61 protein-coding genes and 1 pseudogene (1 of these 62 cut by a window edge) are annotated in these 54886 nt (G+C 69.3%); 48 read left to right on the top strand and 14 right to left on the bottom strand.

Annotated features, from left to right (window positions below):
- The 8 genes from CCN29_RS03390 to CCN29_RS03355 form a co-directional block, all read right to left on the bottom strand.
- Positions 1-116 carry the 5' portion of a 5-carboxymethyl-2-hydroxymuconate Delta-isomerase gene (locus tag CCN29_RS03390; protein WP_006130109.1) on the bottom strand. Its footprint begins 244 nt before the window's first position, so the window shows 116 of its 360 coding nt (coding positions 1-116); the start codon lies at positions 114-116; its stop codon lies off the left edge, out of view.
- A gap of 55 nt (positions 117-171) precedes the next feature.
- Positions 172-5583 carry a pullulanase-type alpha-1,6-glucosidase gene (gene pulA, locus CCN29_RS03385; RefSeq protein WP_086679979.1) on the bottom strand — a complete coding sequence of 1804 codons (5412 nt, stop codon included), beginning with the start codon at positions 5581-5583 and terminating at the stop codon, positions 172-174.
- A 269-nt stretch (positions 5584-5852) separates the two neighbouring features.
- Positions 5853-6515 carry a hypothetical protein gene (locus tag CCN29_RS03380; RefSeq protein ID WP_006130107.1) on the bottom strand — a complete coding sequence of 221 codons (663 nt, stop codon included), beginning with the start codon at positions 6513-6515 and terminating at the stop codon, positions 5853-5855.
- A 148-nt stretch (positions 6516-6663) separates the two neighbouring features.
- Positions 6664-8037, bottom strand: a complete 1374-nt coding sequence (locus CCN29_RS03375) for an alpha-amylase (protein ID WP_006130106.1) — start codon at positions 8035-8037, stop codon at positions 6664-6666.
- A gap of 169 nt (positions 8038-8206) precedes the next feature.
- Positions 8207-9952, bottom strand: a complete 1746-nt coding sequence (locus tag CCN29_RS03370) for a glycoside hydrolase family 13 protein (RefSeq protein WP_086679977.1) — start codon at positions 9950-9952, stop codon at positions 8207-8209.
- A gap of 185 nt (positions 9953-10137) precedes the next feature.
- Positions 10138-11052 (bottom strand): sugar ABC transporter permease, encoded by a 915-nt coding sequence (locus CCN29_RS03365; protein WP_006130104.1) that lies wholly within the window; start codon positions 11050-11052, stop codon positions 10138-10140.
- A 13-nt stretch (positions 11053-11065) separates the two neighbouring features.
- Positions 11066-12070, bottom strand: coding sequence for a carbohydrate ABC transporter permease (locus CCN29_RS03360; protein WP_006130103.1), 1005 nt, complete (start codon positions 12068-12070; stop codon positions 11066-11068).
- A gap of 97 nt (positions 12071-12167) precedes the next feature.
- A complete protein-coding gene (locus tag CCN29_RS03355; protein WP_006130102.1) occupies positions 12168-13439 on the bottom strand; it encodes an extracellular solute-binding protein in 1272 nt (423 codons plus the stop codon).
- A 419-nt stretch (positions 13440-13858) separates the two neighbouring features.
- Between CCN29_RS03355 and CCN29_RS03350 the strand changes: the two genes are divergently transcribed.
- Together CCN29_RS03350 and CCN29_RS03345 are read left to right on the top strand one after the other, a co-directional pair.
- On the top strand, positions 13859-14893 hold the full coding sequence (locus tag CCN29_RS03350; protein WP_031019702.1) for a LacI family DNA-binding transcriptional regulator: 1035 nt from the start codon (positions 13859-13861) through the stop codon (positions 14891-14893).
- Positions 14894-15051: 158 nt separating this feature from the next.
- Positions 15052-15942, top strand: coding sequence for a phosphatase PAP2 family protein (locus CCN29_RS03345; RefSeq protein ID WP_086679975.1), 891 nt, complete (start codon positions 15052-15054; stop codon positions 15940-15942).
- A gap of 54 nt (positions 15943-15996) precedes the next feature.
- On the opposite strand, the gene CCN29_RS03340 is transcribed toward CCN29_RS03345, so the two are convergent.
- Positions 15997-19005 carry a bifunctional [glutamine synthetase] adenylyltransferase/[glutamine synthetase]-adenylyl-L-tyrosine phosphorylase gene (locus tag CCN29_RS03340; RefSeq protein WP_086679973.1) on the bottom strand — a complete coding sequence of 1003 codons (3009 nt, stop codon included), beginning with the start codon at positions 19003-19005 and terminating at the stop codon, positions 15997-15999.
- 165 nt (positions 19006-19170) lie between these two features.
- On the opposite strand from CCN29_RS03340, the gene CCN29_RS03335 reads away from it, so the two are divergent.
- Positions 19171-19698: a pyridoxamine 5'-phosphate oxidase family protein gene (locus tag CCN29_RS03335; protein ID WP_006130098.1), complete on the top strand. Its 528-nt coding sequence runs from the start codon at positions 19171-19173 to the stop codon at positions 19696-19698.
- 32 nt (positions 19699-19730) lie between these two features.
- Positions 19731-20171 (top strand): VOC family protein, encoded by a 441-nt coding sequence (locus tag CCN29_RS03330; protein ID WP_006130097.1) that lies wholly within the window; start codon positions 19731-19733, stop codon positions 20169-20171.
- 18 nt (positions 20172-20189) lie between these two features.
- Here the strand turns inward: CCN29_RS03330 and CCN29_RS03325 are convergent, their stop codons facing one another.
- The gene (locus CCN29_RS03325; protein WP_086679971.1) at positions 20190-20570 is read right to left on the bottom strand and encodes a PIN domain-containing protein; all 381 of its coding nucleotides are present in this window, start codon (positions 20568-20570) and stop codon (positions 20190-20192) included.
- Between the two features lie 69 nt (positions 20571-20639).
- A complete protein-coding gene (locus CCN29_RS03320) occupies positions 20640-21203 on the bottom strand; it encodes a Uma2 family endonuclease (protein ID WP_031019712.1) in 564 nt (187 codons plus the stop codon).
- A gap of 711 nt (positions 21204-21914) precedes the next feature.
- Here CCN29_RS03320 and CCN29_RS03315 point away from each other — a divergent pair.
- Positions 21915-22037 (top strand): annotated as a pseudogene (locus CCN29_RS03315) (tyrosine-type recombinase/integrase); the annotation flags it as partial.
- A gap of 118 nt (positions 22038-22155) precedes the next feature.
- On the opposite strand, the gene CCN29_RS03310 reads toward CCN29_RS03315, so the two are convergent.
- Positions 22156-22590 (bottom strand): hypothetical protein, encoded by a 435-nt coding sequence (locus CCN29_RS03310; RefSeq protein ID WP_031061783.1) that lies wholly within the window; start codon positions 22588-22590, stop codon positions 22156-22158.
- Between the two features lie 293 nt (positions 22591-22883).
- On the opposite strand from CCN29_RS03310, the gene CCN29_RS03305 reads away from it, so the two are divergent.
- The 3 genes from CCN29_RS03305 (at position 22884) to gdhA (ending at position 25584) form a co-directional block, all read left to right on the top strand.
- On the top strand, positions 22884-23765 hold the full coding sequence (locus CCN29_RS03305) for a helix-turn-helix domain-containing protein (RefSeq protein ID WP_086679969.1): 882 nt from the start codon (positions 22884-22886) through the stop codon (positions 23763-23765).
- Entirely contained in the window at positions 23762-23974 is a 213-nt protein-coding gene (locus CCN29_RS03300; RefSeq protein ID WP_031023945.1) for a DUF397 domain-containing protein, read from the top strand. Before CCN29_RS03305 ends, CCN29_RS03300 begins: the two co-directional genes overlap by 4 nt.
- 251 nt (positions 23975-24225) lie before the next feature.
- A complete protein-coding gene (gdhA, locus tag CCN29_RS03295; RefSeq protein WP_189404447.1) occupies positions 24226-25584 on the top strand; it encodes an NADP-specific glutamate dehydrogenase in 1359 nt (452 codons plus the stop codon).
- Between the two features lie 33 nt (positions 25585-25617).
- Here gdhA and CCN29_RS03290 read toward each other — a convergent pair whose 3' ends face one another.
- Positions 25618-26376: a YqjF family protein gene (locus CCN29_RS03290; RefSeq protein WP_031023948.1), complete on the bottom strand. Its 759-nt coding sequence runs from the start codon at positions 26374-26376 to the stop codon at positions 25618-25620.
- Positions 26377-26553: 177 nt separating this feature from the next.
- Here CCN29_RS03290 and CCN29_RS03285 point away from each other — a divergent pair, with 177 nt between their 5' ends.
- The 39 genes from CCN29_RS03285 (at position 26554) to truA (ending at position 52751) form a co-directional block, all read left to right on the top strand.
- Positions 26554-27201: a hypothetical protein gene (locus CCN29_RS03285; RefSeq protein WP_006130787.1), complete on the top strand. Its 648-nt coding sequence runs from the start codon at positions 26554-26556 to the stop codon at positions 27199-27201.
- Between the two features lie 387 nt (positions 27202-27588).
- The gene (locus CCN29_RS35540) at positions 27589-27765 is read left to right on the top strand and encodes a hypothetical protein (RefSeq protein WP_442538224.1); all 177 of its coding nucleotides are present in this window, start codon (positions 27589-27591) and stop codon (positions 27763-27765) included.
- 3 nt (positions 27766-27768) lie between these two features.
- Positions 27769-28542, top strand: coding sequence for a helix-turn-helix domain-containing protein (locus CCN29_RS03275; RefSeq protein ID WP_442538223.1), 774 nt, complete (start codon positions 27769-27771; stop codon positions 28540-28542).
- Positions 28539-28739 carry a DUF397 domain-containing protein gene (locus CCN29_RS03270; RefSeq protein WP_086679965.1) on the top strand — a complete coding sequence of 67 codons (201 nt, stop codon included), beginning with the start codon at positions 28539-28541 and terminating at the stop codon, positions 28737-28739. Before CCN29_RS03275 ends, CCN29_RS03270 begins: the two co-directional genes overlap by 4 nt.
- Positions 28740-28932: 193 nt before the next feature.
- Positions 28933-33435 (top strand): RHS repeat-associated core domain-containing protein, encoded by a 4503-nt coding sequence (locus tag CCN29_RS03265; RefSeq protein WP_086679963.1) that lies wholly within the window; start codon positions 28933-28935, stop codon positions 33433-33435.
- Between the two features lie 200 nt (positions 33436-33635).
- On the top strand, positions 33636-33986 hold the full coding sequence (locus CCN29_RS03260; protein ID WP_143661268.1) for a hypothetical protein: 351 nt from the start codon (positions 33636-33638) through the stop codon (positions 33984-33986).
- Between the two features lie 120 nt (positions 33987-34106).
- Positions 34107-34505, top strand: coding sequence for a contact-dependent growth inhibition system immunity protein (locus CCN29_RS03255; RefSeq protein WP_051792293.1), 399 nt, complete (start codon positions 34107-34109; stop codon positions 34503-34505).
- A 70-nt stretch (positions 34506-34575) separates the two neighbouring features.
- Positions 34576-34899: a hypothetical protein gene (locus CCN29_RS03250; RefSeq protein ID WP_086679961.1), complete on the top strand. Its 324-nt coding sequence runs from the start codon at positions 34576-34578 to the stop codon at positions 34897-34899.
- 428 nt (positions 34900-35327) lie between these two features.
- Positions 35328-35636 (top strand): 30S ribosomal protein S10, encoded by a 309-nt coding sequence (gene rpsJ / locus CCN29_RS03245; protein ID WP_003948644.1) that lies wholly within the window; start codon positions 35328-35330, stop codon positions 35634-35636.
- A gap of 18 nt (positions 35637-35654) precedes the next feature.
- On the top strand, positions 35655-36299 hold the full coding sequence (rplC, locus tag CCN29_RS03240; RefSeq protein WP_006130781.1) for a 50S ribosomal protein L3: 645 nt from the start codon (positions 35655-35657) through the stop codon (positions 36297-36299).
- 8 nt (positions 36300-36307) lie between these two features.
- Positions 36308-36967: a 50S ribosomal protein L4 gene (gene rplD, locus CCN29_RS03235; RefSeq protein ID WP_006130780.1), complete on the top strand. Its 660-nt coding sequence runs from the start codon at positions 36308-36310 to the stop codon at positions 36965-36967.
- A complete protein-coding gene (gene rplW / locus CCN29_RS03230) occupies positions 36967-37386 on the top strand; it encodes a 50S ribosomal protein L23 (protein WP_006130779.1) in 420 nt (139 codons plus the stop codon). The genes rplD and rplW overlap by 1 nt, the downstream gene beginning before the upstream one ends.
- 50 nt (positions 37387-37436) lie before the next feature.
- On the top strand, positions 37437-38273 hold the full coding sequence (gene rplB / locus CCN29_RS03225) for a 50S ribosomal protein L2 (RefSeq protein WP_006130778.1): 837 nt from the start codon (positions 37437-37439) through the stop codon (positions 38271-38273).
- 12 nt (positions 38274-38285) lie between these two features.
- Positions 38286-38567, top strand: a complete 282-nt coding sequence (rpsS, locus tag CCN29_RS03220; RefSeq protein ID WP_006130777.1) for a 30S ribosomal protein S19 — start codon at positions 38286-38288, stop codon at positions 38565-38567.
- A 43-nt stretch (positions 38568-38610) separates the two neighbouring features.
- Positions 38611-38958: a 50S ribosomal protein L22 gene (rplV, locus tag CCN29_RS03215; RefSeq protein WP_006130776.1), complete on the top strand. Its 348-nt coding sequence runs from the start codon at positions 38611-38613 to the stop codon at positions 38956-38958.
- Positions 38958-39785, top strand: coding sequence for a 30S ribosomal protein S3 (rpsC, locus tag CCN29_RS03210; protein ID WP_004927271.1), 828 nt, complete (start codon positions 38958-38960; stop codon positions 39783-39785). The genes rplV and rpsC overlap by 1 nt, the downstream gene beginning before the upstream one ends.
- 5 nt (positions 39786-39790) lie before the next feature.
- Entirely contained in the window at positions 39791-40210 is a 420-nt protein-coding gene (gene rplP, locus CCN29_RS03205; RefSeq protein WP_004984526.1) for a 50S ribosomal protein L16, read from the top strand.
- Positions 40210-40434, top strand: coding sequence for a 50S ribosomal protein L29 (rpmC, locus tag CCN29_RS03200; RefSeq protein WP_003974259.1), 225 nt, complete (start codon positions 40210-40212; stop codon positions 40432-40434). Before rplP ends, rpmC begins: the two co-directional genes overlap by 1 nt.
- On the top strand, positions 40434-40721 hold the full coding sequence (rpsQ, locus tag CCN29_RS03195; RefSeq protein WP_006130775.1) for a 30S ribosomal protein S17: 288 nt from the start codon (positions 40434-40436) through the stop codon (positions 40719-40721). Before rpmC ends, rpsQ begins: the two co-directional genes overlap by 1 nt.
- 95 nt (positions 40722-40816) lie before the next feature.
- Positions 40817-41185 carry a 50S ribosomal protein L14 gene (rplN, locus tag CCN29_RS03190; RefSeq protein ID WP_003998823.1) on the top strand — a complete coding sequence of 123 codons (369 nt, stop codon included), beginning with the start codon at positions 40817-40819 and terminating at the stop codon, positions 41183-41185.
- Between the two features lie 2 nt (positions 41186-41187).
- Positions 41188-41511 (top strand): 50S ribosomal protein L24, encoded by a 324-nt coding sequence (rplX, locus tag CCN29_RS03185; RefSeq protein WP_006130774.1) that lies wholly within the window; start codon positions 41188-41190, stop codon positions 41509-41511.
- The gene (rplE, locus tag CCN29_RS03180; RefSeq protein WP_006130773.1) at positions 41511-42068 is read left to right on the top strand and encodes a 50S ribosomal protein L5; all 558 of its coding nucleotides are present in this window, start codon (positions 41511-41513) and stop codon (positions 42066-42068) included. Before rplX ends, rplE begins: the two co-directional genes overlap by 1 nt.
- Positions 42069-42073: 5 nt before the next feature.
- Positions 42074-42259, top strand: coding sequence for a type Z 30S ribosomal protein S14 (locus CCN29_RS03175; protein ID WP_003948630.1), 186 nt, complete (start codon positions 42074-42076; stop codon positions 42257-42259).
- Between the two features lie 240 nt (positions 42260-42499).
- On the top strand, positions 42500-42898 hold the full coding sequence (gene rpsH / locus CCN29_RS03165) for a 30S ribosomal protein S8 (protein WP_006130772.1): 399 nt from the start codon (positions 42500-42502) through the stop codon (positions 42896-42898).
- A 24-nt stretch (positions 42899-42922) separates the two neighbouring features.
- Entirely contained in the window at positions 42923-43462 is a 540-nt protein-coding gene (rplF, locus tag CCN29_RS03160) for a 50S ribosomal protein L6 (RefSeq protein ID WP_004984519.1), read from the top strand.
- A gap of 3 nt (positions 43463-43465) precedes the next feature.
- Positions 43466-43849: a 50S ribosomal protein L18 gene (gene rplR / locus CCN29_RS03155; RefSeq protein WP_004984518.1), complete on the top strand. Its 384-nt coding sequence runs from the start codon at positions 43466-43468 to the stop codon at positions 43847-43849.
- 35 nt (positions 43850-43884) lie between these two features.
- Positions 43885-44490, top strand: coding sequence for a 30S ribosomal protein S5 (gene rpsE / locus CCN29_RS03150; protein ID WP_004984517.1), 606 nt, complete (start codon positions 43885-43887; stop codon positions 44488-44490).
- A 2-nt stretch (positions 44491-44492) separates the two neighbouring features.
- On the top strand, positions 44493-44675 hold the full coding sequence (gene rpmD, locus CCN29_RS03145) for a 50S ribosomal protein L30 (RefSeq protein ID WP_004984515.1): 183 nt from the start codon (positions 44493-44495) through the stop codon (positions 44673-44675).
- Between the two features lie 2 nt (positions 44676-44677).
- On the top strand, positions 44678-45133 hold the full coding sequence (rplO, locus tag CCN29_RS03140; protein WP_006130771.1) for a 50S ribosomal protein L15: 456 nt from the start codon (positions 44678-44680) through the stop codon (positions 45131-45133).
- Between the two features lie 243 nt (positions 45134-45376).
- Entirely contained in the window at positions 45377-46690 is a 1314-nt protein-coding gene (secY, locus tag CCN29_RS03135; RefSeq protein WP_006130770.1) for a preprotein translocase subunit SecY, read from the top strand.
- Complete coding sequence (locus CCN29_RS03130) at positions 46690-47343, top strand: adenylate kinase (protein ID WP_006130769.1); 654 nt, start codon at positions 46690-46692, stop codon at positions 47341-47343. The genes secY and CCN29_RS03130 overlap by 1 nt, the downstream gene beginning before the upstream one ends.
- A 157-nt stretch (positions 47344-47500) precedes the next feature.
- Positions 47501-48337 carry a type I methionyl aminopeptidase gene (gene map, locus CCN29_RS03125; RefSeq protein ID WP_086679959.1) on the top strand — a complete coding sequence of 279 codons (837 nt, stop codon included), beginning with the start codon at positions 47501-47503 and terminating at the stop codon, positions 48335-48337.
- 149 nt (positions 48338-48486) lie between these two features.
- The gene (gene infA, locus CCN29_RS03120; protein ID WP_004927214.1) at positions 48487-48708 is read left to right on the top strand and encodes a translation initiation factor IF-1; all 222 of its coding nucleotides are present in this window, start codon (positions 48487-48489) and stop codon (positions 48706-48708) included.
- A 59-nt stretch (positions 48709-48767) separates the two neighbouring features.
- Positions 48768-48881 carry a 50S ribosomal protein L36 gene (rpmJ, locus tag CCN29_RS03115; RefSeq protein ID WP_003974245.1) on the top strand — a complete coding sequence of 38 codons (114 nt, stop codon included), beginning with the start codon at positions 48768-48770 and terminating at the stop codon, positions 48879-48881.
- A gap of 192 nt (positions 48882-49073) precedes the next feature.
- Complete coding sequence (rpsM, locus tag CCN29_RS03110) at positions 49074-49454, top strand: 30S ribosomal protein S13 (RefSeq protein WP_006130767.1); 381 nt, start codon at positions 49074-49076, stop codon at positions 49452-49454.
- Between the two features lie 66 nt (positions 49455-49520).
- Positions 49521-49925, top strand: coding sequence for a 30S ribosomal protein S11 (rpsK, locus tag CCN29_RS03105; RefSeq protein ID WP_003956432.1), 405 nt, complete (start codon positions 49521-49523; stop codon positions 49923-49925).
- A 154-nt stretch (positions 49926-50079) separates the two neighbouring features.
- A complete protein-coding gene (locus CCN29_RS03100; protein ID WP_003966937.1) occupies positions 50080-51102 on the top strand; it encodes a DNA-directed RNA polymerase subunit alpha in 1023 nt (340 codons plus the stop codon).
- Positions 51103-51269: 167 nt separating this feature from the next.
- A complete protein-coding gene (gene rplQ, locus CCN29_RS03095) occupies positions 51270-51764 on the top strand; it encodes a 50S ribosomal protein L17 (RefSeq protein WP_006130766.1) in 495 nt (164 codons plus the stop codon).
- Between the two features lie 147 nt (positions 51765-51911).
- On the top strand, positions 51912-52751 hold the full coding sequence (truA, locus tag CCN29_RS03090; protein ID WP_086679957.1) for a tRNA pseudouridine(38-40) synthase TruA: 840 nt from the start codon (positions 51912-51914) through the stop codon (positions 52749-52751).
- A 19-nt stretch (positions 52752-52770) separates the two neighbouring features.
- Here the strand turns inward: truA and CCN29_RS03085 are convergent, their stop codons facing one another.
- Positions 52771-53655 carry a hypothetical protein gene (locus CCN29_RS03085; RefSeq protein WP_006130764.1) on the bottom strand — a complete coding sequence of 295 codons (885 nt, stop codon included), beginning with the start codon at positions 53653-53655 and terminating at the stop codon, positions 52771-52773.
- 74 nt (positions 53656-53729) lie between these two features.
- On the opposite strand from CCN29_RS03085, the gene CCN29_RS03080 reads away from it, so the two are divergent.
- The coding region (locus tag CCN29_RS03080) for a glycosyltransferase 87 family protein (RefSeq protein WP_107481665.1) at positions 53730-54886 on the top strand (1157 nt) is incomplete at its 3' end.

Raw genomic sequence — 54886 nt, 5'->3', positions numbered from 1 at the left:
GCGGGCGGCTTGGCCGCCGCGATCTCCACCACGGCGGTGTGCAGGTCCCGCGCGAAGGCGGGCCGGTCGAAGCCGTCCGCGAGCCGCTCGGAGTAGTCGACGGTGATCTGCGGCATGAGCCCTCCTGTTCCAGGTCAGGAGGGCTCACACTAGCCGCAGCTCCTCAGGCGGTCAGCCGGCGGTGGTGAACACCGCCACCGTGCGGGCCGGCACGTGGAACGTGCCGGTCGCCTTCGTGTACGACGACGTCTTCACGACCGCGTCCCCGCCCGCCGCCTGCACGGGGTGCAGACGGTGGGCCTGCCCGGCGAGCGCGGCGACGCGCTGTTCCTGCCGCTCGGGCGTGGCGTTGAAGACGACCACCAGGTCACCGAGGGTCATGGTGATCACGCCGGGCGTCTCGTCCTTCCCGGACAGCGGGAAGGAGAGCCGGTCCTGCACCTGGTCCGCGGTGTCGAGGGAGAACACCTTCTCCGTGGTACGGATCCGCAGCAGGTCCCGGTACGCGGCCGAGGCGCCCTCGATCTGCGGGCAGCCCACCCTGACGGAGCCGAGCAGCGGCCTGGCGTACGGCCACTTGTCCTGGTTGTCGGCGGCCGGCGGCAGGCCGCGGCCCATGCCGTTGCCGTCCGCGCAGTTCCAGTGGATCGCGTTGAACCAGTCGCCGCTGTCGTAGGAGTTGCGGTCGAGGGACTTGGAGCGCAGCAGGTCGGTGCCCGCCTGGGAGAGCGCCGGCCCCTGGGAGAGGGCGGCGGTCGCCATGGCGAGAATCTGCATGCGCGCCCGGTCCGCGGCCGGGGTGTCCTTCGGCAGCTTGAAGGCGAGCGCGTCGAACAGCGACTCGTTGTCGTGCGCGTCCGCGTAGGCGAGGGCGTCGCCGGGGGCGGCCGCGTAGCCGGCGGGGGCGCCGTTGTAGTCGACCTGGGAGCCCTTGACCTCCGTGCCGGTGGTGTCGGTGAAGGTGTAGTCGGCGAGGTTGCCGCTCAGGCCCACCTTGATCAGGTCCTGGTAGTGCAGCAGCCGGGCCTTCTGCTCGGCCGGGGTGCCGTTCACCGCCGAGGAGTTGGGGTCGGTGTAGAGGCCGGAGGCGAAGCCCTGCACGCCGGGGTCCTCGTCGAAGGGTCCGCCGCCGCGCACGGCGTCACGGGCCCGGTCGGAGAAGGTGGCGATGCCGGTGCCGGCCATGTTCTTCTGCGTGGCCTGGACGAAGCGGGCGTCGTCGGCGATCTCGCCGAAGTTCCAGCCCTCGCCGTACAGGATGATCTTCTTGCCGTCGACGCCGTCCTTGGCGGGGGTCAGCTCGTCGAGGGCCTTCCTGACCGCGAGGATGTTGGCCTTCGGGTGGTGGCCCATGAGGTCGAAGCGGAAGCCGTCGACCTTGTACTCCTTGGCCCAGGTGACGACCGAGTCGACGACCAGCTTGCCCATCATGGCGTTCTCGGTGGCCGTGTTGGCGCAGCAGGTGCTGGTGGCGACCGAGCCGTCGGCCAGGAGCCGCTGGTAGTAGCCGGGCACGATCCGGTCCAGGACGGAGGTCTTCGCCTGGCCGCTCGCGGCGGTGTGGTTGTAGACCACGTCCATCACGACCCGCAGGCCGTCCTCGTTGAGCGCCTTGACCATCTTCCGGAACTCGACCGTGCGGGCGGTGCCGTCCGGGTCGGTGGCGTAGGAGCCCTCGGGGACCGTGTAGTGGTACGGGTCGTAGCCCCAGTTGAAGGCGTCCTTGGCGGCGGCCTTCGCCACGCACTCCTGCTGCTTGTCGGAGTCGGCCGGGTAGGAGGCGAGGTCGCAGTCGACGGTCGCCTGGTCGGACTTCCTCTCCGGGATGGTGGCGATGTCGAAGGCGGGCAGCAGGTGCACGTACGAGGTGCCGGCCTCGGCCAGCTCGCGCAGGTGCCGGCTGCCGTCGCTGTCCTTGTCGGTGAACGCGAGATACGTGCCGGGGTGGTCGGCGGTGCGGTCCGCGACGGAGAAGTCGCGGATGTGCAGCTCCTGGATCTGCGCGTCCTTCAGCGGCACGGCCTTCGGCTTGGCGTAGCCGTCCCAGCCGCGCGGCCGGAGGGACCGGTCGGCCAGGTCGACGACGAGGCTGCGCTCGGAGTCGGTGGTCAGGGCGGTCGCGTACGGGTCGGTGACCTTGTTGGTGACGAGCTCGCGGGTGCTGGGCGCCCACACGGCCACCGCGTACCGGTACTCCTCGCCCTTCCAGGAGGCGGGGCCGGTGACGGACCAGACACCGGTGGCGTCGTCGCGGCGCATCCGGACGGTGCGGTCGCCGATCTCCAGGGAGACGTCCCGCGCGGTCGGCGCCCACACGGAGAGGGTGGGACGGCCGTGGCGGAACACCGGGCCGAGCTTCGCCTTCGTGGCGCCGGCCGCGTACAGGTCGTCCAGGACGCCCGCGATCTGCACGCCGGTCGCCGCGAGCACCGCTCCGTTGGCGGCGCGCTGGGTGGCGACGACCTGGCCGCGCAGGGCCTCGCGCACCCGGTCGCGGTCACGCGGGTCGACGGTCCAGGCCGTGCCGCTCGCCAGGTGCGGGAACGTCGCCTTCTGCGCGTCGGTGAGGGCCGACTTCGTCAGGCGGATCCAGCGGGCGTCGCCGGGGTTCAGCTTCCCGTCCGTCACCGTGACCGAGCCGGTGCGGGAGGCGAGGAGCTGGGTGGAGGCGGCCGCGGCGGAGCCGTCCCAGACGAGGGTGGAGCGGTCGATCCAGACCGCCTTGGAGGTGGTCAGGTCGAGGGCGGCCGAGGACCCGGCGGGCTGCGGCAGCAGGTAGGTCTCCTGGCCGCTCACCAGCCACACCTCGTGGCCGTTCGCCCTGAGGTCCAGCGACTGGTCGGTCGGGAGGTCCTTCTCGTCCCCCTTGTGGAGGATGTAGCTGAGGCTGGTGGCACCCTCGGCGAGCGGCACCTCGAAGACAGCGCCATAGGAGTCAGTCTTCACCGGTTCCAGCGGCTTCGCCCAGTCGGTGGGGTTCGCGGCGCCGGTCCAGGTGTGCAGGCCCCAGCCGTCGTACCGTCCGTCGGCGCGGTGGTAGTGCAGGACGGCCTTGGTGGTGTCCTGCGCCGGGTACTCGGGCCGCTCGGTGGTGACGGTCTCGTCGCCCTGCTTGATCCACACCTCGCCGGTGCGGGTGACGTCGATGGTGCGGTCGGTGGCGACGTCCTTGGTGCCGTCCTTGTCGACCACGACGAAGCCGATGTCGGAGGCGCCCGGCTTCAGCTTGACCCAGGCGAAGGCGCCGTAGGCGTCGCGGCCGGTGAAGGCGTGGCCCGCGGGCCACTCGGTGGCCTCGCCGTCCGCGAGGTCGCCCCAGGCGTACAGGCTCCAGTCCTGGTAGTCGCCGTCGGGGCGCTGGTAGTGGACGATGGCGTACTCGCGGGAGGCGGCGGTGGGCTCCTCCTCGGCGGGCGGGGCGCCGGTCGTGGAGGCGGCCAGGGCGCTCGCGGTGCGGCCGGCCGAGTCGATCACGACGGCCTTGTAGCGCAGGGCGGTGCCGGCGGGGACGTCCGCGCCGACGGTGTGGGTGACCTTGTAGGGGGCGTGGTCGGCGGAGCCGAGCGTCTGCCACCTGCCGTTGCCGGTCTGTGCGGCGAAGACGACCCGGTTCAGCTGTCCGCCGTCGACGTCGGCGGTGACCTCGACGGTGCCGGTGGCGCCCGCCTCGGGGGCCTTCAGGGTGAGGGTGGGCTTCGCGTCGGGCTCGCCGAGCGGGGTGGCGGCCCTCAGGACGATCGCGGAGCGGGCCGGGACGGAGACGGTGATCTTCCTGTCGGCGTCGCTGCGGACGGTCGCGCCGGTGCCGTGGATGCCCCGGAACGTGGTGTCGGCGGAGCCGGTCGCGAAGGTGGCCGTCCGCGTCTCGCCCGCGTTGTTGAAGGCGACGACGTACTCGGTGGGGTTCTTGCCGGGGGCGGTGCGCGAGAAGGCGTAGACGCCTGGGCCGTCGTCGGCGTACCGCTCCTGCTGGACGCCGTCGGCCAGCGCGGGGTGCGCCGCGCGGAGCTTGGCGAGGGCGCCGATCTGCCGGTAGAGCGGGGAGCGGGTGTCGTAGGCGTCCTCGGCGTGGGTGCGGTCGGTGCCGATGAGGTCGTCGTCGAGGTAGTCGGCGGTGCGGGACGCGAAGAGGGTCTGGCGGGCGTCCTTGTCGCCGCCCGCGCCGGTGAAGCCCTGTTCGTCGCCGTAGTACACGACCGGGTTGCCGCGGCTGAGGAACATCAGCTCGTTGGCGAGCATGTCCCGCTGCAGCAGCTCCGCGTCGGACGCCTTCGGGTTGTCCTGCATCAGGAACGTGCCCATGCGGCCCATGTCGTGGTTGCCGAGGAAGGTGACCTGCTCGTAGGCGTTGGCCCTGCCGGACGTGTACTTGTAGTCGTCGCCGAAGACGGAGGCGAGCTTCTTGGCGCTGCCGTCCTGGGAGGCGTACGCGCGGGCCGCGTCCTGGAAGGGGAAGTCGAGGGTGGCGTCGAGCCGGCCCTGGGTGACGTAGGGGGCGGTGACGTTCGTGTCGGCGGAGTACACCTCGCCGAACATGAAGAAGTCGTCGCGGCCCTTCTTCGCCGCGTAGGCGTCCAGCGCGGTGGCCCACTGGGTCCAGAACTCCATGTTGACGTGCTTCACGGTGTCGATCCGGAAGCCGTCGATGCCGAAGTCCCGCACCCACCGCTGGTAGATCTTCTCCATGCCGTCGACGACCTCGGGACGCTCGGTCCACAGGTCGTCGAGCCCGGAGAAGTCACCGTACTCGGCGGACTCGCCGGCGAAGGTGGAGTCACCGCGGTTGTGGTACATCGCCGGGTCGTTGAGCCAGGACGGCACTTTGAGCCGCTTCTTCGCCGCGGGCACGACCGGCGTGCGCGGGAAGGAACCGACGTCCACGCGCGGGAACGTGCGGCTGCCGTCGGCGTGGTCGGCGTCGTCGAAGGGCACGCCGTCCTTGGTCAGGTACGGGAAGGCGCTCTTGGAGAGGTAGTCGTAGGACTTCTCCTCGTAGTCGATGACGTCGGCGGTGTGGTTCGTGATGACGTCGAAGAAGACCTTCATGCCCTTGGCGTGGGCCTTGTCGATGAGGGTCTCGAGGTCCTGGTTGGTGCCGAAGTGCGGGTCGACCTGGGTGAAGTCGGTGATCCAGTAGCCGTGGTAGCCGGCGGAGGCGTTCTCCCCGGTCCCCTGCACGGGCTGGTTCTTGAAGATCGGCGCCAGCCAGATGGCGGTGGTGCCGAGCCCCTTGATGTAGTCGAGCTTCCGGGTGAGCCCCTTGAGGTCGCCGCCCTGGTAGAAGCCCTTGTCGGTGGGGTCGTAGCCGTGGGTGAGGCGCGAACCGGTCAGTCCGCCGCGGTCGTTTTTCGTGTCCCCGTTGGCGAAGCGGTCCGGCAGGACGAAGTAGAACTGCTCCCGCGTCAGGTCGTGGCGCGCCGGGGAGGCGGCGAGCTTCGCGTCCGAGGGGGGCGCGGGCGGGGTGGCGGCTCGGGCGGCGACCGGCTGCACGAGCGCCGCGGCGAGCGCGGCCACCGTGACGGCGGCGACGCGGCGGCCCCGCGCGGTGCGGCGCCCCGGGGGCGCGGGCCATCTGGGTATCAAGGCGTGAACTCCTTGCGCTTACGGCTCATTGGGTCCGACCCCACGCCCCGGCGGGGACAGTTTCGGCCACATCACCGGAGCGTCGGCGTGACCGTACCGTCGTTGAAAGCCTTACAGCAATAGTTGTGAAAGTGTCGGCAAGAACTTCCAGCGGGAGCTTTCCGGCAGGGGCGGACGAGTCCGGCGGGCAAGGAGGGGAAGAGCGGCGCGCCGCCGGTCTCCTGTCGGGGAGACCGGCGGCGCGGGGTGCACGCGGGGCGGACCGCTCGTCAGGCGGCCGCGGTGGCGCAGATGTAGTCGTACGGACGGCCGATCGCGATCGTCAGCTTCAGCGGGTCCGTGGTGCCCGAGGGGCACTCGGCCTCCGTCTTGGTGAGGTCCAGGACCTTGTAGTCGGCGGACCCGGCCTGGGTGCAGGCAATCTCCTGGGCGTTCGCGTCGATGCAGTCGCCCTTCACCAGCTGGCCGCCGCCGGCGCCCGCGTCGCCGGGGTGGTCGCCGGACAGGTTGCGTCCGCAGACGGTGCTGTTCGGGATGCCGCTGTCGGAGGAGCCGAAGGTGAGGGACACCTGGATGATGATGTCGGTGCCGGCGGGGCACTGGATGGAGTCCGGCAGGATGGCCGCGTCCATGATCTTGAGCGCCTTGAAGGTGGCGCCGGAGTCGTCGCAGTCGAGCGCCTGATAGCTGTCGCCCGAGCCCTCCGGGTCCGGGCCGCCGCAGTCGCCGACCTTCCACTCGCCGGACTTCTCGTCCGGCGCCGTGGAGGACGACGAGGACGACGGCAGCGGCAAGGAGGCGGACGAGGAGTCGTCGTCCCTGGAGACGTTGTAGCCGACGATCGCGCCGATCAGGATCAGCGGGACCAGCAGCGCCTTCAGGCGCGCCGTACCGCGCCTGGGCGGGCGTCCGGTGGTGTGGTTGTAAGCCATGTGAACGGCTCCCCCTGCGGCGCGGAAGACGGACGCGTGGAAGTGGATCGCGCCGCGCCTCCTCACCCGGTGGGGGACGGTGTGGCCCCCGTGATCACGCTAGCGTCCGGCGGCCACGGAACCGGCCGCCGGACGTCACAGTTGTGCTTCAGCAGCCGCTCTTGCCCGCGTACACGGCGAGGGCGGTGTTGCTGCCGAGGGTCGCGGTGAGCCGGCCCGAACCGTCCACCGTCACCTGCTTGTTGCTCTGCACGTCGCAGTACGTGCCCGCCGGGAGGGAGGTCTGGTAGGTGCGGGTGAGGGAGCCGGACTCGTGGTTGATCGCCACGAAGCCCTTGTTCCCGCGCCCGAAGGCGATGGCGTCGCCGCCGTTGTCCCACCAGTTGGTGACCGCCTGGCCCCGGGTGGCGTTGCGGAAGCCGACCATCGACTTGATCTCGGGCCAGTTGTGCTGGCACTTCCAGCCGCTCTGCCAGCAGGCGTCGACCCGGCCGCCGTTCGGCGGTCCGGCGTCGTGGTCGGTGAACTCGTAGCCGGAGTTGATGTCGGGGGCGCCGTAGGGCCAGGCCAGCATGAAGACGTTGGCCAGGGTGTAGGTGGCGTTGTCCTTGTAGCTGAGCGTGGAGCCGTTGCGCTCGGTGTCGTGGTTGTCGACGAACACACCGGCGGAGCCGCTGTTCAGGTAGCCCCAGCCCTCGCCGTAGTTCTTCAGGTAGGCGAGGTTCTCGTTGGTGAAGACCCGCTTGAGGTCGTAGGCGTAGCGGAACTCCTGGACGTCGCCGGTGCCCGTGTACTCGGTGGGCTGCACGGCCTCGCCGGCGCCGTGGATGACCTCCTGCTTCCAGTAGGCGGAGGGGTTGGTCAGCCGGGACTTGATGTTCGCGAGGTCGGCGGCGGGGATGTGCTTGGCCGCGTCGATGCGGAAGCCGTCGACGCCGAGGGAGAGCAGGTCGTTCATGTACCCGGCGATGGCCCCGCGGACGTAGTCCTCGCCGGTGTCGAGGTCGGCGAGGCCGACCAGCTCGCAGTTCTGCACGTTCCAGCGGTCGCCGTAGTTGGTGATCTGCGAGGTGCAGTTGTCGAAGTCGTACGAGGAGTACAGGCCCGGGTAGTTGTACTTGCTGTACGACGAGCCGCCGGTGCCCGTGCCGCTGCCGGCGGACATGTGGTTGATCACGGTGTCGGCGACGACCTTCACGCCGGCCGCGTGACACGTGTCCACCATGCTCTTGAAGGCGGCGCGGTCGCCCAGCCGTCCGGCGATCCGGTAGCTCACCGGCTGGTACGACGTCCACCACTGCGAGCCCTGTATGTGCTCGGCGGGCGGGGAGACCTGCACGTAGCCGTAGCCGGCGGGGCCGAGGGTGGTGGTGCACTCGCGGGCGACCGAGGCGAAGTTCCACTCGAAGAGGACGGCCGTGACGTCCTTGGAGCCGGGCGGGGAGGCCTCGGCGACTGTCGGGGTCATGACAGCCGAGGCGGCCGCGAGGGCGGCGATCCCGGCGAGGGTTCTGCGTGCCATATGGGGATCCTTCTTCATCGAAGGGTGTGGGGAGTACCGGCGAAGTGGTTGAAGCTTCTTGCAGAAAGCTTCAGCAACCTTGCGGCAACGCAGATGTTAGAGGCCCGCCACCCGAAAGGGCAGCGGGCCGTACCAACTTGAAGGAAAAAAGTTGCGAGGCGTACGACCGTCAGGCCGTCGTCCACCACACGGTCGTGTCGGCCGCGACCACGGCCTCGCCGCCCGTCTCCTCCACCTCGCCGCTGGTGATCAGCACCCTCCCGTACGCGGGCACGGTCACGGGCGCTCCCGTGGTGTTCGCGACGCACACGAAGTCCCCGCGCCGGAACGCCAGCACGCCCTCGGGCGCCGTCAGCCACTCCACCGCGTCGCCCGCCCCCAGATCCGCCTGCTCACGGCGCAACGCGAGCGCCGAGCGGTACATCTCCAGGGTGGAGCCGGGCACGCCGGTCTGCGCCTCGACGCTCAGCTCGCCCCAGCCCTCGGGCTGCGGCAGCCAGCTGCCGCCGTCGCCGAAGCCGTGGCTGGAGCCCTCCCGGGTCCACGGGATCGGCACCCGGCAGCCGTCACGGAAGCCGTCCTGGCCCGCGCCGCGGAAGTACGCCGGGTCCTGGCGCACCTCGTCCGGCAGGTCCACGACGTCCGGCAGGCCCAGCTCCTCGCCCTGGTAGACGTAGGCCGAGCCGGGCAGCGCCAGCATCAGCAGGGTCGCCGCACGGGCCCGGCGCAGCCCCAGCTCACGGTCGCCGGCCTTACGGATCTGGGTGCCGAGGCCCGCCGGGTTGGCGAACCGGGTGGCGTGCCGGGTGACGTCGTGGTTGGACAGCACCCAGGTGGCGGGGGCGCCCACCGGGCGCATCGAGTCCAGGGTGCGGTCGACGACCGCGCGCAGCTCGGCCGCGTCCCAGTGCGTCGCCAGGTACTGGAAGTTGAACGCCTGGTGCAGCTCGTCGGGGCGGACGTAGTTGGCGGTGCGCTCGACGGTCGGCGTCCACGCCTCGGCGACGAAAATGCGCCCACCCGTCTCCCGCCCCCGCCCTTCTGCGGAAGGCCCTTCGGGCCCCATTGCATCGGAGTACTCGTCGAGGATGAGCCGCCACTGCCGGTAGATGTCGTGCACGCCGTCCTGGTCGAAGAACGGGGTGACATCGTTGCCCAGCAGCCGCATCTCGTCGTGCGACCCCAGGTCCGGCAGGCCCTCGGCCTTCACCATGCCGTGGGCCACGTCGATCCGGAACCCGTCCACGCCCATGTCCAGCCAGAACCGCAGGATGGAGCGGAACTCGTCGCCGACCGCCGGGTGCTCCCAGTTGAAGTCGGGCTGCTCGGGCGCGAAGAGGTGCAGGTACCACTCGCCGGGGGTGCCGTCGGGCTCGGTGACCCGGGTCCAGGCGGGGCCGCCGAAGATCGACTCCCAGTCGTTGGGCGGGAGTTCGCCGTTCTCGCCCTTGCCGGGACGGAAGTGGTAGCGCTCGCGCAGCGGCGAGCCGGGGCCCTCCGCGAGGGCGCGCTTGAACCACTCGTGCTGGTCGGAGGAGTGGTTGGGCACCAGGTCGACGATGATCCGCAGGCCCAGCGCGTGCGCGTCGCGGATCAGCGCGTCCGCGTCGAGCAGCGTGCCGAACATCGGATCGACGGCGCGGTAGTCGGCGACGTCGTAACCGGCGTCGGCCTGCGGGGAGGCGTAGAAGGGGCTCAGCCACACGGCGTCCACGCCGAGGTCACGCAGGTACGGCAGACGGGAGCGGATGCCCTCCAGGTCGCCCATGCCGTCACCGTTGCTGTCGGCGAAGCTGCGCGGGTACACCTGGTAGATCACCGCGTCCCGCCACCAGTCACGGCGCCGCGCGACGGTGGCGACGGCCGAGTCGGTCGTGGGGGTCGGGGCCGGGGCGGCGGACTGCTGCTGACTCATGACGTCCTTGGTACGGGGTTCGGGCAGGGAAGCTAAGTGGAGGCGGCCGCGATGACAGCGGGGTCGGATGGCCAACGCGGCCGCCTCGGACCCAGGGGAAGGGCAACGCCCTTCAGGGGCGCGGGGAACTGCGCGACCAGCCACGGTGAAGCCGCAGCCGGCCGACGGCAGAAGTCCCCCGGGACTTACCCCTTGGTGCCACCGGCCGTAAGACCGGCAACGAGGTTCTTCTGCACGAGATAGAAGAACGCGGACACGGGTATCGCGATCAAAACGGCGGTCGCAGCCATCAAATTCCGCTGAGCATCATGCTCACTCACGAAACTCTGCAGCCCCACGGCCAACGTGTACTTCGTGTCGTCCAGCATGAACGTCGTGGCGAACGCCACCTCCCCGAACGCGGTGATGAAGCTGTAGAACGCCGCGACCGCGAGCCCCGGCTTGGCGAGCGGCAGGATCAGCCGCGCGAACGTGCCGAACGGGGTCAGTCCGTCGACGCGTCCCGCCTCGTCGATCTCGAAGGGGATGGTGTCGAAGTAGCCCTTCATCAGCCAGGCGCAGTACGGCACCGCCGTGGAGCAGTACACGAGGATCAGGCCGAGGTAGCTGTCGATGAGCTGGAGGTCCGACAGGATCTGGTACATCGGGACCATCAGCACGGCCACCGGGAACATCTGGGTGACCAGCAGCACCCACATGAACTTCTTGTAGCCGGGGAAGCGCATGCGGGAGACCGCGTAGCCGGTGGTGGCCGCCACCAGGACGCCGATGACCGTGGTGCCGAGGGACACGATCAGCGAGCTCTTGAGCCAGTCGAAGAAGTTCGTGTTCTGCAGCACGAACGAGTAGTTGTCCAGTGTCATTTTGCCCCAGATCCCGCCGGGACGCAGATAGTCGTCCTTGTCGGGGCCGAGGGACAGGAAGACCAGCCAGGCGACCGGGAACAGCGCGATCAGGCTGGCCACGATCAGGATGCCGTGGGAGGCGAGGCGGCCCAGGGGGCTGACCTCACCGCGCCGGAGGCCCTTGCGGGGCGCGGCGCTCCGCTCGCCGTCGGGGCGGCCGGCCTCGGCGGCGGTGGGGAGGGTCGAGGTGCTCATGGGGGCTCCCGCCTCAGATCGCGAGCTGCTGGTCGTTGCGGTTCAGCCAGCGGCGGTAGAAGGACGTGAAGACGATCAGGATGGCCAGCAGCAGCATGCCGTAGGCCGCGGACTCGGCGAACTCGCGCGGCTGCTGTCCGAAGCCGAGCTGGTAGGCCCAGGTCACGAGGATCTGCGCGTCCGGAGCGGTGTTGCCGAACAGCAGGAAGATGATCGCGAACTGGTTGAACGTCCAGATGATGCCGAGCAGCACCACGGTGGAGCTGACCGAGCGCAGGCCGGGCAGGGTGACGTGACGGAACCGCTGCCAGGCGCTCGCGCCGTCCATCTCGGCGGCCTCGTAGAGGGTGCTGTCGATGGACTGGAGTCCGCCGAGCAGGGAGACCATCATGAACGGCACGCCGCACCAGGTGTTGACCATGATCGCGGCGAACCGCTGCCAGAAGGAGTCCTCCAGCCATGCCGGGGTGGGCAGGCCGAGGAAGTCGAGGCCGGAGTTGATGATGCCGGCGTCGGCGAGCATGAAGCGCCAGCCGAAGACGGTGACGAAGGTCGGCACGGCCCACGGCAGGATGAGGACCAGCCGGTAGAAGGTGCGGCCGCGCAGCTTCTGGTTGAGCAGCAGCGCGAGGCCGAGGCCGATGCCGTAGTGCAGGGCGACGCAGGCGGCCGTCCACACGATCGTCCAGATGAAGTGCGACCAGAACCGGTCGTAGGCGGTCTCGCCCCACAGGATGTCGGCGTAGTTGTCGATGCCGATGAACTTGTAGGTGGCCTCGATCTCGTTGACGCCGATGGTGCGTGCCGAGTTGAGGCTGTCCGCGTCGGTGAGCGTGAGGTAGAAGCCGTAGACCAGGGGGTACAGCACGATGACGCCGAGCACCAGGGCCACCGGCGCGATCATGGCGTAGGCGTACCAGTGCTTCTGGTAGGAGTGCTTCAGGCGCTGGCCCGGCCCGGGGCGGGGCGCGCGGTCACCGCGGCGCTTGCCGGTCGCGCGGTCGATGGCGACTGTCATGGTTCGGCACCTTCTGGAGGATCAACGAGTACGGCACACAGGCCGGCGGCCGCCGGACCCTCCCCTCCTGGAATCGGGTCCGGCGGCCACGCGGGCATTACTTGGAGAAGTCCGGCACCAGCTTGGTGAACGCGGCCTCCGCGTCGCTCAGGCCCTTGTCCAGGGACTCCTTGCCGCTGGCGATCTGCGGCAGCTCGTCGTCCATCGGGCCCCACAGGGAGCTGTACTCGGGCAGCGCCGGGCGCGGCTGGGCGGCCGAGAGGACCGTCTGGTAGCCGGCGATGCCCGGGTCGGCCTTGACCTCGGCGGTGTAGGCGTCGTCGCGCGTGGGCAGCGTGGAGTTCTTCAGCGCGATGGTCTCCTGCGCCTTGGCCGAGGTCATGAACTTCACGAACTTCAGCGCGGCCTCCTGCTTCTCCTTGCTGGAGCCGGCGTAGACGGAGAGGTTGTGGCCGCCGGTGGGGGCGCCCGCCTTGCCGGTGGAGCCGGCCGGGACGGTGGCGATGCCGAGGTTGTTCTTGTCCTTGAAGGCGGAGCCCTTGTAGAAGTTGGTGATCTCCCACGGGCCCTGGACGATCGAGGCGACCTTGCCGTTGACGAAGGCGTCCTGGATGTGGGCGTAGGCGTCGGCGGTCACGTCGGCCTTGTGCAGGCCCTTGCCGTCGAAGAGGCTCAGCCAGGTGCCGTACGCCTTCTTGGCCTCGGCGGACTTGATCGTGATCTTCTTGGCCTCGGCGTCGACCATGTCGGTGCCCTCGCCGTAGAGGAACGGCTGGGCGTAGTAGCCGGCCGTGGAGCCCCAGAAGCCGTCGACGCCGGTCTTCGCCTTGATCGTGGCGGCGGCGGTCTTCAGGTCGTCCCAGGTCTTGGGGGCCTCGACGCCGGCCTTCGCGAAGAGCTGCTTGTTGTAGACGAACGCGAGGGTGTCCGTGGTGAACGGGACGCCGTAGGTCTTGCCCTCGTACTTGGCCTGCTCGATCAGGTTGGGCTTGAACTTGTCCTGCTCGGCGAGCGCCTCGGTGCCGTCCAGGGGCAGGAAGAAGCCCTTCTTGGCGAACGCGGGCGTCCAGCCGACCTCGGAGCGCAGCACGTCGGGGGCGCCCTTGGAACCGGCGGCGGTGTCGAACTTGTTCTGCGCCTGGTCGAACGGGACGTTGACGAAGTTGACCTTGATGTCCTTGTTGGCCGCCTCGAACTCCTTGACCAGGGCTTGGTAGGTCGGCGCCTCGTTGGTCGCGTTGGAGGTGTCCCACCAGGTGATGGTGACCGGGCCGCCGGCCTTGTCGCCGCTGTCGCTGTCGCCGCCGCAGGCCGTCGCCGCGAGGGCGAGGGACGCCACCAGCGCGGTGGCCGCTATGCCACGCCGCATGAGGTTCTCCTTGAGGGTTAAGCCCGTGAGGCGGGAACGGCCCCGTCTGCCGTCCCGCGAGGTGCCGACTGCGCCGTTGCGGCGGCCGGGCGACGTGAACGTAACAGCGCCGGAACGTTTCCGAAAGACCTTGCAGAAAAGTTTTGCAAGGGCTGCCGACAGTTATGCCGCCGTGACCCGATCTCCACCGTCGCGCGACCCGGGTTTCCGCCCGTACGCCGGGGGTTCGGACAGTTGTGCAAGACTCTGCAAGCACTTGCCATCCGTTGCCGCCGGGGGAATCATCCGTTGCGGAGCGGACGCCGACCACGACGTGAGGGATCGCGATGAGCCAGCAGCCCACCACGGGCCGTCCCACGGCGCGCACCAGGCGTCCGTTCGGTGTGCAAGGCGACAACCGGCAGATACAGTCCGGTCCTGTGACCACACGGCTTGCTGATATCGCTGCTCAGGCGGGGGTGAGCGAGGCGACCGTCAGCCGGGTCCTGAACGGGAAGCCGGGCGTCGCCGCCACCACCCGCCAGTCCGTGCTCGCCGCCCTGGACGTGCTGGGCTACGAGCGCCCGGTCCGGCTGAGGCAGCGCAGCGAGGGCCTCGTCGGGCTCATCACGCCCGAGCTGGAGAACCCGATCTTCCCGGCGCTGGCCCAGGTGATCGGACAGGCGCTGACCCGGCAGGGCTACACCCCGGTGCTCGCCACCCAGACCCCGGGCGGCTCCACCGAGGACGAGCTGACCGAGATGCTCGTGGACCGCGGCGTCGCCGGCATCATCTACGTCTCCGGGCTGCACGCCGACACCACCGCCGACATGCAGCGCTACGAGCGGCTGCGGGCGCAGGGCGTGCCGTTCGTGCTCGTGGACGGTTTCTCGCCGAAGGTGCAGGCGCCGTTCATCTCCCCCGACGACCGGGCCGCGATGGCGCTGGCCGTCACCCACCTCGCGTCCCTCGGGCACACCCGGATCGGGCTGGCGCTCGGGCCGAAGCGGTTCGTGCCGGTGCAGCGCAAGGTGGAGGGCTTCGTACGGGCCGTGCAGGAGCAGTTGGGGCTGAGCGCGGAGACGGTCGAGACGGAGCTGATCCAGCACTCCCTGTACACGCTGGAGGGCGGCCAGGCCGCGGCCGGCGCGCTGATGGACCGGGACTGCACGGCGGTGGTGTGCGCGAGCGACATGATGGCGCTGGGCGCGATCCGGTCGGCCCGGCAGCGGGGCCTGGAGGTGCCGCGCGACATCTCGGTGGTCGGCTTCGACGACTCGCCGCTGATCGCCTTCACCGACCCGCCGCTGACCACGGTGCGCAAGCCGGTCCCGGCGATGGGGCAGGCGGCGGTGCGCACGCTGCTGGAGGAGATCGGCGGAACGCCCGCGCCGCACAGCGAGTTCGTGTTCATGCCCGAGCTGGTGGTGCGCGGTTCGACGGCGTCGGCGCCCGGGGAACGCAAGCGTCCCTGAGTCCCGTCCCCGGAACTCGTCCTCGAGGCGGAGAGCGGGGGCGCGTGCGCCCTGCGCGAGGAGGAGGCCGAAGGCCTGTTCCCGGGGCAGAACATGCGGGCCGGACCCACCCGGGGGATGATCTGACCAAGAGGTCTTTTCTGGCAGACTCTGTGCCCATGGGTGACTCGACCGTGACCACGCTGGACGGCCGCCGGGCGGCCGAGGCGAGCCCCGTCGGACAGACGGCGGGGGCGGGTCGCCTGCGCCGTCTGCGCGCTCCCCGCCGGCCCCGGCTGTGGTTCGAGATCCTGCTGATCGCGGTGAGCTACGCCACGTACTCGCTCGTGCGCAACGCGGTGCCCGAGCAGAAGGCGGAGGCGCTGCGCAACGCCGACTGGATCTGGCGGCTGGAGGGGCAACTCGGCGCGGCCTTCGAGGAGTCCGTGAACCACGCGGTCAACTCGGTCACTTGGCTCGTCGTCGGGATGAACTACTACTACGCCACCCTGCACTTCGTGGTGACGCTGGGTGTGCTGGTGTGGCTGTACCGCAGACACCCCGGCCGGTACGCGGCGACCCGGCTGGTCCTGTTCGTCACCACCGGTTTCGCCCTGGTCGGCTTCTACTTGTTCCCGCTCGCCCCGCCGCGGCTGATGAACGGCCAGAACTTCGTCGACACGGTCCTGGTCCACCAGACGTGGGGCTCGATGGCCTCCGGCGACCTGAAGAACGTCTCCAACCAGTACGCGGCGATGCCGTCCATGCACATCGGCTGGTCGCTGTGGTGCGGCATCACGCTGTTCGCGCTGGCCACGGTGCCGTGGGCGCGGGTGCTCGGGCTGCTGTACCCGGTGGCCACGCTGGTGGTGATCGTCGCCACCGCCAACCACTTCTGGCTGGACGCGGTCGGCGGCGTGGTGTGCCTCACCGTCGGCTACGGCGTCGCCCACGCCTGGTACGGCCGCCGCCCCTCCGCGCTCCCCCGCCACATCCCGGACGCGACGGCGAGAGCACCGGAGCAGCCGCCCGCCGCGCCGGAGCGCGTGCCGGTGCAGAAGCAGGTCTGACAGCCCGTACCTTCGGAGGGACACGGCTGCAGACCGCCTTCGGCGGATACGGGGCTACATCCCCCCGTAGAACAGCTCCTCGACGATGCCCCGGGCGCGGCGGGCCGTGCGCCGGTAGGCGTCGAGCATGTCGCCGGCGTGGCCCGGGCCGTAGCCCAGGTAGCGGCCGACGGCAGCCAGCTCGCGCGGCACGGTGGGGAAGGTGTCCCCCGCCCGGCCCCGCACCAGCATCACCGCGTTGCGGACGCGGGTGGCCAGCACCCACGCCTCGTCGAGGTGGGCGGCGTCCTCCTCGGACATCAGCCCCGCCTCGCGCGCGGCGGCCAGCGCCTCCCGGGTGCGGGTCGTCCGCAGCCCCGGCACCTCCCCCGCGTGCCGCAGCTGCGCCAGCTGCACGGTCCACTCCACGTCCGACAGCCCGCCCGGCCCGAGCTTGGCGTGCAGCTTGGGGTCGGCCCCGCGCGGCAGCCGCTCGGCCTCCATACGGGCCTTGAGCCGCCGGATCTCCCGGACCGCGTCCTCGTCCAGGCCGCCGGCCGGGTACCGCAGCGGGTCGATCAGCTCCACGAAGCGGCGTCCCAGGTCCTCGTCCCCGGCGACGGGCTCGGCCCGCAGCAGCGCGTGCCGCTCCCACACCAGCGCCCAGCGCCGGTAGTACGCCTCGTAGGAGGCGAGCGTGCGCACCAGCGGGCCGGACTTGCCCTCCGGGCGCAGGTCGGCGTCGATCAGCAGCGGCGGGTCGGCGCTGGGCACCTGAAGCAGCCGGCGCATCTCCGCGACGACCTTGTTCGCGGCCTCGGACGCCTCACGCTCGCTCACTCCGTCGCGCGGCTCGTGCACGAACAGGACGTCCGCGTCGGAGCCGTAGCCCAGCTCGTGTCCGCCGAACCGGCCCATGCCGATGACCGCGAACCGGGTGGGGAGGGTGTCCCCCCAGCCCTCGCGGACCACCGCGCGGAGCGTGCCGGCGAGGGTGGCGGCGGTCAGGTCGGACACCGCGCCCCCCACCAGGTCCACCAGGGCGCCCTGGTCGGCCTCGGCGGGCTGCGACTCGGTGCCGTAGGAGCCGACGATGTCGGCGGCGGCGGTGCGGAACAGCTCGCGGCGGCGTACCCCGCGGGCGGCGGTGACGCCCTGGACGGCGTTGTCGGCGCGGCGGACCGCGGCCAGGACCTCCTGCTCCAGGGAGGCGCGGGAGCGCGGGGTGAGGCCGCCGCCACCGCCGTCCCCGTCGCCGAGCAGCGCGACCGCCTCGGGGGCGCGCATCAGCAGGTCGGGGGCGAGCCGCCCGGCGGACAGCACCCGGGCGAGGTTCTCCGCGGCGGCGCCCTCGTCGCGCAGCAGCCGCAGGTACCAGGGGGTCTTGCCGAGGGCGTCGGAGACCTTGCGGAAGTTCAGCAGGCCGGCGTCGGGGTCGGCGGAGTCCGCGAACCAGCCGAGCAGCACCGGCAGCAGGGTGCGCTGGATGGCGGCCTTGCGGGTGACGCCGGAGGCCAGGGCCTCCAGGTGGCGCAGCGCGGCGGCGGGGTCGGCGTAGCCGAGGGCGACCATGCGTTCGCGGGCGGCCTCCGCGCTGAGCCGGGCCTCGCCGGGGGCGAGCGCGGCGACGGCGTCGAGCAGCGGCCGGTAGAACAGCTTCTCGTGCAGCCGCCGCACCACGGTGGTGTGGCGCCGCCACTCGCGGGTCAGCTCGGCGACCGGGTCGGTGCGCAGGCCCAGGGAGCGGCCGAGGCGCCGCAGGTCGGCCTCGTCCTCGGGGACGAGGTGGGTGCGGCGCAGCCGGTGCAGCTGGATGCGGTGCTCCAGGGAGCGCAGGAAGCGGTACGCCTCGTCGAGCTGGGCGGCGTCCGCGCGGCCGACGTAACCGCCGGCGGCGAGCGCCTTGAGCGCGTCGAGGGTGGTGCCGCTGCGCAGGGAGGCGTCGGCGCGGCCGTGCACCAGCTGGAGCAGCTGCACGGCGAACTCGACGTCCCTGAGGCCGCCGGGGCCGAGCTTCAGCTGGCGGTCGACCTCGGCGGCGGGGATGTTCGCCACCACCCGGCGGCGCATCTCCTGCACGTCGGCGACGAAGTTCTCCCGCTCGGCGGCCTGCCACACCAGCGGCCGGAGCGCGGCCGTGTACTCCGCCCCGAGCGCGAGGTCGCCGGCGACCGGGCGGGCCTTGAGCAGCGCCTGGAACTCCCAGGTCTTGGCCCAGCGCTGGTAGTAGGCGAGGTGGGAGGCGAGGGTGCGGACCAGCGGGCCGTTGCGGCCCTCGGGGCGGAGGTTGGCGTCGACGGGCCAGATGGAGCCCTCGACGGTGGTCTCCGAGCAGATCCGCATCATGTGCGAGGCGAGCCGGGTCGCGGCGCGCAGCGCCTTGTCCTCCTCGGCGTCGCCGGCCGCCTCGCCGACGAAGATGACGTCGACGTCGGAGACGTAGTTCAGCTCGTGGCCGCCGCACTTGCCCATCGCGACCACCGCGAGCCGGCACATCGCGGCGTCCTCCGGCGCGTCCGCCGCGGCCAGGGCGAGGGCCGCGCGCAGGGTGGCGGTGGCCAGGTCGGCGAGCTCGGCGGCGGTCTGGGCGACGTCGACGGTGCCGCAGACGTCGCGGGCGGCGATGGACAGCAGGCAGCGCCGGTAGGAGACGCGCAGGGCGACCGGGTCGGCGGCGTCGGCGAGGCCGCGCTCGAACTCCTCCACACCGGGGTGCAGGTCGCGCGGCTCGTAGGTGACGAGGGCCTGCCAGTCGCGGGGGTGCCGGGCCAGGTGCTCGGCGAGCGCCGCGGAGGCGCCGAGCACCCCGAGCAGGCGGTCGCGCAGCGGCTTGGCCGCTATGACGGTGTCCAGCAGCTCCTGGCGGTCGGTGGCGCCGTCCTGCGCCTCCAGCAGCCGCACCAGGCCGTGAAGGGCGAGGTCCGGGTCGGCGGTGCCGCCGAGGGCGTCCAGCAGCACCGGGTCGTTGCGGACGGTCGCCAGCTCGGGGCTGTCGAGGAGGCGTTCGGCGGCCGACGGATCGGTGAAGCCGTGCCGCAGCAGCCGCGTGAAGATACTGCTCCTGCGCCCCGGCGCCGACGTCATCCCCGGCCTCCCTCATGCCTCGGTTCAGGGTCGTACGGCCCTGAGCCTAACCGGAGGACGCGATCACGGCCCTGGGGCGGCCCACGATGAATTCCGGAGCCGGACGGGGTCTGATGTGAGTACCGCGGTCCCGCGGTGCGCTCTCCCGACCGTCCAGGAGTTCCCGTGCCCGACACCCCTGACACCTCTGCCGCGCCCGAGGGCCGTCTCGATCACCGCTACAGCAGCCCGGAGGCCGGGAAGCCGCCCTGGGAGGAGGTGGAGCGGCTGATCACGGAGGCGGAGCTGTTCTGGGTCTCCACGGTCCGTCCCGACGGCCGGCCGCACGTCACCCCGCTGCTCGCGGTCTGGTCGGCCGGCGCCCTGCACTTCTCCACCGGACCTGAGGAGCGCAAGGCCCGCAACCTGGCGGAGAACCCGCACGTGACGCTGACCACCGGCGTCAACACCTGGACGGAGGGCTACGACGTGGTCGTGGAGGGCCGCGCGCGGCGCGTCACGGACGACGCGCGTCTGCGCGAACTGGCCGCGCTGTGGGAGGAGAAGTACGGCGAGTTCTGGCACTTCGAGGTGCGGGACGGCCATTTCCACCACGCGCCGGGCCGCGCCGTGGTGTTCTCGGTGGCGCCGCACACCGTTTTCGGTTTCGGTAAGGGAGAGCCGTTCAGCCAGACCCGGTGGCGGTTCGCCTGACGCGGTACCCGACGAAGGAGCCGGAGGCTCTCATGGACATGACCCTCGAAGTGATCCCGCTGCCGGTGAGCGACATCGACCGCGCCCGGGACTTCTACCGGGACAAGGTCGGCTTCCACGTCGACATCGACCAGGAGGTCATGCCGGGCATGCGCATCGTCCAGCTGACCCCGCCCGGCTCCGGCTGCTCGATCGCCCTCGGCGAGAGGATCTGGGACATGACCCCGGGCCCCACCCCGTCCCCCGGCGCCTACCAGGGCCTCCAGCTCTGCGTCGCCGACATCGACAAGGCCCACGCTGAGTTCGTCGCCCGCGGCCTGGAGATCTCCGAGCCGGTCCGCTACGCCGACGCCGACGGCGCCACGTTCATGCACTTCACGGACCCGGACGGCAACGGGTGGGCGGTCCAGGAGTACCGCCGCCGGGCGACGGAGCCCCTGCACAAGTTCCTGACGGAGCAGGCGGAGTCCTAGACGCGGCGCGTCGGAAGGTCAGAGGTCGTCGGGCAGGACCCGGAAGCAGGTGTGCCGCCCGCCGACCGGACGGACCGTACGGAAGTTTCTGAAGTCCCGGGTGAGGACGGCGTCCGTGTCGTACTCGGCGGCGAGCGCGACGTTGACCGCGTCCACGAGGTCCCAGTCCGGGGACGCGTACCGGGCCCGGACGGTCAGGGCGGCGTCCGGGATCTCCGGCGTCGTCGGGGCGAGGACCAGCCGCATCTGCCGGACCCGCTCCGTGAGGGTACGGAGGACGGCGTCGGCCGCCGCGCGCCCGGCGCGGATTGTGGCGACCTGATGCACTTCGGTGAGCGCGAGCGGACTGGCGACCAGGAAGCCGCACCGGTCCGCGGCCTCGTCCGGCACCGGCCGCATCCCAATCCGCTGACGCCCGGCTCTGGCGGGTCCGGTTGCCGCTGCGTCAGCGTTGCCGTCAGAAGGCATCTACTGCCGGGAGAGTCCAGCCGGATCGATTGCGATCGGGAACGGGGCGTCCAGGTGGGTGGTCGCGCCCGCGAGTGCCGTGGTCCGCTCTACGTAGCGACCGCCCTGCAGTTCATAGATGACGAGCATGGCGGCGGGATCGAACTCCAGGCGCCAGAAGTGCGGGATGGCGGCTTCGGCGTACAGCATGGGCTTGACCTTGCGGTCCATGGTGCTGTTGCCGGGGGAGACGAGTTCGACGACGAGCTGGACCGCGTCGATGTCGACGGTGACAGGGTCGTCGGCGGTCGCGCCGGCGTCGGCCACGACCAGGTCGGGCACGACCAGCCCGGACGGCAGGACGACGTTGACGCCTTCCAGGATCTCCACCGGCGCGCCGACGGCTCGGGCAGCCGCGTCCAGGGCGACGTGGAGGCGGAACGAGGCCCGCTGGTGGCGGACGCCGGGGGCGGGGGACATGACGAGGGACTCCCCCAGCAGCTCGTAGCGGGTGGTGCGGTCTTCGGGCAGGGCCAGGACGTCGGCGACGGTCCACGGCCCGGTGTGGTCCATGGCAACGCTCATTCCCTCTCACCTCCTCGTCCGACCGGCAGTCTCGGTGTGGCCTCGACACGCGGTACACGGCCAGCATACGGGGGCTCCCACCTGCTGACACGAGGTTTCGCCGCCGTGAGCGAGACCTCGAACGAGTGTGCCGCTCAGTCGCCCGCCCCAGGGGCGTCGGCATGGCTCGCCCCTGTCTGGTCCGGTCCCGCCGACTGCTGGCGCGTCGGGGGATTCCTGCGGTCCACCGGCTGTTCCGGAGTGCTGTTCTGCGCGGCCAGGGGCCGGGTCCGGGTAAGCGGGGCGGCGCCGTAGCGGCCGGCCCCGCGCACCGGCCGCGCGCGGGTCCGCGCCAGCGGGCCCTCCTTGCAACCGCATGGAAATCATCGACGCAACCCACCACGGCAGACCCCTGACCAGCCAGAACACGAACCACGGCCGGTGCCCGTGCCTGCGATGGAGCTTTCCGGTCCGGAGGCGGTCGAGACGTTCGCGCAGTTCCTGTATCTGGCCGAGGGCGTCCTCGAGTGCGTCGGCGAGCACGTCTATGCGGATGCGGTTCTGCATCTCCTCGAGGCTGGGGCCGGTGAATACCTCCAGGGTCCCCGGGGCTGCCTGGCGCTGGCCGGATCAAGGACAGTGACTTCCTCGACCCTCATCCCGCCGTCGCGGGTGGGGACGCCTCGACGGACGCGGGCAGCCTTGTGCTGGGTCAACGCCTGCTGCGCGGTCCGCGCGGGCCTCTGCCGCATCGGCTTCCACGACCTCAGGCACACCACCGCCACACTACTTCCGGAACAGGGCGTCGAACTCGTCGTAATCAAGGAGCTCCTTGGACACGCCCACATCGGCGTCAAACGATGAAGGAATCAAGCGATGGCGTCGATCAGCCTTCGCTGATCGACGCCATCGCTTCTCGTGCTACTGGGTCCGGGCCTGGCAGTAGCGGGCGCTGATCTGCCGCGGGCACGAGTCAAGGGGAGTCTTGAGTCTCAACCTCGGAGAGCCCCAGTGGTTCGAGCGACGGCACCAGCCGCTGCAGATACCAACCCATGTCACAGAAGATGGAGTTCGGTAGCCGCTTCGCATTGATGGTGATTGCGTAGGACAGGCAGGTCCTCCCGGGATGAAAAAGGAGGTCTCCTCCGATGTCCCTCTCAGCGCCCGGAAAGAGAAGCGACATTCCGACAGTTCGATCTGCCCAACGGCGATTTCCCATCTCAGTGAGGACCTCTGCCAGCGTGGAAGGTGACGTCTTCTGCCAGTTGAAGAGGCCGTCCTCATCGATCAGGTACAGCAGCGCGCCATCGCACAGAGGTGTCATCCCGCCCTTGATCAAGGTATGCACAGTGTCTGACACGTCAACCGGGTGGGTGAAGGAGAAGTCGATACCTATGGTTCGAGTCACGACCTTGCACCCTTTTCCGAGGTAATTGGTTACCTGTGAGGATATGGGGGTTCTCTCACATCACCAGAACACAGCGTGAACACTGCTGTGGCAAGGGGCACGTCAGTCGCCTTCACCCGCGAGGGTACGACACCCCCGGCCGGCCGCTCGTCGATACACCGGATCCCTCAAGACGGAGAGCGGACCCGCGTCACCCGTTGGCATGCAGCGAGCGCCGTTCTCGCCCCTGGCCCTCGCCGGCCCGCCTAGCGTCGGGCGCGTCGCGATACGACGCGTACGGCAAAGGGGTGCGGATGTCGGTGGACGGTGAGGCGGTGCGCCTCGCGGACGAGGTTCAGGCGGACGAACCGGGGTGGGAGGTGGACCCGGACGACGAGTGGGGCGTCGCCGTCATCACCACCGTGGGGCGGCAGTTGAGGCTGCGGCGCGAGGCCGTGGAGATGCGGGTGTGCGACTTCGCCCGGGCCGTCGGGTACGGGGAGGACCTCGTCTACAAGGTCGAGGCGGGCAAGCGGATTCCGCGGCGGGAGTATCTGGAGCGGGCCGACGAGGTGCTGAGGGCCGGCGGACTGCTCGCGGCGGCGTGGGAGGACGTGAAGAGGGTCCGGTATCCGCGCCGGGTACGCGAGCTGGCCAAGCTCGAGGCGCAGGCCGTCGAGATCGGCGTATACGAGAGCGTCAGCATCAACGGCCTGTTGCAGACCCCGGAACACGCGCGGGCGCTGTTCGAGGCGTGGCAGCCCGCCTACTCCGAGGAGGATCTGGAGCGCGTGCTGGCGGCCCGTATGGCACGGCAGTCCGTCTTCGACCGGTCACCCGCGCCCGCGCTCAGCTTTGTCCTGGAAGAAGCGGCCCTGCGGCGCCGGGTGGGCAGCACAATGGTGTGCCGCCGACAACTCGAACGCCTGCTGGAGGTGGGTCGGTTGCGCAATGTCACCCTTCAGGTGATGCCGACCAGCAGCGGCGCCCATCCCGGGCTGAGCGGGCGGATCGAGATCCTCAAGTTCGCCGACGGTACCGCGATGGGACGGTCCGACGGCGCGTACAACGGCCGCCCCACCTCCGACCCGAAACAGCTCCGCATTCTCGAACTGCGGTATGGCACCATCCGAGCCCAGGCGCTCCCGCCCGCGGAGTCGCTGGCCTTCATCGAGCACGTGCTTGGAGAGACATGATGCGCAAGGCCTCCGCCGGAGACATCTCCGAGCCGAAGTGGTTCAAAAGCAGCTACAGCAGCGGTCCCGACGGCGACTCCTGCGTCGAGGTCGCCATAGCCCCCCGCGCCGTCCACGTCCGGGACTCCAAGACCCCCGCCGGCCCCCGTCTCGCCCTCACCCCGGCCGCGTGGACCCGCTTCGTCGCGCACGCCGCCGCGGATCACTGACGCGCGCGACGGCACGTCCGCACTCCGTACACGGCGTCCAGATGGCGGACAATCCGACTCGCCCCTTGGTATCCGCTTAACACAGGAGTAACACTGGAGGGGTTGGGCTGCCTGTCGTATACAAAACAGGTGTCCTACGTCCCGCGCGCGGCAACGGCGCCGAGCGCTCCTCACCGGTTCCCCGCCCGTGGATCTCGTGCGCGCCCGCGAACCGGTTGCCGGCCGTGCCAGAAAGGGACCCCGTGACCCCCGTGACCTCACGCCCCGACCCCAAGATCTCGCTCGAACAGCTCCGCGCCGAGCTGGAGCGCCGCAACCCGGCGGAGCCGGAGTTCCACCAGGCCGCGCGTGAGGTACTGGAGACGCTCGCCCCCGTACTCGCCGCCCGGCCGGAGTACGCCGACCCGGGCCTGGTGGAGCGGCTCGTCGAGCCCGAGCGGCAGATCATCTTCCGGGTGCCGTGGACGGACGACAACGGCCGCGTGCACGTCAACCGGGGCTTCCGGGTCGAGTTCAACAGCGCCCTCGGCCCGTACAAGGGCGGCCTGCGCTTCCACCCCTCGGTGAACCTCGGCATCATCAAGTTCCTCGGCTTCGAGCAGATCTTCAAGAACGCGCTCACCGGTCTCGGTATCGGCGGCGGCAAGGGCGGCAGTGACTTCGACCCGCAGGGCCGCAGCGACGCGGAGGTCATGCGCTTCTGCCAGTCGTTCATGACGGAGCTGTACCGGCACATCGGCGAGTACACCGACATCCCCGCCGGTGACATCGGCGTCGGCGCCCGCGAGATCGGCTACCTCTTCGGCCAGTACCGGCGCATCACCAACCGCTGGGAGGGCGGCGTCCTCACCGGCAAGGCCGCCGGCTGGGGCGGCTCGCTGATCCGCCCGGAGGCGACCGGCTACGGCAACGTGCTGTTCGCCGAGGCCATGCTGCGCGCCCGGGGCGAGGACCTGATGGGGCAGACCGCGGTGGTCTCCGGCTCCGGAAACGTCGCGATCTACACGATCCAGAAGCTCGCCGCCCTCGGCGCCAACCCGATCACCTGCTCCGACTCCAGCGGCTACGTCGTCGACGAGAAGGGCATCGACCTGGACCTGCTGCGCCAGGTCAAGGAGGTCGAGCGCAAGCGGGTGAGTGACTACGCGGACCGTCGGGGCGCGTCCGCCCGGTTCGTGCCCGGCGGACGCGTCTGGGAGGTCCCGGCGGACGTCGCCCTGCCGTCGGCCACGCAGAACGAGCTGAACGCAGCCGATGCCGCGGCCCTCATCCGCAACGGAGTGAAGGCCGTCTCCGAGGGCGCGAACATGCCCACCACGCCCGAGGCCGTCGACCTGCTCCAGCAGGCCGGCGTCGCCTTCGGCCCCGGCAAGGCGGCCAACGCGGGCGGTGTCGCCGTCAGCGCGCTGGAGATGACACAGAACGCGTCGCGCACCAGCTGGAAGGCCGACCAGGTCGAGGCCGAGCTCGCCCGGATCATGACCGACATTCACACCACCTGTGCCGAGACCGCCGAGCGCTACGGCGTTCCCGGCGACTACGTCGCCGGCGCGAACATCGCCGGGTTCGAGCGGGTCGCGGACGCGATGCTGGCGCAGGGCGTCATCTGACGCGTATGCCGTACGGCCCAAGGTGCCGTGCGTTCACGGTGTGGGGATGCCCGCCGGGCGGGCCGGGCGGCCGAAGCGGGCGGGGACGCCCGGTGAGTACAGCACGCTGACCGGCGCACCGCCCGGCGCGGGCAGCCCCGCCGCCGCGACCAGGTCCTCCGCGCACTCCAGCAGCTCGGCCCGGTACAGCGGCCAGCGCGGATGCGCGTTCGGCAGGTACATCGGCCGCCCGAAGAACACGCCGTGCATGCCCCAGCGGGCGGTGAGGAAGTGCTCCAGCTCCGTCGGCTCGGCGACCGCCTCGCCCCGCCGCACCGTGAGCCGCGTACCGGCGCCGCGCGGCCCCGGCCAACGGCGGGACGCGGTGTACGTGACGGTGCGGCCGTCGAGGTGCCGTACGCGCATCCGGGACCAGACGTACGGCATCCCGAAGCCGAGCCGGCCGACCAGCACCGGGACCAGCCGGGAGGCGTCCAGGGACAGGAACACCACCCCGCGCCGGCCGTGGTCGTCCACCGAGTACAGGCGGACGTTGGTCTCCGGGAAGTTCCCCAGGTACGGCACACCCGGCAGCCGCAGCCACCCCACCCGGTGCATCCGGAACGCGACGAGACCGACGTACGTCACCCCGTCGAGGGTGTCGGGCACGGCGCCCGGCGGCAGCAACGGGGCCACGTCGGCCGGGTCCGCCGCCCAGTGCACGAACGTCAGGTCCAGCCAGGACTGCGTGAGCAGCGGACGCGCGATCGGCTCCGGCGGGTCGGGCGTGACGGGCTGCGGGGTCGCGGGCACGGCGCCAGTATCGCGGACGATGCGGAAACCGCGGTGGGCCACATGGCCCTGGGCTCGGCCCGGGACGCTCGGCGCACGATCTGGAGTCACCGGAGACTGACCGCCCCGCGCCGCACGCGGCGACGCCGCGATGGCACGATGTCGGGACGTCATCGACCGAAGGGGGACGCCGGCGACATGGCCCGTTACATGGAAGCGCTGACCGTCGAACGGGGCGGTTTCCGGATCAAGGTGCCGGAGTCCTGGTGGGAGTTCGACGTACGGCCCGAGTCGCGGGACGACGCGATCCACCGCATGGTGACCGAGCGCCTGCGCGCCCACCCCGAACTGGCCCCGCACCGCGACACGTACATCTCCTTTCTGCGCAAGGCGGCGGCGGACGCCTGGAAGTCGGGTGCGCTGTACTGCGGCTGCATGGCGGAGAGCTTCGGAGGCGACACCCCGATCACCGGCTCGGTCACGGTGTCGCTGGTCGGCGGCCGCACCAGCAAGGGCGACCCTCTCCCCACCGACCCGGAGGCGGTGACCGCTCAGCTCGCGGTCAAGGAGGCGAGGCGGGAGGGCGACTCCTGGCGCAAGGTGACGACGGTCGACATCCCGGGCGTGGGCCCGGCGGCCCGGACGTACGGCATCGAGGACGTACCGGTGCCGGGGGACGAGCTGAACCGCACGATCCGCGCGGTGCTGATGCAGACGTTCATCCCGGTGCCGGGCCAGGAGGGCAAGGTCGCCCTGGTCGCGGGAAGCAGCCAGGTCCTGGACCTGGCGGACTCCTTCTTCGACATCTTCGACGCGATCACGTCGACGTTCCGGTTCGTGGACTGAACGGACTGAGCGGACCGAGCGGGCCGAGCGGGCATGACGCGGTCGTGGGACCGGGTGACGGGGGAGGGGCTGCTGGGTCTCGACGACCCGAGGGGCTGCTGGGCCTCGACGACCCGGCGGAGTGGGACGCCGCGTTCGCGCGGGGTGAGCGGAGCATGGGCACGGCGGCGATCGGCCTCGCCTTCCGAGCAACGAAGGTACGCGTTCACTGCCGCGGGTGCGGCGGCGCGGGTCAATCGACATCATCTGGACGCTGGGGGCCACGACGGGGACGTGAGCCGGGCTGTCCTGAGACACTGACGTTACGGACGGGGCGGGCGAGGTGGTTTTCAGGGGCACGCATGTCTTGATTCATGTCACTCAGCGTGGCCGAACCTGCTTCCGTGGATGAGTGACAACGCCTGCACGTACCGTCACTGTCCCGGTTTTTGTCTCGGCTGTCTCGGCTGTCTCGGGCGTTGTACGGAGTACGAGTACGCGCCGAAGGAGGAGTTCGTGGACGAGGGTGTCGACGAGGCGGGCTGGGATGTCGAGCCGGGCGACGAGATCGAGCCGGTGGTGTAGGCGGTGGGCCGCCTGCTCAAGGTATGCCGGGAGTCCGCCGGGATGAGCGTGCCCGAGCTGGCGGCCGCCCTCGGGTACGGCGAGGACATGATCCGCAAGATCGAACGAGGGGCCCGCATCCCCCGCCCGGAGTGCCTGGACAGGGCCGATCAGATCCTGAAGGCGCAGGGCCATCTGCGGGCCTTCATGGACGACATGCGCAAGGCGCGCTATCCGAAGAAGGTGCGGCAACTGGCCGAGCTGGAGGAGCGGTCGGTGGAGATGCTGCTGTACAGCAACCACAACATCCATGGGCTGTTGCAGACGGAGGAGTACGCGCGAGCGCTGCTTCGCACCTGGCGCCCGGCCTACTTGCCGGACGAACTGGAACGTATGGTCACCGCTCGGATGGCCCGGAAGTCGGTCTTCGAGCGCTCGCCCGCGCCGGAGTTGGGATTCGTCCTGGAAGAGGTGACGCTGCGCCGCCCGATCGGGGACACAATGGTGCTGCGCCGGCAGCTCGAACACATGCTGGAGGTGGCGAAGTTGCCGTTCGTGGAGCTGCAGGTGATGCCGACCGCGAGCGCAAACCACCCGGGAACCGGCGGGCTTGTCGAGGTGCTGAAGTTCGCGGACGGTACGGGGATGGGGCGTACCGACGGTGACTTCGGAGGCCGTCCGGTATCGCACCCCAGGCAGCTCCGCGTTCTCGATCTGCGCTATGGCATCATCCGGGCTCAGGCGCTCACACCAGAGGAGTCTCTGGTCTTCATCGAGCAAACGCTGGGAGAGCTATGAGCACGCCGGAACTCCATTGGTTCAAGAGCAGCTACAGCAGCAGCAGTAACGGCAACGACTGCGTCGAAGTCGCCCCCACCCCCACCACCATCCACGTCCGCGACTCCAAGAACGCCTCCGGCCGGCGTCTCGCGCTCACGCCGGAGGCGTGGGCCGCGTTCGTCGCGCCGTTCGGTTCGTCGCGTACGCCCGACTGACCGCGGCCCTCGACCCGGACACGTACGTTCACAAGCGGCCTAACCTGAGCATTCTCAGCCGTGGTCGTGGCGAGTGACTTCTCAGGTGCGCCCGCCGGTGGAAGAAGACCGCTCTTTCGGTCGAACTGCCGTGCCCGGTAAGTTCACGTGTGCATACGGGTATTGGCGATGTGCGCGTGACGGGGGTTGCGGGATGGCGGGTCACCGGCCGACGGACTGGCATGTTCTCGACCTGGACAAGGACCCGACGCCCGGTGACCCGGAACGGGTGCGCAGGCTTGCGAAGTTCCTGCACGACTTCGCCGACGACGTCTCCGAGGCGTTGCGTCTGGTGAAGGGGATGGCCGGCGAGGGGACGCTGGCGGAGTGGGCGGGCAAGTCGGCGAAGGTGTTCAAGGAGGAGTTCTCCGGCGTTCCCAAGAATCTGAGGAAGCTGGAGAAGTCGTACGCGATGTGCGGGGACGCACTCGCGGACTACTGGCCGAAGCTGGAGCGGGCGCAGGCGCTGGCGGACAAGGCGCTGGCGAAGGCGCGTGAGGCGCAGGCGGATCTCTCCTCCGCGCAGTCGAAGCTGGCGTCGGCGGAGTCGTGGGTGGGGCGGGCGACGAAGGAGGCCGACAAGTACAAGGACGATCCGACGGGGGCGAGGTCGGATGCGGACAAGCCCGACGAGGCGAAGGTGCGGGCCGCGACGCGGGACGTGCGGAGCGCCAAGAGCGCGCAGGAGAAGGCGCAGTCGGACGTGACGTCCGCGCAGAGCGCGCTGGACGCGGCGAAGAAGATGGCCGCGGACGCACGGAAGATGCGTGAGGAGGCGGCGCGGGACGCGAAGTCGAAGATCGACGAGGCCTCCGACGCGGGGATCCAGAACCGGTCGTGGTGGGAGGAGATCGGCGACTGGTTCACCGACAACTGGGACAGCATCGTCGCGGCCTGCAAGATCGTGGTCGCGGTCGTCGGCATCGTGGCGATGATCATCGGCGGGCCGATCCTCGGCGCGATCGTCCTCATCGCCGCGCTCGTCGTCCTCGCCGACACGCTCTACAAATACTCCAAAGGCCAGGCGTCCCTCTGGGACGTGGGGCTGGCAGCGCTGGACTGCATACCCGGCATGAAGGGACTGACCACCCTCGGCGGACTCGCCAAGGGTCTCAAGGGCGGCATGGCAGCCATGAAGGGGATCAAGGGCGGCCTCACGGGAATGGGCCTTGCCTTGCGCGGCCTGGGCAAGAACGCCCGCGCCATGGTCACCGACGGCGCAAAGGGGGCGTATAACCGCGTCAAGTCCGTTGTACGGTCCAAGGGCAGCGACCCCATCGACATGGCCACCGGCACGATGTTCTTCCCTGAGAACGACGCCACTCTGCCCGGTAGCCTGCCGCTGCTCTTCACTCGCCGCGCTGCCTCCGACTACCGCTGCGGCTGGTGGTTCGGGCCATCGTGGGCGTCCACCGTCGACCAGCGTCTCGAAGTCGACGACGACGGCATCGTGTTCGTCACTGAGGACGGCATGCTCCTCGTCTATCCGCACCCGACCGCCGCGCGGCACCCGGTGCTGCCCGAGGCAGGTCCCCGGTGCGGGCTGACGCGACTCGACGACGGCGGATACACGATCGACGATCCGCTGACGGGTGCAGTCCGTCGTTTCAGCCCGCCGAGTGAAGGAATCGCCCTGCTGGAACGGGTGTCCGACCGCAATGGCGACGCGATCGAGTTCGATTACACCGACGACGGAACTCCGTCCGCCATCCGGCACTCCGGCGGCCACCACATCCGAGTGACCGTCGAAGAAGGACGCGTCGCGGCACTGCACCTGGTCGGAGCGGCCGAGGACGGAGCGGACGTCACTCTGCGCAGGTACGCGTACTCGGACGGCTGTCTCACGAGTGTCACCAACGCAACCGGCCACGTGATGAGCCTGACGTACGACGACAGGTACCGCATCACGTCCTGGACCGACCGCAATGGCCGCGGGTATCACTATGCGTACGACGCCATGGACCGTTGTGTGGCCGAGGGCGGAGAGGCCGGACACCTCACCCTCACGTTGGATTACGACGGCACCAACCTCGCCTGGCCCGGGATGAGAACCACTACCGTCACCACGGCCGAAGGTGCCGTCACCACGTACGTGGTCAACGACAATTGTCAGATCGTTGCCGAAGTCGACCCCTTGGGCGGATTGACCCGCAGCACCTGGGACGAGCATCACCATCTGACATCACGGACCGACGAACTGGGCAACACCACGCATCGAGCCTACGACGGTCTAGGCCGGCTGCTGAGCGTTGTGAGACCCGATGGCACGACGTTCCGGATCGCATACGACGCTCAGGGCAATCCGATCGCCGTGACTCGCCCGGACGGGCACGTGCAACGGCGCGAGTACGATGCGCGGGGTAACTGCGTGACCATCGTCAAGCCCGGGGGCGCCACGACCCGCTACACCTACGACGAGGCCGGTCACCTGGCGTCAGTGACCGACCCCACCGGGCACGTGACCCGTGTGCGGTGCGACGACGCCGGACGGGCGGAGTGGGTCTGCGACCCTTCCGGCGGTGTCACACGCTACGACCATGACGCCTTCGGTCGCGTCACGCGGATGACCGATCCGCTGGGCCGCGTGACGCGGATGGACTGGAGTGCGGACGGCGAGTTGCTGCGCCGGACCGCCCCTGATGGGGCGGTGGAGGAATGGTCGTACGACGCCGAAGGAAACCGGATCAGCCACAGAGACCCCCTGGGAGAGGTGACGCGGTTCGAGTACACCCACTTCAACCTGCTGGCGGCGCGGATCTCGCCCGGCGGTGTCCGGCACGAGTTCTCCTACGACCCCTCGTTGCGACTCGTGGGAGTGAGCCGTCCCGACGGACTTCGCTGGGTCTACCAGTACGACACCGCCGGACGCCTCGTCGCGGAATCCGACTTCGACGGCCGCACTCAGACGTACCGTCACGATGCGGCCGGCCGGGTTGTCGAGCGAATCAACGCACTGGGACAATCCGTCCGCATGACCCGGGATGTCTTCGGGCGCATGGTGGGCAAGGACGTGGACGGTGCGGTCAGCACGTACCGCTACGACCTCAACGACCGTCTGGTCGGAGCCGAGGGACCGGACGCGTCCGTAACGCTGCTCCGGGATCCGGAAGGACGCCTGGCCGCGGAGACGGTGAACGGCAGGACCAGCACCTTCACCTACGACGCAGCCGGTCGGCAACTCAGCCGGACCACCCCTAGCGGGGCGAACAGCGAATGGGGCCATGACGCCAGGGGCGACCGTTCCTGGACTCGCACGGCGGGCCGTGCCCTCACTGGCGGCCGGGACGCAGCAGGACAACTGTTGTCCCTCGGCGTGGATGACTCCCTGCTGCTGACGCACGCGTACGACGACGCCGGAAGACTGGCGACGCAGACCGTCGGCACAGCTTCGGGCCATGTGGTGCTTGACCGCTCGTACCGTTACCGCGCCGACGGGCACCTGATCGGGATGGACGGCCCGTCCGGCGAGCATCGAGCGTTCGATCTCGACGAGTCCGGCCGTACGACCGCTGTCCGGGCAGAAGGATGGGTCGAGTCGTACACGTACGGCACCGACGGGGGGCAGACCACCGCTGCCTGGCCGAGTCGGCATCCTGGTCATTCCGCCACAGGTCCGAGGGAGAACGCGGGCACGAGGGTGCTCCGAGCCGGCCGCACGCGCTACCACTACGACAAGCAGGGCCGAATGGTGCGGCGGCAGCGCGCCCGCCTCTCCCGCAAGCCCGAGACGTGGACGTACACATGGGACGCGGAGGACCGACTGGTTTCCGTCCGTACGCCCGACGGTGTTCTCTGGCGCTACGAATACGACCCCATGGGGCGCCGCATCGCCAAGCAACGGCTGGGTGCGGACGACGCCACTGTGGTGGAGCAGACCGACTTCACGTGGGACGGCACCACTCTCATCGAGCAGGTGACGTCCGGCCCCGCGTACCCACACTGCGTCGCGGTGACGTGGGACTACGACGGGGAGCGTCCCCTCACTCAGACGGAACGCCTCATCACCGCGTCCCAAGAGGAGATCGACACTCGGTTCTTCGCCATCGTCACCGACCTGGCGGGTACGCCCACCGAGTTGGTCGCTGAGGACGGCAGCCTGGCCTGGCAGGCGAGAAGCACTTTGTGGGGGGTCACCGCTTGGACGCGCCGGAGCAGCGCGTACATGCCACTGCGGTTCCCCGGTCAGTACTACGACCACGAGAGCGGCCTGCACTACAACTTCCACCGCTATTACGACCCCGAGACGGCCCGTTACCTCACCCCCGACCCGCTCGGCCTGAGCCCGTCGCCCAACCCCTACCTCTACTTCCTCGATCCGCTGCTTTCGGCGGACCCGCTCGGCCTCTACGAGATCGGCAAGCCGGACGCCGCGAGCCAGGCCGGCAATCTGCCGATGATCGCAGACAAGATCGCCGCTCACGGTGACATCAAGAAGCGCGGCATCCCGGGTGTCGACGACCTGGACGTGGCGGAGCATCTGGAAGACCTGATGACCGGTTCGCCGGGTATACGTATGCGCAGCACACCGTCCGGCATCCCCCGCTTCGCGTGGTGGGACGACGCCACCGGGACGATGCTGATCCGTGAAGGCGACAACGGCACCTTCATGCAGCCCGATGGTGGCTACGAGTACTTCCTGAAACAGTTGAAGGAGTGAGCGGTTTGACAGGCGCAGCCGAACCCGGTCCGACCCGACGGGGCCGGGAGCGACGGGCGCATGACGTGTTCTGGGCCGCCCCGTGGAGCAGGTCCGTGTGGGACGCTTTGTCGCCGTCCGTTCTGGAAGCGATCGCCCGGTGCGACGCGGAACGGCTGCAGGTGGAGAGGTCGCGAGTCGCACCGCACATCAGGGAGAAGATGACGGTGCCCACGTACTCGGTGGCGGACCGGTTCGCATCCTGGGAGCGTCTGATCCGCCGACTGGAGCCCGGCTGGGACGGTGACGACTTCTACCCCATCAGCGCTTATGACAACGACCTCGATTCCAGGGACGCCCTGGACCAGGTGATGCGTGCGTTGCCCGAGGAGGCCAACGAGGGCCCGCTGGGGCAACTGCTTGCTCGGCTCGACACACGCTTCAGAGCCGCCACCGTCCCGGACCCGGAGCTTTCGCTCCGCCCGTGGGTACGGCCGACGACGGAGAGGCCGGAAGAGGAACTCGGCGAGTGGTGGAAGCGCAAGCCGGTCCGCGTCCCCTGGCCCGAATGATCGCAAAACCGCGCGCGCACGGTGGGTGGAGGGGGCGAGCGGTGCCCTGAAGGACGGTCTTGTACGCCGTGTCGGCACGCGCTGAGCGGCATCGCCGGTCACCGGGGCGGGACGGGGGCCGTGGTCCGGTCGGTTCGCCGGCCCTCCAGGCCGCGTGACCCCACCCAGTCCCTGGAACGGCTCCAGGGACAGCGCTGGCCCGAGCCGCCGGAGGACGCCACTTCGCTGGTCAGGGCGGTCCACGCACTGCGGCGTCGCCCTGTCGGCGACCTCCGGCCCGAGGAGCTGGCCCGCCTGATCACCCAGGACGTCGGGCTGCCCTGGCTGCTCCCCCTCGCGGTCCGCATCCTCCGGGACACGGCCCCGTCCCAGATCGCGGGGGGTTGGTACGACGACGACCTTCTGTACGCGGTGGTGACGCGGAAGGCGCAGGTGTGGGAACGGTTCCCGGAGTGCTCGCCCGCCAAGGCGGCGGGAGGGGAGCTGCCGTCCTGGTCAAGCGGCGGTCGGTTCACCTGACCGTGCGGGACGCGCTGGAGGGCTGGTGGCTGCGCGCCGGGGATGATTCTCTGTTGCGGAGACTGGGTCCATGACGAGGACGGAAGAGTTCCTTACGGAACTCGACGAAGGAATGCTTCAGTATTTTCGGGAGATCGCCGACGAGTTGGTCGGCCGATTCGGTATGTCCCGGGCGGAGGCGGTCGCGCGTATCAACGCGGCATACGAAGGGGCGGACATCGAGCCGTATCCGGACCTCATGTGCCATGCAGAGCCGGACTACTGGGCGTACGGCCTCTACTTCCTGCCGAAGGACGGGAGAAGCCCGCACAGCGGGTCCGTCGGGGACCTCACGGAGTGGGAAACGCGGCCGGCCCCGCCGAGGGACTCACACGTCTGGACGCTCGCCGAGTGAACGCGCCCGGATGCCGGGGCCCGGGCGCTGGTGTTTGACGCCGGTCACCACGGGGGTACTCTCTTCCGCCCGATTGGCCAGCCCGCCGCCCTCTGTGGCAGACTGTCCGAGTTGCTCGGTCGAGTGTTGATGCTGCGCGCCTCCCGCCGGGAGGACCGGAAGCGAGTCCCACAGTACTCGTCGTCCCTGATCAGGGGCGGACGTACGGGAATCTTCCGGGAAGTGTGGTGCGGCGCCGGCCAGGCGCCCGGTGGGCCTTTCGCCCCCGGTCCGCGGTTCTGGTAGGGCCGTGTCAATCCCGCAGGGATGTTCGAACAAGGGACATCTGTGTCAGCGGGAGTGCGACACGCCCGACCGCGTGGGTCGGAGGTGAGGGGAAGCCGCTCCGGGTTCCAGAGCGTAAAGAGAGACAGGACTACGAAGTAGCCATGGCGGGACAGAAGATCCGCATCCGGCTCAAGGCCTACGACCACGAGGTCATCGACTCCTCGGCGAAGAAGATCGTCGAGACGGTGACCCGCACTGGTGCGTCGGTCGCGGGCCCGGTGCCGCTGCCCACTGAGAAGAACGTGTACTGCGTCATCAAGTCGCCGCACAAGTACAAGGACTCGCGCGAGCACTTCGAGATGCGCACGCACAAGCGCCTGATCGACATCCTCGACCCGACCCCCAAGACCGTTGACTCTCTGATGCGACTCGACCTCCCGGCCGGTGTCGACATCGAGATCAAGCTCTGAGGCCGGTGATCTGAAGAGATGGCTAAGCAGATCAAGGGCATCCTGGGCGAGAAGCTCGGCATGACGCAGGTGTGGGACGCGAACAACCGCGTCGTCCCGGTCACCGTCGTCAAGGCCGGCCCCAACGTCGTCACCCAGGTCCGCACGAACGACGTCGACGGCTACGAGTCCGTCCAGATCGCCTTCGGCGAGATCGACCCGCGCAAGGTGAACAAGCCCCTCAAGGGTCACTTCGCCAAGGCCGACGTCACCCCCCGTCGTCACCTCGTCGAGATCCGCACGTCGGACGCCTCCGAGTACACGCTGGGCCAGGAGATCACCGCCGAGGTGTTCGAGGCCGGCGTGAAGGTCGACGTGACCGGCAAGAGCAAGGGCAAGGGCTTCGCCGGTGTCATGAAGCGTCACAACTTCAAGGGCCTCGGCGCCGGACACGGCACCCAGCGCAAGCACCGCTCGCCCGGTTCCATCGGTGGCTGCGCCACCCCGGGCCGTGTGTTCAAGGGCCTCCGCATGGCGGGTCGTATGGGCAACGAGCGGGTCACCACCCAGAACCTGACCGTCCACGCCGTTGACGCGGAGAAGGGTCTGCTGCTCATCAAGGGCGCGGTTCCCGGTCCGAACGGCGGCCTCGTCCTGGTCCGCACCGCGGCCAAGGGGGCCTGAGGTAACCGATGAGCACTGTTGACATCCTTTCGCCGGCGGGCGACAAGGCCGGTTCCGTCGAGCTCCCCGCGGAGATCTTCGACGTCGAGAAGGTCAGCGTTCCGCTGATCCACCAGGTCGTCGTCGCGCAGCTGGCCGCTGCCCGCCAGGGCACGCACAAGACGAAGACCCGTGGCGAGGTCCGCGGTGGCGGCAAGAAGCCGTACCGCCAGAAGGGCACCGGCCGCGCCCGTCAGGGCTCGACCCGCGCCCCGCAGTTCGCCGGTGGTGGCGTCGTGCACGGTCCCGTGCCGCGCGACTACTCGCAGCGCACGCCCAAGAAGATGAAGGCTGCCGCCCTGCGTCACGCCCTCACCGACCGGGCGCGCCACAACCGCATCCACGTCGTCACCGGCGTGGTCGAGGGCGAGACCCCGTCCACCAAGGCCGCCAAGACGCTGTTCGGCAAGATCTCGGAGCGCAAGAACCTGCTCCTGGTCGTCGACCGCGCCGACGAGGCCGCGTGGCTGTCCGCCCGCAACCTGCCCCAGGTCCACATCCTGGAGCCGGGCCAGCTGAACACGTACGACGTTCTCGTCTCGGACGACGTGGTCTTCACCAAGGCCGCTTTCGAGTCCTTCGTCGCCGGCCCGAACAAGGCCAACGACAACGAAGGGAGCGAGGTCTGATGGCTGCCCGTCACCCCTCGATCGCCTCGAAGGCCGCCAAGGCGGCCAAGGCTGCGCGCGTCGCCAAGGCGCGTCGCCACGAGGCCGAAGGCAAGAACACCGTCGTCACCCCGGCGAGCAAGGCGTACACGGACCCCCGTGACGTCCTGCTGAAGCCGGTCGTGTCCGAGAAGAGCTACGCGCTCATCGACGAGAACAAGTACACGTTCCTCGTCGACCCGCGTGCCAACAAGACCCAGATCAAGGAGGCCGTCCAGGCGGTCTTCGAGGTCAAGGTCACCGGGGTCAACACGATCAACCGCGTCGGCAAGCGCAAGCGGACCCGCACCGGGTTCGGCCAGCGTGCCGCCACCAAGCGCGCGATCGTGACCCTCGCCGAGGGCGACCGTATCGACATCTTCGGCGGTCCGACCGCGTAAGCGGGCGGGATCGTCCAGATTTCGGAATAGCTTCCGAGGACTGAGAGACAATGGGTATCCGCAAGTACAAGCCGACGACTCCGGGCCGTCGTGGCTCCAGCGTCGCCGACTTCGTCGAGGTCACGCGGTCCACGCCGGAGAAGTCGCTGGTCCGTCCCCTGCACAGCAAGGGCGGCCGTAACAATTCCGGTCGTGTGACCGTCCGCCACCAGGGCGGTGGCCACAAGCGCGCCTACCGAGTGATCGACTTCCGTCGTCACGACAAGGACGGCGTGCCGGCGAAGGTCGCGCACATCGAGTACGACCCCAACCGCACCGCGCGCATCGCGCTCCTGCACTACGCGGACGGCGAGAAGCGCTACATCCTCGCGCCGCGTGGCCTCAGCCAGGGCGACCGCGTGGAGAACGGCCCCGGGGCCGACATCAAGCCGGGCAACAACCTCGCCCTGCGCAACATCCCGGTCGGTACGACGCTGCACGCCATCGAGCTGCGTCCCGGCGGCGGCGCCAAGTTCGCCCGCTCCGCCGGCGCCTCGGTGCAGCTGCTCGCGAAGGAGGGCCAGATGGCCCACCTGCGCATGCCGTCCGGTGAGATCCGCCTGGTCGACGTCCGCTGCCGCGCCACCGTCGGCGAGGTCGGCAACGCCGAGCAGTCGAACATCAACTGGGGCAAGGCCGGCCGTAAGCGGTGGCTGGGCGTCCGCCCGACCGTCCGTGGTGTCGTCATGAACCCGGTCGACCACCCGCACGGTGGTGGTGAGGGCCGCACCTCCGGCGGTCGCCACCCCGTGTCCCCGTGGGGCAAGAAGGAAGGCCGTACTCGTTCGCCCAAGAAGGCGTCGAACAAGTACATCGTCCGCCGCCGCAAGACGAACAAGAAGCGCTAAGGACGGGTTGAGATGCCTCGTAGCTTGAAGAAGGGACCCTTCGTCGACGACCACCTGATGAAGAAGGTGGACGCCCAGAACGAAGCCGGTACCAAGAACGTCATCAAGACCTGGTCCCGCCGCTCCATGATCGTCCCGGCGATGCTCGGCCACACGATCGCGGTGCACAACGGCAAGACCCACATCCCGGTGTTCGTCACCGAGTCGATGGTCGGTCACAAGCTCGGCGAGTTCTCGCCGACGCGGACCTTCCGGGGTCACGTCAAGGAAGACCGGAAGTCGAAGCGCCGCTAGGGCGCGGATCGCAACAGACACGTAAGTAACTGGAAGGACAACCATGGAAGCCAGGGCCCAGGCGCGGTACATCCGCGTCACGCCCATGAAGGCCCGCCGCGTGGTGGACCTCATCCGTGGCATGGACGCCACGGAGGCCCAGGCCGTCCTGCGATTCGCTCCGCAGGCAGCCTCGGTTCCGGTGGGCAAGGTGCTGGACAGCGCCATTGCCAACGCCGCGCACAACTACGACCACACCGACGTCGACAGCCTCTTCATCTCCGAGGCCTACGTCGACGAGGGCCCGACCCTGAAGCGGTTCCGTCCGCGGGCCCAGGGCCGCGCCTACCGGATCCGCAAGCGGACCAGCCACATCACCGTGGTCGTCAGCAGCAAGGAAGGAACCCGGTAATGGGCCAGAAGGTTAACCCGCATGGGTTCCGGCTCGGTGTCACGACCGACTTCAAGTCGCGTTGGTACGCCGACAAGCTGTACAAGGACTACGTCAAGGAAGACGTCGCCATCCGTCGGATGATGACGTCCGGCATGGAGCGCGCCGGCATCTCCAAGGTCGAGATCGAGCGCACCCGTGACCGTGTGCGTGTGGACATCCACACCGCGCGTCCGGGCATCGTGATCGGCCGCCGCGGCGCCGAGGCCGACCGCATCCGCGGCGACCTCGAGAAGCTCACCGGCAAGCAGGTCCAGCTGAACATCCTCGAGGTCAAGAACCCCGAGACCGACGCTCAGCTGGTCGCCCAGGCCGTCGCCGAGCAGCTCTCCTCCCGCGTCTCCTTCCGCCGCGCCATGCGCAAGAGCATGCAGTCGGCCATGAAGGCGGGCGCCAAGGGCATCAAGATCCAGTGCGGTGGCCGCCTCGGCGGCGCCGAGATGTCCCGCTCGGAGTTCTACCGCGAGGGCCGCGTGCCCCTGCACACGCTCCGCGCGAACGTGGACTACGGCTTCTTCGAGGCCAAGACGACCTTCGGCCGCATCGGCGTGAAGGTCTGGATCTACAAGGGCGACGTCAAGAACATCGCCGAGGTCCGCGCCGAGAACGCCGCTGCCCGCGCCGGCAACCGCCCGGCCCGTGGCGGCGCCGACCGCCCGGCCCGTGGTGGCCGCGGTGGCGAGCGTGGCGGTCGCGGTCGCAAGCCGCAGCAGGCTCCCGCTGCCGAGGCCCCCAAGGCCGAGGCTCCGGCGGCCGCTCCGGCTGAGAGCACCGGAACGGAGGCCTGACCGAAATGCTGATCCCCCGTAGGGTCAAGCACCGCAAGCAGCACCACCCGAAGCGCAACGGCATGTCGAAGGGTGGCACGCAGGTTGCGTTCGGCGAGTACGGCATCCAGGCGCTCACCCCGGCGTACGTGACGAACCGCCAGATCGAAGCGGCTCGTATCGCCATGACCCGCCACATCAAGCGTGGCGGCAAGGTCTGGATCAACATCTACCCGGACCGCCCCCTCACCAAGAAGCCGGCCGAGACCCGCATGGGTTCCGGTAAGGGCTCCCCGGAGTGGTGGGTGGCCAACGTCAAGCCCGGACGCGTCATGTTCGAGCTGTCGTACCCCAACGAGAAGATCGCGCGCGAGGCCCTGACCCGTGCGGCTCACAAGCTGCCGATGAAGTGCAAGATCGTCAAGCGCGAGGCAGGTGAAGCGTGATGTCGGCCGGTACCAAGGCGTCAGAGCTGCGCGAGCTGGGCAACGAGGAGCTTCTGGCGAAGCTCCGCGAGGCCAAGGAAGAGCTGTTCAACCTCCGCTTCCAGGCGGCCACGGGTCAGCTCGAGAACCACGGTCGGCTCAAGGCCGTCCGCAAGGACATCGCGCGGATCTACACCCTGATGCGTGAGCGCGAGCTGGGCATCGAGACGGTGGAGAGCGCCTGATGAGCGAGAACAACGTGACTGAGACGAACACTGAGGCTCGGGGCTTCCGCAAGACCCGCGAGGGCATCGTCGTCAGCGACAAGATGGACAAGACCGTCGTCGTCGCCGTCGAGGACCGCAAGAAGCACGCGCTGTACGGCAAGGTCATCCGCAGCACGAGCAAGCTCAAGGCCCACGACGAGCAGAACGCCGCCGGCGTCGGCGACCGCGTCCTCCTGATGGAGACCCGGCCGCTGTCCGCCACGAAGCACTGGCGCGTCGTCGAGATCCTCGAGAAGGCCAAGTAATTCCTGCGGGCAAACCCGCAGGACAGTTCCGCCAGGCTCCGGGAGCCGCTCGCTGAGCGGCTCCCGGGGAACCGGCAGACATTCAGGAGATAGACGTGATCCAGCAGGAGTCGCGACTGCGTGTCGCCGACAACACGGGTGCGAAGGAGATCCTCTGCATCCGTGTGCTCGGTGGCTCCGGTCGCCGCTACGCGGGTATCGGTGACGTCATCGTCGCCACCGTCAAGGACGCGATCCCCGGTGGCAACGTGAAGAAGGGTGACGTCGTCAAGGCGGTCATCGTTCGCACCGTCAAGGAGCGCCGCCGTCCGGACGGCTCGTACATCCGCTTCGACGAGAACGCCGCCGTCATTCTGAAGAACGACGGCGACCCTCGTGGCACCCGTATCTTCGGCCCGGTGGGCCGTGAGCTGCGCGAGAAGAAGTTCATGAAGATCATCTCCCTCGCGCCGGAGGTGCTGTGAGCATGAAGATCAAGAAGGGCGACCTGGTCCAGGTCATCACCGGCAAGGACAAGGGCAAGCAGGGCAAGGTCATTGCCGCTTTCCCGCGCGAGCAGCGCGTCCTGGTCGAGGGTGTCAACCGGGTCAAGAAGCACACCAAGGCCGGTCCGACGGCTCGCGGTTCCCAGGCCGGCGGCATCGTCACCACCGAGGCCCCGATCCACGTCTCCAACGTCCAGCTGGTCGTGGAGAAGGACGGCAACAAGGTCGTCACGCGCGTCGGTTACCGCTTCGACGACGAAGGCAACAAGATCCGCGTTGCCAAGCGGACGGGTGAGGACATCTGATGACCACCACCACCACTCCGCGTCTGAAGACGAAGTACCGCGAGGAGATCGCGGGCAAGCTGCGCGAGCAGTTCTCCTACGAGAACGTCATGCAGGTTCCCGGCCTCGTCAAGATCGTGGTCAACATGGGTGTGGGCGACGCCGCCCGCGACTCCAAGCTGATCGAGGGCGCCATCCGCGACCTCACCACGATCACCGGTCAGAAGCCGGCCGTCACCAAGGCCCGCAAGTCCATCGCGCAGTTCAAGCTGCGTGAGGGCCAGCCGATCGGTGCCCACGTCACGCTCCGTGGCGACCGCATGTGGGAGTTCCTGGACCGCACCCTGTCGCTCGCGCTGCCGCGCATCCGCGACTTCCGCGGCCTGTCCCCCAAGCAGTTCGACGGCCGTGGCAACTACACCTTCGGTCTCACGGAGCAGGTCATGTTCCACGAGATCGACCAGGACAAGATCGACCGCGTCCGGGGTATGGACATCACCGTGGTGACCACGGCGACCAACGACGAAGAGGGCCGTGCCCTTCTCCGTCACCTCGGCTTCCCGTTCAAGGAGGCGTGAGCGAGATGGCGAAGAAGGCTCTCATCGCGAAGGCTGCTCGCAAGCCCAAGTTCGGTGTGCGTGGCTACACCCGCTGCCAGCGCTGCGGCCGTCCGCACTCCGTGTACCGCAAGTTCGGCCTGTGCCGCGTGTGCCTTCGTGAGATGGCTCACCGCGGCGAGCTGCCGGGCGTGACCAAGAGCTCCTGGTAATCCGGGTCATCCCGGACTCCCAGGGCTCTCGGTAAGCAAGGGAAACGGCAGGGGGCCCGCTCCACATGGCTTAGGCTTGTGGGGTTGGGCGCCTGCCGTGCCCGTACGCCACGCGGGCAGCTGCCCGCCAATGTTTGCTTACTACGCCGTAGGTCCACCGCGCCGCACCCGTCCCGTCTCGGATCGGGGAGAGGGATGGCGCACCAGGAAACCCCGGCGAGAGAGGCCGAAGGCCAATTCATGACCATGACTGATCCGATCGCAGACATGCTTACGCGTCTGCGGAACGCGAACTCGGCATACCACGACACCGTGTCGATGCCGCACTCGAAGATCAAGTCGCACATCGCGGAGATCCTCCAGCAGGAGGGCTTCATCACGGGCTGGAAGGTCGAGGACGCCGAGGTCGGCAAGAACCTCGTCCTGGAGCTGAAGTTCGGCCCCAACCGTGAGCGCTCCATCGCGGGCATCAAGCGGATCTCCAAGCCCGGTCTCCGGGTGTACGCGAAGTCCACCAACCTGCCGAAGGTGCTCGGCGGCCTGGGCGTGGCCATCATCTCCACGTCGCACGGGCTCCTCACCGACAAGCAGGCCGGCAAGAAGGGCGTGGGTGGGGAAGTCCTCGCCTACGTCTGGTAGCAGAAGGGAACGGAGGAAACAGCTATGTCGCGCATCGGCAAGCTCCCCATCGCGGTTCCCGCCGGCGTGGACGTCACCATCGACGGCCGTACGGTCTCGGTCAAGGGCCCCAAGGGCAGCCTGACCCACACCGTCGTGGCGCCGATCGAGATCGCCAAGGGTGAGGACGGCGTTCTGAACGTCACCCGCCCCAACGACGAGCGTCAGAACAAGGCCCTCCACGGCCTGTCCCGCACGCTGGTGGCGAACATGATCACCGGCGTGACCCAGGGTTACGTGAAGAAGCTCGAGATCAGCGGCGTCGGTTACCGCGTTGTCGCCAAGGGTTCGAACCTGGAGTTCTCCCTCGGTTACAGCCACCCGATCACGGTCGAGGCCCCCGAGGGCATCACCTTCAAGGTGGAGACCCCGACCCGGTTCTCGGTCGAGGGCATCGACAAGCAGAAGGTCGGCGAGGTTGCGGCCAACATCCGCAAGCTGCGCAAGCCCGACCCGTACAAGGCCAAGGGCGTCAAGTACGAGGGCGAAGTCATCCGCCGCAAGGTCGGAAAGGCGGGTAAGTAAGCCATGGCATACGGGCAGAAGATCCTCAAGGGCGACGCGTACAAGCGTGCTGCTATCAAGCGTCGTCACATCCGGATCCGCAAGAAGGTCGCCGGCACCGCCGAGCGTCCTCGCCTGGTCGTGACCCGTTCCAACCGCCACATCGTGGCGCAGGTGATCGACGACCTGAAGGGTCACACCCTGGCGTCGGCGTCCACCCTGGACGCGTCGATCCGCGGCGGCGAGGGCGACAAGTCCGCGCAGGCCAAGCAGGTCGGCGCCCTGGTCGCCGAGCGTGCCAAGGCCGCCGGTGTCGAGGCCGTCGTGTTCGACCGTGGTGGCAACCAGTACGCCGGGCGCATCGCCGCCCTGGCGGACGCCGCCCGCGAAGCCGGGCTCAAGTTCTGAGCCGCTGAAGCTAGCGGAAAGAGAGAGGTAATCCAATGGCTGGACCCCAGCGCCGCGGTGGCGGCGCCGGTGGCGGCGAGCGGCGGGACCGGAAGGGCCGTGACGGCGGCGCTGCTGCCGCCGAGAAGACCGCGTACGTCGAGCGCGTCGTCGCGATCAATCGTGTCGCCAAGGTTGTGAAGGGTGGTCGTCGCTTCAGCTTCACCGCGCTGGTCGTGGTGGGCGACGGTGACGGCACCGTGGGTGTCGGATACGGCAAGGCCAAGGAGGTGCCGGCCGCCATCGCCAAGGGCGTTGAGGAGGCCAAGAAGCACTTCTTCAAGGTCCCCCGCATCCAGGGCACCATCCCGCACCCCATCCAGGGTGAGAAGGCTGCCGGCGTCGTGCTGCTCAAGCCCGCGTCGCCCGGTACCGGTGTGATCGCCGGTGGCCCGGTGCGCGCCGTGCTCGAGTGCGCCGGTATCCACGACGTGCTGTCGAAGTCGCTCGGCTCCGACAACGCGATCAACATCGTGCACGCGACCGTGGAGGCCCTGAAGGGCCTGCAGCGTCCCGAGGAGATCGCGGCCCGCCGCGGTCTGCCGCTCGAGGACGTCGCTCCCGCGGCCCTGCTGCGTGCGCGTGCCGGGGCGGGTGTGTGATCATGGCGCAGCTCAAGATCACGCAGGTCAAGTCCTACATCGGCAGCAAGCAGAACCACCGTGACACCCTGCGTTCGCTCGGCCTGAAGAAGGTCAACGACGTGGTCGTCAAGGAGGACCGCCCCGAGTTCCGCGGCATGGTGCACACCGTCCGCCACCTCGTGACGGTCGAGGAGGTCGACTGATCATGGCGGAGAACAACCCGCTCAAGATCCACAACCTCCGTCCCGCCCCGGGCGCCAAGACCGCCAAGACCCGTGTGGGTCGTGGTGAGGCGTCGAAGGGTAAGACGGCCGGTCGTGGTACGAAGGGCACCAAGGCCCGTTACCAGGTTCCGGAGCGCTTCGAGGGTGGCCAGATGCCCCTCCACATGCGTCTCCCGAAGCTGAAGGGCTTCAAGAACCCGTTCAAGACCGAGTACCAGGTCGTGAACCTGGACAAGCTCGCCTCCCTCTACCCCGAGGGCGGAGAGGTCACGGTCGAGGACCTGGTCGCCAAGGGTGCCGTGCGCAAGAACAGCCTCGTCAAGGTCCTGGGCCAGGGCGAGATCTCCGTGGCGCTGCAGGTGACGGTCGACGCCGTCTCCGGCTCCGCCAAGGAGAAGATCACCGCCGCCGGCGGTACCGTCACCGAGCTCGTCTGACCCCGTCAGGTGTCTCGATGACATAGAGCGATCCCGACCGGGGATACCCCACAAATGGGGTATCCCCGGTTGGTCGTTCCTAGGGCGGTGGTGTCGCCGGTAAGGTGGCCTGCGCTGCCCATTCACCTCGGGAGCCCCACGCGGGGCACTCAGGGCGGCAGTTGACCGTTAAGAATTCGTCCTCAGTCGGAATCTCAGACCATCACCCTTGACGCAGTTGCGCGGGGGGTCGCAGGAGGCACCGTGCTCACCGCGTTCGCCCGGGCGTTCAAGACGCCCGACCTGCGCAAGAAGCTGCTCTTCACGCTCGGCATCATCGTGGTGTACCGCGTCGGTACGCACATCCCCATCCCGGGTGTGGACTACCGGAACGTCCAGACCTGTATCGACGCCGCCCAGGCGAACCAGGGCCTGTTCGGTCTGGTGAACATGTTCAGCGGCGGCGCGCTGCTCCAGATCACGGTCTTCGCGCTCGGCATCATGCCGTACATCACCGCGAGCATCATTCTGCAGCTGCTGACCGTGGTGATCCCGCGCCTGGAAGCCCTGAAGAAGGAGGGGCAGGCCGGCACGGCGAAGATCACGCAGTACACGCGTTACCTGACGGTCGCGCTCGCCATCCTCCAGGGCACCGGCCTGGTGGCCACCGCCCGCAGCGGCGCCCTCTTCCAGGGCTGCCCGGTCGCGAGCCAGATCGTCCCGGACCAGTCGATCTTCGTGACCATCACCATGGTCATCACCATGACCGCCGGCACGGCCGTGGTCATGTGGCTCGGTGAGCTGATCACCGACCGCGGCATCGGCAACGGCATGTCGATCCTGATGTTCATCTCGATCGCCGCCACCTTCCCCTCCGCCCTGTGGGCCATCAAGGAGCAGGGCAGCCTGGCGGACGGCTGGATCGAGTTCGGCACCGTCATCGCCGTCGGCCTGGTCATGGTCGGCCTGGTCGTCTTCGTCGAGCAGGCCCAGCGCCGTATCCCCGTCCAGTACGCGAAGCGCATGATCGGCCGCCGCAGCTACGGCGGCACGTCGACCTACATCCCGCTGAAGGTCAACCAGGCCGGTGTGATCCCGGTCATCTTCGCGTCGTCGCTGCTGTACATCCCGGCGCTGATCGCGCAGTTCTCCAGCGGCACCTCGGGCTGGAAGACCTGGATCGAGGCGCACCTCGTCCGCGGTGACCACCCGATCTACGTGACGCTGTACTTCTTGCTCATCGTCTTCTTCGCGTTCTTCTACGTGGCCATCTCGTTCAACCCCGAGGAAGTCGCGGACAACATGAAGAAGTATGGTGGCTTCATCCCGGGCATCCGGGCTGGCCGACCGACCGCTGAGTACCTGAGCTACGTACTCAACCGGATCACCTGGCCGGGTTCGCTGTACTTGGGTCTGATCGCTCTCGTACCGACGATGGCGTTGGTTGGTTTCGGGGCAAACCAGAACTTCCCGTTCGGCGGGACGAGCATCCTGATCATCGTGGGTGTCGGTCTCGAGACGGTGAAGCAGATCGAGAGCCAGCTCCAGCAGCGCAATTACGAAGGGTTCCTCCGCTGATGCGAATCGTCCTCGTCGGGCCGCCGGGTGCTGGGAAGGGCACACAGGCAACCCGCCTTGCCGAGAAACTGCGCATCCCGCACATCTCCACGGGCGACCTGTTCCGCGCCAACATCAGCCGGCAGACCGAGCTCGGCAAGCTCGCCAAGTCCTACATGGACGCCGGGAACCTCGTCCCCGACGAGGTCACCATCGCCATGGCCAAGGACCGCATGGCGCAGCCCGACGCCGAGGGCGGCTTCCTGCTGGACGGCTTCCCGCGCAACGTGTCGCAGGCCGAGGCGCTGGACGAGCTGCTGAAGACCGAGGGCATCAAGCTGGACGCGGTGCTCGACCTCGAGGCCCCCGAGGACGAGGTCGTGAAGCGGATCGCCGGGCGGCGCGTCTGCCGCAAGGACTCCGCGCACGTCTTCCACGTCACCTACAGCCCGCCGAAGCAGGACGGCGTCTGCGACCACTGCGGCGGTGAGCTGTACCAGCGCGACGACGACTCCGAGGAGACCGTCCGCACGCGCCTGGAGGTGTACCACACGCAGACCGAGCCGATCATCGACTACTACCGGGCCCAGGGCCTGGTGGTGACCATCTCCGCGATGGGTCCCGTCGACGAGGTCACCGGCCGGGCGCTGGAGGCGCTGAAGAGCGGCCAGTAGTCCGTCCCGCCGCCTTGCACAGCCGCGGTTCCCCCCGAGGGACCGCGGCTGTGGCGTGGGCGGGGTCCGTGCCGCCGTCCGCGCGGCACCCGGGCGGCGCCCGCCCGTATCGTTGGAAGCGTCCGTACCCCACTGGTCCAGAAAGGCCGTCGTCCCCATGGTGCAGATCAAGAGCCCTGAGCAGATCGCCAAGATGCGCGAGGCGGGGCTGGTCGTCGCCGCCATCCACGCGGCCACCCGCGAGGCGGCCGTGCCCGGGGCGTCCACCAAGGATCTGGACCAGGTCGCCCGCAAGGTGCTCGCCGAGCACAACGCCAAGCCGAACTTCCTCGGCTACGGCGGCTTCCCCGCCACCATCTGCACCTCGGTGAACGAGGTCGTGGTGCACGGCATCCCGTCCGACGACGTGGTCCTCAAGGACGGGGACATCATCTCCATCGACTGCGGCGCCATCGTCGACGGCTGGCACGGCGACGCCGCCTACACCGCCTTCGTCGGCTCCGGTCACTCCCCGGAGCTGGTCGAGCTCTCCCGGGTCACCGAGGAGTCGATGTGGGCCGGCATCGCGGCGATGAAGCAGGGCAACCGGCTGGTCGACGTCTCCCGCGCGATCGAGACGTACATCCGCCGCCAGCCGAAGCCCGGCGGCGGCAAGTACGGGATCATCGAGGACTACGGCGGCCACGGCATCGGCACCGAGATGCACATGGACCCGCACCTGCTGAACTACGTCGACCGCAAGCGCGGGAAGGGCCCGAAGCTGGTTCCCGGCTTCTGCCTGGCGATCGAGCCGATGGTCTCCCTCGGCACCCCCCGCACCGAGGTCCTCTCGGACGACTGGACGGTCATCACCACCGACGGCACCTGGTCCTCGCACTGGGAGCACTCGGTGGCCCTGACCGAGCAGGGCCCTCTGGTCCTGACGGCGCCCGACGGCGGCAGGGCGAAGCTGGCGGAACTGGGCATCACGGCGGCACCGGACCCGCTCGGTTAAGGATCTCCCGGGTGGGGCAGGATTCTTCGATTCGTGTTTCCGGGTGCGCTGACGTAGACTGACTCGTCGGCTCTGGTGCACCCGCATGTCCGCATGTGGTCACGGTGTACTGAAGAGTCGATCAAGGTAGTCGATTCGAAGGGCGAAGCGTGGCCAAGAAGCAAGGTGCCATCGAGATCGAGGGCACTGTCGTCGAGTCTCTGCCGAACGCCATGTTCAGGGTCGAGCTCCAGAACGGCCACCAGGTCCTGGCACACATCAGCGGCAAGATGCGCATGCACTACATCCGCATCCTCCCTGACGACCGGGTCGTGGTGGAGCTGTCTCCGTACGACCTCACGCGTGGCCGGATCGTCTACCGGTACAAGTAGATCTTGCCCGCGCCCCGGCCCGCCGGGGTGATGGCACTGACCCGGAGAACCTCACACCCATGAAGGTCAAGCCGAGCGTCAAGAAGATCTGCGACAAGTGCAGGGTGATCCGCCGTCACGGTCGGGTCATGGTCATCTGCGACAACCCGCGCCACAAGCAGCGCCAGGGCTGACCGCAGCACTGATCCACCCTCTGCGCCTCCCGCAGACTTCGCGCGACGCGAGCAACACACGTTCATACGCAGGACCCGAGCCGCACGGCTCGACACCCCCGGCTCGGAGGCCGGGGACCCGGCCCGTACCTGGTACGGCGGGCGGGGAGCCGGTTCTGTGGAAGACCTCCGACAACCAACTGGAGCCATTGAATGGCACGCGTTTCCGGTGTTGACATCCCGCGCGAAAAGCGCGTGGAGATCGCCCTCACCTACGTGTTCGGCATCGGCCGGACCCTTTCGCAGCAGACGCTGGCCGCCACCGGCGTCGACCCGAACACCCGCGTCCGCGACCTGACCGAAGAGCAGCTGGTCGCCATCCGCGAGTACGTCGACAACAACATCAAGACCGAGGGTGACCTCCGTCGCGAGATCCAGGCCGACATCCGCCGCAAGGTCGAGATCGGCACCTACCAGGGTCTGCGTCACCGTCGCGGTCTCCCCGTCCGCGGTCAGCGCACCAGCACCAACGCGCGTACCCGCAAGGGCCCGCGTCGCGCCATCGCCGGCAAGAAGAAGCCGGGCAAGAAGTAGTCCTCAGCGGACTTCGCCGTCCAGCGGTCTTCGCTGTAGGACCGACCACCTCCCGTAGGAGTACAGATGCCCCCCAAGGGTCGTCAGGGCGCTGCCAAGAAGGTGCGCCGCAAGGAAAAGAAGAACGTCGCTCACGGCCACGCGCACATCAAGAGCACGTTCAACAACACGATCGTCTCGATCACGGACCCGTCCGGCAACGTGATCTCCTGGGCCTCCGCCGGCCACGTCGGCTTCAAGGGCTCCCGGAAGTCCACGCCGTTCGCCGCGCAGATGGCCGCCGAGTCGGCCGCCCGCCGCGCCCAGGAGCACGGCATGCGCAAGGTCGACGTGTTCGTCAAGGGCCCGGGTTCCGGTCGTGAGACCGCCATCCGCTCCCTGCAGGCCACGGGCCTCGAGGTCGGCTCCATCCAGGACGTCACCCCGACCCCGCACAACGGCTGCCGTCCGCCGAAGCGTCGTCGCGTCTGACGCACGGCTGCTTCGCGCAGGCTTCGGGTTCCGGGCGGTACGGCTCGTAAGGGCCGTATCGCCCGTACCCTTGCAGTACCCGCACTCGTCACGGGTGCGGTTTCCGTCGGACGTCAAATAGCGGGCGTCCACGAAAGAAGGATCTGATCCACTCATGCTGATCGCTCAGCGTCCCTCGTTGACCGAAGAGGTCGTCGACGAATTCCGCTCCCGGTTCGTGATCGAGCCGCTGGAGCCGGGCTTCGGCTACACCCTCGGCAACTCCCTCCGCCGCACCCTCCTGTCGTCGATCCCCGGAGCCGCTGTCACCAGCATCCGCATCGACGGCGTCCTGCACGAGTTCACCACCGTGCCGGGCGTCAAGGAGGACGTCACCGACCTGATCCTCAACATCAAGCAGCTGGTCGTCTCGTCCGAGCACGACGAGCCGGTTGTGATGTACCTGCGCAAGCAGGGCCCGGGTCTGGTCACCGCCGCCGACATCGCGCCCCCGGCCGGTGTCGAGGTGCACAACCCGGACCTCGTCCTCGCCACGCTCAACGGCAAGGGCAAGCTGGAGATGGAGCTGACCGTCGAGCGCGGTCGCGGCTACGTCTCCGCCGTGCAGAACAAGCAGGTCGGTCAGGAGATCGGTCGCATCCCGGTCGACTCGATCTACTCGCCGGTTCTCAAGGTCACGTACAAGGTCGAGGCCACCCGTGTCGAGCAGCGGACCGACTTCGACAAGCTGATCGTCGACGTCGAGACCAAGCAGGCCATGCGGCCGCGTGACGCCATGGCGTCGGCGGGCAAGACCCTGGTCGAGCTGTTCGGTCTCGCCCGCGAGCTGAACATCGACGCCGAGGGCATCGACATGGGTCCGTCCCCGACGGACGCGGCGCTGGCGGCCGACCTCGCGCTTCCCATCGAGGAGCTCGAGCTCACCGTCCGGTCGTACAACTGCCTCAAGCGTGAGGGCATCCACTCCGTGGGCGAGCTCGTCGCGCGGTCCGAGGCGGACCTGCTGGACATCCGGAACTTCGGTGCGAAGTCCATCGACGAGGTCAAGGCCAAGCTGGCCGGTATGGGTCTCGCGCTGAAGGACTCGCCTCCCGGGTTCGACCCGACCGCTGCGGCCGACGCCTTCGGCGCCGATGACGACGCGGACGCGGGCTTCGTGGAGACCGAGCAGTACTGATTCGGCTGCCGGCCGGCTGTGGCTGGTCGCGCAGTTCCCCGCGCCCCTTCGGGGCGCGGACCCTCCGGGGCGTCGCAAGGCGCCCCGGATCTCCGACAGGCGACCGCCTGCTCGGATACTGACTCCGGTACCTGATACGGCCGGGGCAGACACCTAGGAGATACACCATGCCGAGGCCCACCAAGGGTGCCCGTCTGGGCGGCAGCGCCGCGCACGAGAAGCTCATGCTCGCGAACCTCGCGAAGGCGCTTTTCGAGCACGGCCGCATCACCACCACCGAGGCGAAGGCGCGCAAGCTGCGTCCGTACGCCGAGCGTCTGGTCACCAAGGCGAAGAAGGGCGACCTTCACAACCGCCGTCAGGTGCTCCAGGTGATCACGGACAAGAGCATCGTCCACACGCTCTTCACCGAGATCGGCCCGCGGTACGAGAACCGTCCCGGTGGCTACACCCGCATCACCAAGATCGGTAACCGCCGTGGCGACAACGCGCCCATGGCCGTCATCGAGCTGGTCGAGGCGCTGACGGTGCAGCAGGCCGCGGTCGGCGAGGCCGAGGCTGCGACCAAGCGGTCCGCCAAGGACGCGGAGGCCGCGGAGACCAAGGTCGACACGGCCAAGGGCGACGACGAGGCTGCGGCCGAGGAGTCGAAGGACGCGTAAGCGTTTCTGGCGGGGCCTGTGCGGTCGCCTCAGTGCGGCGCCGTCGTGGCTTGTCGCGCAGTTCCCCGCGCCCCTTCAGGGCGCACCAGCGGGCCCGCTTCTTTCATAGGAGCGGGCCCGCTTCGTTTGTGGTGGAGGGAGTTCCGGGTGAGTGGTGTGGTGCGGGTTCGGTTGGATCTTTCCTATGACGGGACCGAGTTCTCCGGGTGGGCCAAGCAGGCCGGGGGGCGGCGGACCGTGCAGGGGGAGATCGAGGACGCCCTGCGGACCGTGACGCGGTCCGCGGTGACGTACGAGCTGACCGTGGCGGGGCGGACCGACGCCGGCGTGCACGCGCGCGGGCAGGTCGCGCACGTCGATCTGCCGCGGGAGGTCTGGGCCGAGCACCGGGCGAAGCTGCTGAAGCGGCTCGCCGGGCGGCTGCCGAAGGACGTGCGCGTGTGGGCGCTGCGGGAGGCCCCGGCGGGCTTCGACGCCCGTTTCTCGGCGATCTGGCGGCGCTACGCCTACCGCGTCACCGACAACCCCGGCGGCGTCGACCCGCTGTTGCGCAACCACGTGCTGTGGCACGACTGGCCGCTGGACGTGGACGCCATGAACGAGGCGGCGCGGGGGCTGCTGGGCGAGCACGACTTCGCCGCCTACTGCAAGAAGCGGGAGGGCGCGACGACCATCCGGACGCTTCAGGAGCTGCGTCTCGTGCGCGGCGACGACGGGATCATCACGGCCACCGTGCGGGCCGACGCCTTCTGCCACAACATGGTGCGCTCGCTGATCGGCGCGCTGCTGTTCGTCGGCGACGGGCACCGCACGCCGGACTGGCCCGCGAAGGTCCTGGCGGCGGGCGTACGGGACTCGGCGGTCCATGTCGTACGCCCGCACGGCCTGACCCTGGAGGAGGTCGGCTACCCGGCCGACGAGCTCCTCGCGGCCCGCAGCGCCGAGGCGCGCAACAAGCGGACGCTGCCGTCGGCCGGCTGCTGCTGACCCACTCCTGGCGGCGGGGTCAGCCGACCGCTGCCGCCGACGCCTGGGCCTCGCCCCTGCGGCGGATCTGACGGTACGTGAACTCCTGGAGGTCGTCGCCGGTCTTGAAGACGGCCTTGTCCTTCTCCGTCACGTCCTTGCCGCTGGTGAAGCCGGACAGCGTGAAGTAGGCGTAGCGGCCGTAGGCGTTGGTGGTGGAGCGGCAGACCGCGCCGACGCAGAAGTCCTTCACCCCGCCGCCCGACAGCGACTTCACGATGCTCTTCTCGTCCGCCTGCTGCTTGGCCTTCGTCGCCTGCGCCTCGGTCGCGAAGACCGCCACGCCGACCGTCACCGCCACGCCGTCCCGGCTGTAGGTGACGCGGATCAGGCGCGTGCAGTCGTTGGTGGTGAGGACCTTGGGGAGCGTGGCCTTCGCCGCGGACGCGCAGTTCTTGGTGTCGGCGGTCGGGCCCTTTTTGTAGACCGTGTCGCCCATGGTCAGCTGCGTGCCCGGGAACAGGATGTCGGGGCTCAGCGGCGCCTTGTCCTTCTGGGCGCTGGCGACGAAGTCCTTCGGGTCCAGCGGGGGCGGCGCGCTCGTCGGCTCGAACGACGGCACCGTGCCGGTCTGGCTCGGCAGGTCGGAGACGCCGGGCAGCTGCGACTCGGCGCCCGGAGAGGCCTGGTTGGAGCCGCCCGCGGACACGACGGCGACCGCCACTGCGGTGCCTATCGCCACGGCGGCGAGTGCGCCGCCGCCTATGAACAGCAGCCGGCGGCGCTTGGCGCGCGCCTCGGACGCGTCGGCGAGCGCGGCCCAGTCGGGTGACCCGCCGGCGCTGCCGCCGCTCCACGGCTGCTGCTGGGAATTCGGTTTCCAGGGATCCCACTGCTGGGAGGACCCCCCCTGCCCAAAGCTCATGGGGCGCATCTTAGACGGGGCAAGGGGTGTGCTGGTCCGCCTCAACGGGCGCGCGAGGCCCTAGCGTTGCGCCCATGGCGACGGGCAAAAGCGACATCTCCGGGTGGTTGGTGCGCCCCGCGGGCCTCGGCTGGTGGGCCGGACTCGTGGCGGTCATGGCCGCTCTGACGACCCATACGGTGCTGGTGACCTCGGACGGAGGCATGGACAACGGCATCGTCGTGGACGCGGCGCGCACCTGGCTGGACGGCGGATCGCCGTACGACGACGCGCACTTCCTTTATTTCCCGAGCGCGGTGGTCGCGGCCGCCCCGCAGGCGCTGCTGCCTCGGTCCCTGCTGGACGTGCTGGTGCCGGTGGCGGTCGTCCTGGCGCTCGCGGGCGGCTGGGTGTGCGCGCTGCTGACGCACCGGGTGCCACTGCACAGCAGGCTTGCGGTGCTCGGGCTGCTCGGGCTCGCGGCCGGTTTCGCGCCGTTCGCCCAGCTGGTGCGGCTGGGCAACTGGACGGTGACGGCCGTGCTGGCGCTGCCGCTGTGCCTGCTGCTGGCGAGCCGGGGGCGGTGGGTCGCGGCGGGCGCGGTGATCGGGGTGGCGGTGGCGCTGAAGCCGCTGCTCGCGCCGATGGCGCTGCTGTTCCTCTTCGCCCGCCGGTGGGGGGCGCTCGCCCTGGTGGTGCTGGTACCGGCGGTCTCGTCGGTGGTGGCCGCGTTCTTCCTGCCGGACCCCACCGGGTTCCTGACCCGGACGCTCCCCTTTCTGTTCACCGCCGACGACGCCTTCCTGCGTCTGTACGAGGCGGGCCCCGCGGCGGTGCTGCCCCGGGTCGGGGTGCCGGAGGCTCTGGCCCAGGCGCTGGCCATGCTCGCCGCCGCGGTCGGGGTGGGGTGTGCGTACCGGCGGTGGCGGGGTCCCGGGCCCCAGCCGCTGCGGCTGGCGGAGACGTCCGCCGGGCTGATGCTGTCCGCGTTCCTGGTGTCCCGGCCCTCCTACAACCACTACCTGCTCGTCGTACTGCCGCTGCTGCTCGCCGGACTGCCGTACGCGGGGTCGGTGACCCGGCGGCCGGGGTTCTGGCTGGCGCTGGTGCCGCAGCTGCCGGGTGTGACCTGGCCGTGGCTGGAGTCGGGGAAGCGGCGGGCGTTCCGGGACGCCGTCTCGCTGTGCCTGCTGGCGGGGACGCTGGCGTACCACGCCCTCCGGGGTCCGTGGGGCGCCCGGGGCGCGGGGGA

The sequence above is a fragment of the Streptomyces pseudogriseolus genome, assembly GCA_002154585.1.
GTDB lineage: Bacteria > Actinomycetota > Actinomycetes > Streptomycetales > Streptomycetaceae > Streptomyces > Streptomyces pseudogriseolus.
Note: the sequence above shows the minus strand (reverse complement) of the source record. Positions and strands in the feature narration are given on the sequence as shown.

Excerpts from the sequence above, each read along its gene's own strand:
- CCN29_RS03100 (WP_003966937.1), top strand. The coding sequence starts at position 50,080 with ATGCTGATCGCTCAGCGTCCCTCGTTGACCGAAGAGGTCGTCGACGAA.
- rplR (WP_004984518.1), top strand. The coding sequence starts at position 43,466 with ATGGCATACGGGCAGAAGATCCTCAAGGGCGACGCGTACAAGCGTGCT.
- rplX (WP_006130774.1), top strand. The coding sequence starts at position 41,188 with ATGAAGATCAAGAAGGGCGACCTGGTCCAGGTCATCACCGGCAAGGAC.
- CCN29_RS03270 (WP_086679965.1), top strand. The coding sequence starts at position 28,539 with ATGAGCACGCCGGAACTCCATTGGTTCAAGAGCAGCTACAGCAGCAGC.
- rplE (WP_006130773.1), top strand. The coding sequence starts at position 41,511 with ATGACCACCACCACCACTCCGCGTCTGAAGACGAAGTACCGCGAGGAG.
- rpsE (WP_004984517.1), top strand. The coding sequence starts at position 43,885 with ATGGCTGGACCCCAGCGCCGCGGTGGCGGCGCCGGTGGCGGCGAGCGG.
- CCN29_RS03375 (WP_006130106.1), bottom strand. The coding sequence starts at position 8,037 with ATGGCACGCAGAACCCTCGCCGGGATCGCCGCCCTCGCGGCCGCCTCG.
- rplF (WP_004984519.1), top strand. The coding sequence starts at position 42,923 with ATGTCGCGCATCGGCAAGCTCCCCATCGCGGTTCCCGCCGGCGTGGAC.
- CCN29_RS03365 (WP_006130104.1), bottom strand. The coding sequence starts at position 11,052 with ATGAGCACCTCGACCCTCCCCACCGCCGCCGAGGCCGGCCGCCCCGAC.
- rplB (WP_006130778.1), top strand. The coding sequence starts at position 37,437 with ATGGGTATCCGCAAGTACAAGCCGACGACTCCGGGCCGTCGTGGCTCC.
- CCN29_RS03305 (WP_086679969.1), top strand. The coding sequence starts at position 22,884 with ATGTCGGTGGACGGTGAGGCGGTGCGCCTCGCGGACGAGGTTCAGGCG.
- rpsQ (WP_006130775.1), top strand. The coding sequence starts at position 40,434 with ATGAGCGAGAACAACGTGACTGAGACGAACACTGAGGCTCGGGGCTTC.
- CCN29_RS03380 (WP_006130107.1), bottom strand. The coding sequence starts at position 6,515 with ATGGCTTACAACCACACCACCGGACGCCCGCCCAGGCGCGGTACGGCG.
- CCN29_RS03260 (WP_143661268.1), top strand. The coding sequence starts at position 33,636 with ATGACGGTGCCCACGTACTCGGTGGCGGACCGGTTCGCATCCTGGGAG.
- rplO (WP_006130771.1), top strand. The coding sequence starts at position 44,678 with ATGGCGGAGAACAACCCGCTCAAGATCCACAACCTCCGTCCCGCCCCG.
- CCN29_RS03360 (WP_006130103.1), bottom strand. The coding sequence starts at position 12,070 with ATGACAGTCGCCATCGACCGCGCGACCGGCAAGCGCCGCGGTGACCGC.
- CCN29_RS03370 (WP_086679977.1), bottom strand. The coding sequence starts at position 9,952 with ATGAGTCAGCAGCAGTCCGCCGCCCCGGCCCCGACCCCCACGACCGAC.
- rplW (WP_006130779.1), top strand. The coding sequence starts at position 36,967 with ATGGCTGCCCGTCACCCCTCGATCGCCTCGAAGGCCGCCAAGGCGGCC.
- map (WP_086679959.1), top strand. The coding sequence starts at position 47,501 with ATGGTGCAGATCAAGAGCCCTGAGCAGATCGCCAAGATGCGCGAGGCG.
- rpsJ (WP_003948644.1), top strand. The coding sequence starts at position 35,328 with ATGGCGGGACAGAAGATCCGCATCCGGCTCAAGGCCTACGACCACGAG.
- CCN29_RS03130 (WP_006130769.1), top strand. The coding sequence starts at position 46,690 with ATGCGAATCGTCCTCGTCGGGCCGCCGGGTGCTGGGAAGGGCACACAG.
- rplC (WP_006130781.1), top strand. The coding sequence starts at position 35,655 with ATGGCTAAGCAGATCAAGGGCATCCTGGGCGAGAAGCTCGGCATGACG.
- rpmD (WP_004984515.1), top strand. The coding sequence starts at position 44,493 with ATGGCGCAGCTCAAGATCACGCAGGTCAAGTCCTACATCGGCAGCAAG.
- rpmJ (WP_003974245.1), top strand. The coding sequence starts at position 48,768 with ATGAAGGTCAAGCCGAGCGTCAAGAAGATCTGCGACAAGTGCAGGGTG.
- CCN29_RS03345 (WP_086679975.1), top strand. The coding sequence starts at position 15,052 with ATGGGTGACTCGACCGTGACCACGCTGGACGGCCGCCGGGCGGCCGAG.
- rpsM (WP_006130767.1), top strand. The coding sequence starts at position 49,074 with ATGGCACGCGTTTCCGGTGTTGACATCCCGCGCGAAAAGCGCGTGGAG.
- rplQ (WP_006130766.1), top strand. The coding sequence starts at position 51,270 with ATGCCGAGGCCCACCAAGGGTGCCCGTCTGGGCGGCAGCGCCGCGCAC.
- rpsH (WP_006130772.1), top strand. The coding sequence starts at position 42,500 with ATGACCATGACTGATCCGATCGCAGACATGCTTACGCGTCTGCGGAAC.
- rplP (WP_004984526.1), top strand. The coding sequence starts at position 39,791 with ATGCTGATCCCCCGTAGGGTCAAGCACCGCAAGCAGCACCACCCGAAG.
- rplV (WP_006130776.1), top strand. The coding sequence starts at position 38,611 with ATGGAAGCCAGGGCCCAGGCGCGGTACATCCGCGTCACGCCCATGAAG.
- CCN29_RS03325 (WP_086679971.1), bottom strand. The coding sequence starts at position 20,570 with ATGCGGCCGGTGCCGGACGAGGCCGCGGACCGGTGCGGCTTCCTGGTC.
- CCN29_RS03330 (WP_006130097.1), top strand. The coding sequence starts at position 19,731 with ATGGACATGACCCTCGAAGTGATCCCGCTGCCGGTGAGCGACATCGAC.
- CCN29_RS03175 (WP_003948630.1), top strand. The coding sequence starts at position 42,074 with ATGGCGAAGAAGGCTCTCATCGCGAAGGCTGCTCGCAAGCCCAAGTTC.
- CCN29_RS03320 (WP_031019712.1), bottom strand. The coding sequence starts at position 21,203 with ATGAGCGTTGCCATGGACCACACCGGGCCGTGGACCGTCGCCGACGTC.
- CCN29_RS03265 (WP_086679963.1), top strand. The coding sequence starts at position 28,933 with ATGGCGGGTCACCGGCCGACGGACTGGCATGTTCTCGACCTGGACAAG.
- CCN29_RS03085 (WP_006130764.1), bottom strand. The coding sequence starts at position 53,655 with ATGAGCTTTGGGCAGGGGGGGTCCTCCCAGCAGTGGGATCCCTGGAAA.
- CCN29_RS03355 (WP_006130102.1), bottom strand. The coding sequence starts at position 13,439 with ATGCGGCGTGGCATAGCGGCCACCGCGCTGGTGGCGTCCCTCGCCCTC.
- rplD (WP_006130780.1), top strand. The coding sequence starts at position 36,308 with ATGAGCACTGTTGACATCCTTTCGCCGGCGGGCGACAAGGCCGGTTCC.
- rpsK (WP_003956432.1), top strand. The coding sequence starts at position 49,521 with ATGCCCCCCAAGGGTCGTCAGGGCGCTGCCAAGAAGGTGCGCCGCAAG.
- CCN29_RS03300 (WP_031023945.1), top strand. The coding sequence starts at position 23,762 with ATGATGCGCAAGGCCTCCGCCGGAGACATCTCCGAGCCGAAGTGGTTC.
- rpsC (WP_004927271.1), top strand. The coding sequence starts at position 38,958 with ATGGGCCAGAAGGTTAACCCGCATGGGTTCCGGCTCGGTGTCACGACC.
- CCN29_RS35540 (WP_442538224.1), top strand. The coding sequence starts at position 27,589 with ATGAGTGACAACGCCTGCACGTACCGTCACTGTCCCGGTTTTTGTCTC.
- CCN29_RS03250 (WP_086679961.1), top strand. The coding sequence starts at position 34,576 with ATGACGAGGACGGAAGAGTTCCTTACGGAACTCGACGAAGGAATGCTT.
- CCN29_RS03285 (WP_006130787.1), top strand. The coding sequence starts at position 26,554 with ATGGCCCGTTACATGGAAGCGCTGACCGTCGAACGGGGCGGTTTCCGG.
- CCN29_RS03340 (WP_086679973.1), bottom strand. The coding sequence starts at position 19,005 with ATGACGTCGGCGCCGGGGCGCAGGAGCAGTATCTTCACGCGGCTGCTG.
- rpmC (WP_003974259.1), top strand. The coding sequence starts at position 40,210 with ATGTCGGCCGGTACCAAGGCGTCAGAGCTGCGCGAGCTGGGCAACGAG.
- rpsS (WP_006130777.1), top strand. The coding sequence starts at position 38,286 with ATGCCTCGTAGCTTGAAGAAGGGACCCTTCGTCGACGACCACCTGATG.